Here is a 55838-nt window from a genome sequence, read left to right as displayed (position 1 = left end):
GAACCGATTCCTTCAGCCTCGCTTACTCCCATCGCTTCCAGAACGTGAGACATGCGGTTTACACCTGCGCTACAGGCGCTGCCGGTTGAGGCCTCAATCTGCAGGGAATCTAGCAGCATGATGAGGCTATCGCCATCTGCACCAGGGAAAGAGACGTGCAAGTGAGAAGGCAAACACGGTTCAGTGGAATTGATGACTGCATTGTCAATGGTGGCGAGAATTCCATCGCGGAGCTTATTGCGAAGCGCGGAAATCCGCTCACCTTGAGTAGAAATTTCCGCGACGGATTCCTCCAAAGCCGCAGCTAGACCGGAAGCACCAGCGACGTCGACAGTTCCAGGACGAATTCCGCGCTCCTGCCCACCGCCATAGGCAATGGGTTGGGGTGAGGGACTCCGCTTGGCTAGAAGTAGGCCAATGCCGCGGGGACCGCCGAACTTGTGGGCGCTAGCTGCAAGGCTGGTGATCCCTAGGTGGGAAAAGTCGATGGGAACCTTTCCTACCGCTTGCACGGCATCAACGTGTACCGGTGTACCCACTGCGCTGGCTCGGGCGGCAATATCTTCGATGGGTTGAATGGCGCCGGTTTCGTTATTGGCCCACATGCAGGTAGCGACGTCGGCAAGCGTGTCTAGAGCCGACAGGTCTGCTATGTGTCCGGAGCGATCGACAGGAAGAATCTCGACGGTAGCACCCGAATTGTGCAGCTTAGCCACGGTATCGCGCACGGCGGGATGCTCAATATCGGTGGAAACTATGCGGTTTGTTTTACCGGCCGCATAAAGTCCCTGAATGGCGATATTGTCTGCCTCTGTGCCAGAAGAAGTGAAAATCACCTCGATTGGCTCGCAGCCGAGGAGTGAAGCAACCTTCTCGCGGGCATCATCGAGCACAGACCGAGCCTTGCGGCCGGAACCATACTGCGCGCCGGAGTTCAGGGAGCCAGCCGCAGCTACCCACGCGTCAATCGCGCTCTGGCGCATCGGCTGAGTAGCAGCGTAGTCAAAATAATGCGGCATTACTGACGTGCCTTCAGTTCCTCGGTCAAGGCTGGGGCGATTTCATGGAGGTCGCCCACAACGCCAAGGTCCGCGATCTGGAAAAATGGCTCATCCTGGTCCTGGTTGACCACCACAATAGTGCCAGAGGTCTGCATGCCGGAGGTGTGTTGGATAGCGCCGGAGATGCCCAAACCGATGTAGAGCTCAGGCGAAACGGTAACGCCAGTCTGGCCGATCTGATAGGCAGCGTCATAGAAGCCTTCGTCTACCGCATCGCGGGTAGCGCCGACTGCGGCGCCGAGGGCGTCGGCAAGCGGCTCGACAACATCACCGAATTCATCACCCACGCCCCGGCCGCCAGCGACGACCACCTTGGCTTCGGTAATTTCCGGACGTGCAGATTTCTGGGCAGGGGTAAAGGAAGTTACCTTGACATCTTTGCCAGTAGCGGCCGGCAACGGCATCGGGGCTGGTTGCGCTTCCACCTGCTGTGGTGCGGCCTCTACCGCGCCTGGGCGCAGCGTATAGATCGGGCACTGGCCGGTAGTGGTAGAGGTAGTCTCATAGGAGCCACCAAAAATGGTCATCTGGGCGGAACCATCAGCAGCGATGCCGCTGACATTGACCAGTGCGCCGGAAGCGAGGCGGGCAGCTAGGCGGCCGGCAATCTCGTTATTGGCGGGAGTTGCGGCCAGCACGATAGGTGCGGGGTTCGCGGCGCCGAGAGCATGCAAGGCATCGACTTCTGGAATCAGGAGGCGCTGGTCATAGTCTTCGGCCGTTGCTTGGACCACCTGCGCGGCGCCAAGGGCGGCAAGGTCAGCATCGAACTTATCTGCCTGCTTGCCGACGACCACTGCAGACACCGTACCCAATTCGCGCGCGGCCGTAATCAGTTCTCCGGTAACGGGAAGGACTTTTTCCGCATCGTGCTCAACTAATACGTAAACGTGAGACATATCGACTCCTAAATCAAGTTCTTTGCGGCTAGGAAGTCAGCGATCTTCTTCGCTGCGTCTTGCGGGTTGGGCTCAGAAATAACCTCGCCAGCGGTGCGCGGTGGGCGCTTTTCGGCGGCCGAAACGGAGGTAGTGGGCGCAATTGCCTCAATTCCCAAATCAGCTAAGGAGAAAGTAGTGATTTCCGCCTTCTTAGCGGCCATCAATCCCTTGAAGTTAGGGAAGCGCGGCTTGTCGCTCTTATCGTTCACAGAAACAATTGCAGGCAGCGGCGCTTCTAGTTCCCAGGTGCCACGCGCATCATCTCGCGTGCCACGCAGCGTGCCGCCCGCCAGCTCTACCTTGTGAAGCCCGGTAAGGGCAGGCAGCTGGCGGTATTCGGCGAGCAATCCAGTAAGTAGGCCGGTCGAGGCATCGGAGGCCTCGGTGCCAGCGGTGATCAATTGGACGTCGTCAAGCTTGTTCAGCGCAGCGTTGAGAGTCCATGCGGTCGACAGCGCATCCGCTCCCGCCAGCGAATCATCGGAGACAAGCACCGCGTCATCGGCACCCATAGCCAGTGCCTTGCGCAATGCTTCGTCTGCCTGGGCCGGCCCCATGGTCAGCGCTACTACCTTATAACCCGCATCCGGGTTGTCGTCGCGCAGGCGCAGGGCTTGTTCCACGGAATACTCATTAACCTCATCAATGACGTTATCCACGGAGGTGCGATCCAGGGTGTGGTCATCTTCCAAAGACTTGGTAGACCACGTATCCGGCACGTGTTTGACCAGAGCCACGATAGTTGGCATTGGGCACTCACCTTTCCGATATATTTATGTTGCGTAATTATCCTCGGACGATGATACTCGGGGTTTGCACAGCAAGGCGATTCCTTGTGCGCCAATTCGCGTAATGATTACCGCAAAAGGCTTCTTCCCCTTGAGCTTCATTTTCTTCCGCAGCTGGTCAGGGTCCACTTCTACCCCGCGCACGAGGATTTCCAAGCTCCCCGCGTCATAGGATTTAAGTACGGATTTTAATCTCTTTAGGGGTACTTTTTCTATGAATGGAAAACCCGAGGTTCCCTCCGGAATCCTCTCCCCTGTCAGGTACGCGATACGCTCATCGATTTGGTGCAGCCCTTCCCGTGCCGCGTAATGCCGCACCAAGCCGGAGCGCACAATGGCACCGTCCGGGTCAATGAGGTAGCTACCAATCTCTCCGGCCTCGGGCAGGTTTGTTTCTTGATCATCGAGGACGTCTAGCTTGTGTCCACGAATCATTACTGCCCTTCGGCCGGTTCCTAGGCCTGGGGTATAAAGGCAGGCTTCTTTTACTCCGCCGTCGACGCTTGCGACGGTAACAAGGCCGTTCCATTCGCTGAAATCAAGGCCGGGTGCACACTTAATGGCCAATTCCTTGCCGCGATGCTTGTCGACGACCTCTGGAAGCGGTGGCACGAGATCCTCCGGCCGGGTGATTCTTCTACCTCCGGCGCGACGGGCGGGATCTGCAAGGAGGACATCGGCTGTCGTTGTAGTGGTGAGCGCATCAGCGCGAAAGATCTTGGTCGAAGAAAGATTGTGCCTCGCCATTCTCACGCGCGACTCGTCCAAGTCTGAGCCAAAGTAGTCGAGCGGAGAATTTAGACCTTCCGTACCGATGGAGCAGGTGATGTCGTGGACGCTGCCCACCCCCTGCTCTGCAAGAAACTCCGCCCGGTATGCCGCAACCTCGACGGGGGTTGCTTGTTGGGCTGAGTCGGCGTCCATCAGCCAATCACTGGGAAGCTTGCCCGAACTACGTGCGGTCACCAGTTCCATGACTGCGCGTCCATAGTCGCCGAACTTCTCTTTCAAGACTTCGGTGTCTTTAAGCCGAGAAGCCTTGGTCAAGGCGAGATCGAGGTGAGCAATTTCCTCGTGGTGCTCAATCAAGAAGCTGACTTCTGCGGGGGTATAACTCATATGCGGTCTAAAGGGGTGGTGGAAAAGAATTCGCGGTAACGAGGGTCCTCGCGCGGATCCCCGATAACAGGGCGCAGGTCAGAAAAGGACGCATCATCGAGGACTTCTTGAACCGAGGAGTATCTGCTCAGCCTTTGCATCTGCGCCCAAGTAGGAATGACTAGGCGCACCAGCCCGGCGCGCCAGCCGTCCAAGATGAGCTGGGGAGAAAACCATCCGGCATCGTCCGCCTCGTCGGTATCCCCATCGGGTTCTTGGCCAGAAGGCAGCACCCCGACGAAAAAGAAAGTGTCGAACCAGTGGCTTTTTCCCTTTCCTACCCACCGGGCCCAGGGAAGGAGCATATCGGCGTCGACACGCATGCCGTTATTGCTGAGGAATTCGGTAAAGGAAATGGTGTGGCTCTCGAGTAGTTTTCGCTCCTTGTGATACCGCCGTGCATTGGAGACAATTCCGTCTTCGCGGATGGCAAAGAGGGTGCCGGCTTCCTCAAAGAGCTCTCGGGCAGCGGCGAATACTAGGGCGTGCGCTTTGTACTTTGTTACGCCCATCCGTCGGGCCATGGAGATGACGGATTTTCCGGCCCATAGCTCGCCCGAGTCCCAGGAACGCGGTGGAAAGTCGCGTGGGTCTACGCCGCCGCCGGGAAAGACCGAATGCCCCGGGTAATTGTGCATGGTGTGCACGCGCTCTTGTACCCATACTTCAAGACCATCGACGCCGTCCCGTAGGAGCAGGACGGTTGCCGCCAAGCGCCCACCGTTAAAGCCGGTGGTATCGCTGGCGTCAACGGCATCGATACGGTCATGAAAAGGGTTGGTCATAGAGAAGCTCGGCGGGCGAAGTATCGCTGTCCAATGCGGTCCACCTGAATGGGCTGGTGGAAGGCGCGAGTCAGGTTTTCTGAGGTGAGGACTGAATTAATCAGACCTTTTGCCACTACCTTACCCTCATCCAGCAGCATGGCGTGGGTAAATCCGTATGGGATCTCCTCCACGTGGTGGGTGATCATGATGATGGCTGGGGCATCTGGATCCATGGCTAGATCGCCGAGGTATCCCACCAGGTCTTCGCGGCCTCCCAGGTCCATTCCGGCGGAAGGCTCGTCTAGGATGAGCAGCTCTGGGTTAGTCATGAGTGCGCGGGCGAGGACGACGCGCTTCTTTTCGCCCTCTGATAATGTTCCCCAGGTGCGCTCTTTCAGGTGGGTTGCACCTACCTGGGCCAAAATCTCATCAGCGCGGGAGAAGTCCATGTCCTGATATTCCTCCCGCCAGCGGCCCAGCACTGCATAGCCTGCGGAGACGACGAGATCGTCCACGCGCTCATTTTCGGGGATTCGCGATTGCACTGCAGCGGAGGAGATGCCGATGAGCGCGCGCAGATCGCGCATATCAGTTTTGCCGATCTGCTCCCCCATCAGAAAGGCGGTGCCCTTTGAAGGGAATTCTTCGGCCGCGGCCATGCGCACTAGCGAGGTCTTACCCGCGCCATTGGGGCCAATAATGACCCAGCGCTCATCGAGTTCCACCTGCCAGTCCACAGGACCAACGAGGGTCTTGCCGCCGCGGCGCAACTCGACGCCGCGAAAATCTACGAGCCAATCTTGATCTGTAGGAGTTACGTCGTTCACGCCCTCCATTGTGACTGATTTATTCTTTGCCCGGTGAAATTGACACAGCTGCATTAGTCTTATGGGCATGACTACTCGCCTTGGTATTGACGATGTCCGCCCGCTTATCTCCGCCGGTTCTGTAGCTTCTAAAGCCGTTGTGGGCGAGGTAATTCCCGTCACCGCACTGGTCTGGCGCGAAGGCCACGACGCGGTCTCAGCCACTTTGTCTGCCTGGGCGGCGCGGTCCACGGCTACGTCCTCTGTCACCATGCAGGTAGACCCCAAAGACCAAGATCGAGTGCACGGCGTCTTTACCCCAGGTACCCAAGGCACTTGGTACTTCCGCGTCGATGCCTGGTCCGATCCCATTGCTACGTGGAAGAACGCGGTTACTAAAAAGATGGCGGCTGGGCAATCCGCTGCCGAGTTGGCCAATGACCTCCAGCATGGTGCGGATCTATTTTCTCGGGCGGCCTTGCAAACCCCCTCGGATATTGTGGCGCCCCTCTTTGCTGCTGCACGGGACTTGGAGGATGAGTCTTTGGACGTCGATAAGCGCGTGCAGGTGGCGCTCTCGGACGAGGCCGCAGACATCCTGCACTCCCATCCCCTGCGTGATCTCCTAGTAGAAGGCGCCATTCACGAGGTCTACGTGGAGCGCCCGGCCGCGCTTTATAACTCGTGGTATGAGCTCTTCCCCCGTTCCACGGGTGACTGGGACAAAGAGGGAAATCCTGTGCACGGCACCTTCGACACTACTGCCCAAGCACTAGAGCGCGTGGCCGATATGGGCTTCGATACGGTGTATTTTCCACCCATTCATCCCATTGGCAAGGTGCATCGGAAGGGAAAAAATAACTCGGTCGTTGCTGAGCCCGGTGATGTGGGAAGTCCGTGGGCCATCCAGGACCACTCCACCACCCACCCCGAATTGGGCACAATAGAAGACTTCAAGAAGCTGGTCTCTCGCGCCCAGGAACTTGGCCTGGAAGTAGCGCTTGATTTCGCGCTGCAGGCATCGCCCGATCACCCGTGGGCCACCAGCCACCCAGAATTTTTCACTGTCCTTCCAGATGGCACCATCGCCTACGCTGAGAACCCACCGAAGAAGTATCAGGATATCTATCCACTCAACTTCGATAACGCGCAGGATGCCATCTATCACGAAATCTATGAAACGCTCATGATTTGGGTCGAAGCCGGAGTGAGCACTTTCCGCGTAGATAACCCACACACCAAGCCCGCCAACTTCTGGGATTGGCTGATTACCCGCGTACACGCCACCCACCCAGACGTCATCTTCTTGGCAGAGGCCTTTACCCGCGCCCCTCGCCTTTTCGGGCTAGCAAAAGCAGGGTTTTCCCAGTCCTATACCTACTTCACTTGGCAGACCACGAAGCATGAGCTCACCCAATTTGGCCAGATGCACGTAGAGCAGGCGGATATTTGCCGGCCTAATCTTTTTGTCAATACCCCGGATATCCTGCATGAATCTTTACAAACCGGGGGGCGCGCCATGTTCGCCATACGCGCTGTCCTCGCTGCCACCATGTCTCCGCTATGGGGCGTGTACTCCGGTTTTGAGCTCTATGAGCACACCCCGGTAGCCCCAGGGTCCGAGGAATACCTCGACTCGGAGAAGTACGAACTGCGGCCACGCGACTTTGCTGCTGCGGTTGCGTCAGGAGACTCTTTAGAGTCCTATATCCGGCTGCTCAATCAGATTCGCCGCGATAACCCCGCATTGCAACAACTGCGTACCCTCCGCTTCCATGACACCGACAATGACGCCATCATTGCCTATTCCAAGGCCGATCCAGCCACCGGCAATGTGGTTCTCGTCGTGGTCAACCTGGATCCGCGCAATGCGCAAGAAGCGACCGTTACGGTAGATATGCGCGCTATCGGCCGCCATCCCGGCGAGTCCTATTCCGTCCAAGACACGATTACCGGCTCTGCCTATCACTGGTCCGAGCGCAATTTTGTGCGCTTAGAGCCGCTTCGCGACGTCGCCCATGTCTTCGTCCTTCCCCCTGCCGACCATGCCCTTCAGGAGCAGCTCACCTGGCGCGAGGTCACCGACTATCGCCCGTAAACATTTGTCCACCGGAACGCACCCAATCTAGGTACCCTGATTATATGAACATCCCGGCCGCTGACCTCGCTCGTCTCAATGACTGCCGCCACCATGACCCACACGGATTCTACGGCTGGCATGAAGGTACCGTCCGTACCCGCCAGCCTGGCGCCACCGCGGTACAACTTCATACCCCCACACAATCCTTGTCTATGAATTTGGTGGGCGACGATATCTGGGAAGCGGAAGTAGGCGAGAACTGCGACTACCGCCTCGAAATCTCCTACCCCGGCGCCCCTACCCGCACCGTGGCAGACGGATATCATTTCCTGCCCACCATCGGCTCTCTAGATCTGCACCTTATCGGCGAAGGTCGCCACGAGCGCCTTTGGGATGTCCTCGGCGCCAACCTACGCTCTTATGACACAGAGATGGGCCCCGTAAGCGGTGTGTCCTTTGCCGTATGGGCCCCCAATGCCCAAGGTGTTGCCGTCGTGGGCGATTTCTGCGGCTGGAATCCTACCCAGTACCCCATGCGTTCGCTCGGTTCTACCGGCGTATGGGAGGTCTTTGTCCCAGGCATCGGTGCTGGCGAGCACTATAAGTTCGCCATCTTTAGCCAGGAAGGCCGCCAAGACAAGGCCGACCCATTGGCCAAGCGCACCACCTGTCCGCCGGAAACGGACTCGATCGTGGATTCCACCAGCTTCGGCTGGTCTGATTCCGCGTGGATGGACAAGCGCACCGGCAACCTCGATGTCCCGATGAGCATCTATGAGGTCCACGTCGGCTCGTGGAAGGTCGGGGCGAATTATAACCGACTTCGCGAGGAGCTCATCCCTTATCTCAAGGAGCATGGTTTTACCCACGTCGAGCTCTTGCCCGTGGCCGAGCACCCCTTCGGCGGCTCTTGGGGCTACCAAGTCTCTGGCTATTACTCGCCTTCAGCGCGGTGGGGCTCGCCGGATGAGTTCCGCGCATTAGTCAATGCACTGCACGAAAACGGCATCGGGGTCATCGTGGACTGGGTGCCAGCCCACTTCCCAAAGGACGATTGGGCCCTCGGCCGCTTCGATGGTCAAGCGCTTTATGAGCACCCCGATCCCCGCCGCGGCGAGCAAGCCGACTGGGGTACCTATGTCTTTGACTTTGGCCGCAATGAGGTGCGCAATTTCCTCGTAGCCAACGCCCTGTATTGGGCTGAAGAATTCCACATTGACGGCCTGCGCGTAGACGCCGTCGCTTCCATGCTTTACCTGGACTACTCCCGCGATGAATGGCTACCCAATCAGTTTGGCGGGCGCGAGAATCTCGAAGCCGTCCAATTCCTGCAGGAAACCAACGCCACCCTCAACCGCACCCATCCTGGCGTACTCACCATCGCCGAGGAATCCACCTCCTGGCCGGGCGTTACCGCTCCTACTTCCGAGAACGGGCTGGGCTTTTCCCTGAAGTGGAATATGGGATGGATGAATGACACCCTAGAGTACTTCAAGCACGAGCCCATCCACCGTTCCTATCACCATGGCGAGCTCACCTTCTCCATGGTGTATGCCTATTCTGAGCGCTACGTGTTGCCGTTTAGCCACGACGAAGTAGTCCACGGCAAGGGTTCACTGTGGCAGCGCATGCCTGGCGACGACTGGAATAAGGCCGCCGGATTGCGCGCTTTGTATGGCTACATGTTCTCCCACCCTGGCAAGAATCTGCTCTTCATGGGCCAGGAATTTGGACAAACCACCGAGTGGTCCGAGGAGCATTCCGTGGATTGGGGCAACCTCGATGGTTGGGGCAATGAGTGGCACCGGGGCATTAAGCGCCTCGTGCGCGATATCAACCTCATTTACCGCGACACCCCAGCTTTGTGGAGCCAGGATTTTAGCCAAGACGGCTTCCAATGGGTCAAGGCCGATGACTCGAACAATAACGTGCTGGGTTACGTCCGCTATGGCGCGGACGGGTCTGCCTTGCTCGCTGTGTGCAACCTGTCGGGTTCTTCCATTCCCAACTACGGCCTCTGGGTTCCACGTGATGGTGCTTGGAAAATGGTACTTAACACCGATGATGCCGTTTATGAGGGCGCTGGGAACCCGCTTCCTCAGCATATTCACGTGGCGGATAATTCCGCCACGCTTCACCTACCGGCCAACTCGGTGCAGTGGTACGTACTGGAGCAATAAAACGCCTATCGCTGCGTGCGTAGGAACTCCACCACGCGCGCTTCGATATCATCGCGAAGCGCATCCATGCGCTCTTCACCTTCCAGACCACGCAACGAGGGATCCTCGATGGCCCACCTCTGCGCTGGCCCGTCATATTCCGCATCACCTACCACGATGACGTGGTCGACAGCGGCAGCAAGGTGGGGATCCACTAGAGCAGGAGTACCAGTCATTTCTGCCCCCACCTTCGCGAGGGAAGCTTTGGCCTCTTGATTGATGCCCTGCTGGATATGTTCCGGGGTAGTTTGCACCCCAGCCGAGTAAATATCCCACTCAGGCGCATGCTTGGCGGCAAGCGCCGCAGCCATCTGCGACTTGCCGCGATTTGTATTGCACAGGAAAAGCACTGAAGTCATGCTTTCCCATCCTACCCAAGCTAGTACAGGGCACTCGCCAGCTTGGTGCGAGCTTCCATCACGCGCGGGTCATTGCCCTCAAAGAGCCCGAAGAGCTCCAGCAAGCGCTCGCGCACGCGAGCTTTCTCATCACCGGCCGTTGCCTTCATCGTCTCGATGAGGCGATCAAAGGCCTTTTCTGGGGCGCCGGCAACCACTTCGGCGTCGGCAGCACGCATCTGCTTATCGACGTCCCCCTTGTCCCCTTCCGCAGCCGCAATCGGATCCTCGGTCTGGTTGGCAGGATCAAGGCGCTTGAGCAGTACGGTTGTATCGCGGGCCTGCTTAATCTGCACGTTTTCGGGCTCAGCCTCCAAGATGGAGTTATAGACCTTAAGAGCACCATCAAAATCGCCAGCATTTAAGAAGCCCTCTGCTTCTTGGAGGCGCGGATCCTCTTCTTCCTCTTGGGTCTGGGGCTCTCCCGCATCGCTCTGTAGGCCCTTCAACTGTGGGCCAACATTCTGCACCAAGGCATCTACCCATTGTTTTAGCGCATCTAGTGGTTGTGCACCCTCGAAATTCGTCAGCGGCTGCCCAGCGCCCAGGGCCACCACAGTGGGGAGGTTCTTCACGCCAAAGGCCTGCGCAACCTGTGGGGTAGTATCTGCATCCACGTAGGCAACTAGGAAACTGCGGTTTCCTTGCGCGGCCAACCCCTGTAGGTCGGTCTTTAGCTGCTCCGACTGCGTGGAACGGGCGGTGCCAATGAGAACAATCACCGGAACTTCCGTAGAACGGCGCACCACGTCCTGGTCGAAGTTAGCTTCCGTCACAGTGAAGAAGGGTTGGATCCCGCCAGCAGTGGTCTGCGGAGATTCCTGTGCCTTCTGCCGTGCCTCGGCCCGCGCCTTTACTTGGCTGAGGTCAAGCGCGCCTCCTACATAAGCATTATTTGCTGAAGTCATCTAGTCCTCCTTTGCAAGGCGGCGGTTAACCGCATCTACCTTGTCAGTCAGTTGATTGGTTACGCCCTCGCGAATATCAGCCTTGACCACCAAAGATGTGCGCGGGGATACCGCACGCACCGCGTCAGTGGCCTTCTTAATAGTTCCAAAGACCTCGTCCCACTCGCCTTCAAGCAGGGTGAACATGGCATTGGTCTCGTTAGGAAGGCCGGATTCGCGGACTACGCGCACGGCCTCAGCGACGGCGTCAGCCATTTCTTGGGAATCATTATTAACTACTGCAGGGGCTACAGAGAATGCAACAATCATGCCCGCTAGTCTACCTACGCTCCCAGCAGTGGCGGTGCCAGTGCCGACGATCATCGCCCTGGCGGCCCACGTCGCGCGGCCACGCCACGATATGAGCCACCCCGGGAGGAATATTTTGATTACACCCTGGGCACACATAGTACTTTTGGGCACGCGCAGAACCGATATGCCGCATAACATAGGATTCACCGTGCGTCCAGCTAGGCCCCTCGACCGTCTGCGAGCCGAGAAAAGTCGACCCATCTTTAGGCAAGGATCGAAGCTCGAGCGGTTTGCGTCTATTCCGCCGTGGCATTAGAACAATCGCAATTCGTTCGACTCAAGTCCGCGGAGTTCCTGATAGTCCAGTACGACGCACCGAATGCCTCGGTCCTCTGCTAGCGTGCGGGCCTGCGGTTTGATTTCCTGGGCCGCGAATACACCAGATACTGGGGCCAGAAGCTCATCACGGTTAAGCAACTCCAGATACCTCGTCAGCTGCTCCACGCCATCAATCCCACCACGGCGCTTCACCTCGATGGCAACATTTTTGTTGTTTTCATCTTTCGCCATAATGTCTACCGGGCCTATCGCCGTTGGGTATTCGCGGCGTACCAGCGTATAGCTATCGCCCAAGGTATCGATCTGGTCTGCCAAAAGCTCTTGCAAGTGAGCCTCCACGCCGTCTTTGACTAGGCCTGGGTCTTCACCCATGTCATAGGAGATTTCCTCATGGATCTCAGCAATTGTAATGCGCAACTGCTCGCCTTTAGGATTTTCCACCAGCCACAAAACCTCGCCGGTATCGTCACCGTCTAGGTCCTCAATGGCGGATTCTTTTAACGTGCACGGAGGGGTCATCCAATTAAGCGGCTTATACGCGCGGTCATCAGCATGCACAGATACAGAGCCGTCAGCCTTGACGATGAGTAGACGGTCTGCCATGGGAAGGTGGGCATCCAAACGGCCCACGTAATCTACGGAGCATCGGGCGATTACTAAACGCATGCCCTCTACCCTAGCGGGTAACCTTATCGCTTGGATTGACGGGTAGCGCGCTGGCGAAGTTGCCGGAAGTCGAAGCGCTGCTGACGTTTGGATGGTGCGGCCTCTACCCACGCCCCGAAGGCCATAATGCCGTGGGCATCAGATGCCAACTCATATTCCCGGCCCTTGACCCGAAAGCGAACAACCTCGGTGGCGGCAGACATAAAAGAAGCCTCGGCATCATCGAGCGAGCGGGTGCTTACTACTTCGATGTCGAGGCGGTTGATACGCAGATCGCAGCGCGGAGAAACGGAGCGGAGCTTGAAATACTCCACAAATTCGCCTTCATAACGCAGCGAACCATGGCGCCAAGAAAGGGAATTTCTAGCGGGTACTCGGCGTAGCAAGACGGCAGTGCCGCGGGCACGCACGGTAAAAAAGCGAAGCGCAGCCAGAAAAATAACCAGCAATAGGGCCACGCCAAGGGCCCACAGAAGCACTGTAACCACCGTTGAATTCATGGGCCTTCACGCCATCCTCGCTTTGTGGAGAAACTGATTCTTGAATTGTAGCGCTTGGCAGGACCTATACGCCAATAAGAAAAGGCAAAGAAAACGCAAAAAGGCGCCCCGGTTTAAACCGGGGCGCCTTTAGAGAGCAGGAAGGGCGGCTATTGCTGCCCTCTCCTATCAATCCAAGGTACTAAGCCTTGGCGCGGCGGACAGCACGCTGTGCGGCCTCGCCACGGGACTTGGCGAGCTCGTGCTCAGAAGCAAAGTCCTTCTGAGCCTTCTCCTCATCCACCTCATCGGACCAGATGGCCCAATCAGCGAGGACGGTGATCTTGTCCTGGGTAACGGAGAGGAAACCACCCTGCACGGCGGCGACGCGGCGCTCGCCGTCCACTGGGTGGATGGTCACCACGCCATTATCGATCAACTGACCGATCATTGGCTCGTGACCGGGAAGCACGCCGATCTCACCCTCGGTGGTCTCAGCCGTGACCATGGAGGCCTGTCCAGACCACAGCAGGCGCTCGACGGAAACCAATTCGGCGGTGATGTCAGCCATGTGCCTCTCCCTACTTCTCGTTCAACTTCTTGTATGCAGCCTCGACGTCGTCAAGGCCGCCCAAGCCGTTGAAAGCCTGCTCTGGGTAGTGGTCAAACTCGCCATCGCAGATGCGCTCGAAGGCGTCGATGGTCTCGGACAGCGGTACGTAGGAGCCCGGCAGGCCGGTGAACTTCTGCGCAACGAAGAAGTTCTGGCCCAAGAAGCGCTCGATACGACGGGCACGCTGAACGGTGACCTTGTCTTCCTCAGACAGCTCGTCCATACCAAGGATGGCGATGATGTCCTGGAGTTCCTTGTTCTTCTGCAGAATACCGATGACGCGCTGTGCAACCTCGTAGTGCTTCTCGCCGACGATACCTGGCTCGAGAATACGAGAGGTAGAAGTCAGCGGGTTCACTGCCGGGTAAATACCCTTGGAGGCAATAGCACGGTCCAGCTCGGTGGTGGCGTCCAAGTGAGCGAACGTCGTAGCCGGAGCCGGGTCGGTGTAGTCATCGGCAGGAACGTAAACGGCCTGCAGGGACGTAATGGAACGGCCCTTGGTCGAGGTAATGCGCTCCTGCAAAACACCCATCTCATCAGCCAAGGTCGGCTGGTAGCCCACGGCGGAAGGCATACGACCCAGCAGGGTCGAAACCTCAGAGCCGGCCTGGGTGAAACGGAAGATGTTGTCAATGAACAGCAGCACGTCCTGGTTCTGCACATCGCGGAAGTACTCCGCCATGGTCAGGCCGGACAGAGCCACACGCATACGGACTCCTGGCGGCTCATCCATCTGGCCGAAGACAAGGGCGGTATCTTGCAGCACGCCCATTTCTTCCATTTCCAGGAAGAGGTCGGTGCCCTCACGGGTACGCTCGCCGACGCCGGCGAAGACGGAGGTACCGGAGAACTCGCGGGCGATACGGGTAATCATCTCCTGAATCAGAACGGTCTTACCCACACCTGCACCGCCGAACAGGCCGATCTTGCCGCCCTTGACGTACGGGGTCAGCAGGTCGATGACCTTAATGCCGGTCTCCAGAATCTCGGTCTTACCCTCGAGCTGGTCGAACGCTGGCGGCTCGCGGTGGATTCCCCACTGCTCGCCATCGCGGCCGAGACCCGGCTCATCGAGGCAATCACCGAGGGCGTTGAAGACGTGGCCCTTGACGACGTCGCCGACCGGCACGGAAATTGGCTTTCCGGAGTCGATGACCTCGGCACCGCGGACGAGGCCGTCGGTCGGTGCCATAGACACGGTACGGACAAGGTTGTCACCGAGGTGCTGAGCGACCTCGAGGGTGACGGTCTTTGCAACAGCTTCGAGCTTGATGTCGACGTGCAGTGCGTTGTACAGGGCCGGCAGTGCCTCACGTGGGAACTCCACATCCACAACCGGACCGATGACGCGCACGACACGACCGGCGACTGCCGAAGACTGTGCATTCTGCTCTTGCAGAGCTGTAGTCATAATCTAGTCACTTTCTGCGCTGTCAGATAGCGCGCCAGCGCCACCGACGATCTCTGAAATTTCCTGGGTAATCTGTGCCTGACGGGCCTGGTTAGCCACGCGGGAGAGGTCTTCGACCATCTCGGTTGCGTTGTCAGTAGCAGACTTCATAGCTGTACGGCGTGCAGCGGACTCGGAGGCAGAAGCCTCCAAGAACATAGCAAACAGGATACGCGAGACGTACTGCGGAAGCAGAGCTTCCATCAGCGTATCTGCGTCCGGCTCGAATTCGAATCCGGCGGCAACATCCTCCGCAGATTCGGCGTCGGACAGAGCGGAGTCACCGAGGTGGTACTCCTCATCCTGAATAACCGGCTCAACTGGCAACAGCTGCTGTGCGCGCGCAGTCTGGGTCAACATGGACTCAAACTCGGTGTAGACAACGTGTACCTGGTCAAAGCCACGTACACCTACGCCCTCACCCTGCGCATGCAGGCCGTCGCGGCCCTTGGTAGTGCCGTTGGAACCAGCAATAAAGCCATCAATCAGGTGACGGCGCACATCGTGGGTGGCCTCCCAGGTTGGGTCCTGAGAGAAACCGCCCCAGCTGCCAACTACCTCGTCCTCGCGGAACTTGTAGTGGCCGATGCCCTTGTTGCCGGTAACGTACCGAACTACCTCGTAGCCCTTGCTTTCCAGGAGAGCTTGCAGCTGTGCGGCCTTCTTGAAGACGTTGTTGTTGTAGCCGCCACACATACCGCGGTCAGAAGTGACCACGAGAATGGCTGCGACGTTTCCGTCTTCGCGCTCACGCAGCATGTCATGCTCCAACGTAGAGGCGGAAGCCAGCTTATTCATGATGCTGGTCATCTCAGTCGCATAAGGCTGAGATGCTTCTACCCTGGCCTGCGCCTTGGTAATGCGCGAGGTAGCAATAAGCTCCTGGGCCTTGGTGATCTTCTTAGTCGAATTAACGGACCGGATGCGGTCACGTAGTTCGCGAAGATTAGCCATCGTTTCTCCTCCCTTCTTTAATCTAGACGGTTAGTTATGAGTTCTGAACTCTACTTAGCCGTCTTGCGGGAGACGTTGAGCTCGGTGTTCTTTACGTCGCTTTCATCCAAAGGCTCTACCGGTGCCTCAGAGCCCAAGTTATGGCCTTCGGAGGTGCGGAAGGTCGGCTGGAAATCCTTAGCTGCCGCAACCAATGCGTCCTTGGACTCATCGGTTAGCGGCTTGCCGCCGGAAATCTGCTCAAAGACCTCTGGGGTGTTGGCGTTGAGGTATTCGTGTACCTCGTCCTCGAAGCGGCGGACGTCTTCAACGGGAACGACGTCGAAGATGCCAGCCTCGGCGAGGTAGATGGATACCATCTGGTACTCCACCGGCTGCGGGGAGGACTCGGACTGCTTCAGCAGCTCAACCAGACGGGAACCGCGCTCCAGCTGAGCCTTGGAGGCAGCATCCAGGTCAGATGCGAATGCCGCGAAGGCCTGCAGATCACGGTAGGAGGCCAGGTCCAGACGCAGGTTACCGGCAACCTTCTTCATGCCCTTGGTCTGTGCAGCGCCACCGACACGGGAGACGGAAACACCGACGTTAATAGCCGGACGAACACCCTGGTTGAACAGGTCGGACTCCAGGAAGACCTGGCCGTCAGTAATAGAAATGACGTTGGTCGGAATGAAGGCGCCGACGTCGTTTGCCTTGGTCTCGATGATCGGCAGTGCGGTCATGGAGCCAGCACCCATGTCGTCGGAAAGCTTGGCAGCACGCTCCAGCAGGCGGGAGTGCAGGTAGAACACATCGCCCGGGTATGCCTCGCGTCCCGGCGGACGGCGCAGCAGCAAGGAAATGGCACGGTAGGCCTCAGCCTGCTTGGTCAGATCATCGTAGATAACCAGGACGTGGTTGCCCTGGTACATCCAGTGCTGGCCCAGCGCTGCACCGGAGAACGGTGCCAACCACTTGAAGCCGGCGGAATCGGAAGCCGGTGCGGCCACGATGGTGGTGTAATCGAGTGCGCCGTGCTCCTCAAGGGTGCGGCGCACACCAGCGATGGTCGAGCCCTTCTGGCCAATTGCGACGTAGATGCAGCGTACCTGCTTATCCTTGTCGCCGGACTCCCAGTTAGCCTTCTGGTTCAAAATGGTATCGATGCACACCGCGGTCTTACCGGTCTTACGGTCACCGATGACCAGCTGACGCTGGCCACGGCCGATCGGGGTCATTGCGTCGATAGCCTTGATGCCGGTCTGCATTGGCTCTTCAACCGGCTGGCGCTGCAGCACGGACGGTGCCTGCAGCTCGAGGACGCGCTCCTCTTCAGCGTTGATTGGGCCCATGCCGTCAATCGGCTGACCCAAAGGGTTAATTACGCGGCCGAGGAATTCCTCGCCCACTGGGATGGAGAGAACCTCGCCGGTCCTCTTAACCTCGTCGCCCTCCTTGAGGGACTCGAAGTTGCCCAGGACCACGACACCGATGGAGTTAGTGTCAAGGTTCTGTGCGACGCCAATCACGCCGCCTGGGAACTCGAGCAGCTCATTCGCCATAACGGACGGCAGGCCAGAAACCTGCGCAATACCGTCAGCTGCCGAAATGACCACGCCGACCTCCTCACGGGAGGCCTCCGCGGAGTAGCTCGAGGTGTAGTTCGCAATCGCACTACGGATCTCGTCGGAGGAGATCGTCAGCTCCGCCATGTTCTTCCTGCTCTCGGTAGTATCTTCCAGCACTTACTTAAATCGTTTCTGTCGTTTCGGCTACGCCATCTGGGCACGCAGGCGAGCAATCTTGCCTGCCGTAGAACCGTCAATGACTTCATCGCCGACGCGGATGCGCATGCCACCGAGGAGGCTGGTGTCAACCTCAGAGTGAATGGACATCGCACGACCATAAATTTTGCCCAGCTTCTCAGCGAGTACTGCTTGCTGGCCTTCGTTTAGTTCACCCGCTGCGGTAACACGCGCAATGGTGCGGTCCTGCAGGTCTGCTGCAGAATCAGCCAAAGCGGCCACATCATCGATCGGGTTCTGCTCTGGGCGGGAGATGGCCTGAAGCACCAGTGCCTCAGTAAACATCGTGACCTTGCCATAGAGCACGTTTGCCAGCAATCCGCGCTTGCGGGCGGAATCAGCAGTTCGGTCGGAAAGCAGCTGGGTGAGCTCGCCCTCGCGGTCAAGGATCTGGGAAAGGCGGAAGAGTTCGTCTTCTACCTGGCCCAGCTGGCCCTGCGCCTCAGCGCCACGCAGCAGTGCGCGGCGGCCCAAGGAAACCAATCCCTTGACAAGGTCCTTCGGAGTGGACCACTGTACGGCCGCAGCTTCCTGAATGATGCGCAGCGCACCACCAGAAATCTTGGAGCCAAAAAGGTTCTCCGCTAGGGACTTACGTGCCTCGCTCGGGGCGGCGATATCGGTGAATGCAACGCGCAGTTCGCGGTCATCATCCAAGACATCGACAACCTCAAAGATGTCCAAGCCCGCCTGTGCGGCGGTGGCGACGTTATTCTCGCCAGCAAGGATTTCATCCAAGCGAGATTGCGAGGTTGCGAGTGCTTCGCGGCTAGCTGCCTTCATAGTTGCCTACTTTCCGGCCGGTGCCACAGAGTCGAGCTCGGACAAGAAGCCATCAATGGTGGAGGACTTCTTAGAGGCGTCGGAAAGCTCGCCGCCCAGAATCTTCTCCGCCAGGTTGATGGAGTTCTGGCCCATTTCGGAACGCAGCTCAGTAACGACCTGCGAACGGGAAGCCTCCAGCTGCTTCTCGCCATTGGCGACGATGCGGCGGGACTCTTCTTCCGCGTTGGTCTTGGCCTCTGCCTCGATCTGCTTGCCGCGCTCGCGCGCCTGCTCGCGGATCTCGGCCGCCTCTGCACGGGCATCAGCCAGCTGAGCATTGTACTTTTCCAGAGCAGCCTTGGCCTCGGCCTGCTGAGCCTTGGCACGCTTCAAGCCGCCCTCGATCCGGTCTTCACGCTCTGCCAACATCTTGCTGTACATAGGAATTACAAACTTCCAGAACAGCAACAGAATTACGATGAAGCACAGCAAAGACCAGAAAATGTCATAGTTCTTGGGCAGAAGAACAGAGAAACTACCCGAACCTGGGTTATCTCCGCCCTCTGCTGCAAGCAAGTAAACGACGTTATTCATTGGTCTCCCGTCTTAAAAGATTCGGTGTGAAAACTCGAGCTCTTAGAACAGGAAGCCGGCAACGAGACCGATAAGTGCCAAGGCCTCAGTAAAGGCGATACCCAGGAACATGGTGGTACGCAGCTGACCAGCCATTTCTGGCTGACGGGCCATAGCTTCAACGGTCTTGCCGGCAACGATACCGATACCGATGCCTGGACCGATAGCCGCCAGGCCATAACCAATGGTGCCCAGTCCTTCAAACTTCGAAGCGGCATCCGCTGCCAGAATGATTTCGTTCATGGTGAAAGTCGTTCCCTTTCGTAGAATTTCAGTCTGTCTCAAGACTGAATGTCGATGGTTTAAATTAGGTGGTTTACTCGGTCGCGCTCGTCGACCTCGTCCTTAGTGCGAATCAGCGTGCAAGGACAGCTCAATGTACACCGCCGTCAAAAGAGCGAAGATGTACGCCTGTAGGAAGATAACCAGAATCTCGAACAGGCTCATAGCCAAGCCCAGAATAATGGTTAGTCCAGACAGTGCGGTCCAACCATTCAGCTGCCAGAAGAAGAAGTTCGTAGCAGAGAAGAGAAGAACCAGAATAATGTGTCCAGCAAGGAAGTTCGCCATGAGACGAATAGCAAGGGTAACCGGCCGCAAGATGAACGTAGAGAAAAACTCAATCGGTACCACCAAAAGATGCAATAGCGGTGGCAAGTTCGGAATCACTACCGAGGAGCGAATGAACTTACCAAGGCCATACCTCTTGGCACCCGCGTAAATCATCACAATGTACGAAACCGCGGCCAAGACAATTGGCATACCAATACGTCCGTTCGGCGAGACATTAAGCCCCGGAATAACGGTCGCAACGTTCATGAATAGAACCGCGAAGAAGATGCTAGCGATAATTGGCAGAAATCGCTTTCCCTCCTTCTTACCCAAAATGTCCTCAGCGATATGAATACGGACAAAGTCGACCGCATTCTCGCCCACATTCTGAATGCCAGAAGGAACCAACTTAGGGTTCTTAAAGGCGGCCCAGAAAAGGATCACCACAATTAGCGTCATCAAGATTCGAATCAGCATCAGGCGATCAAGCGCGAACCATCCGCCGGCGAAGTCACCGAAAAAAAGATGGTCGGCATCAATTTGCCCCGGGAAGAATTCTTCACCTAGATCGGGCGTGTGGAAGTGCCCTTTCATAGCCAATGTTGTAACGCTCAGCGTTCTCTCCCGTGTTCGGGCCACACAGCTTGTAAAAGCTTTTGTGGTGCGATGGACGTCTCAAACTTTCTGTCCTGTTCACGGACTCCGTCGCACATCAGCATGAACAAGACAGGGATTTACCAATACCGGAAGAGAGCACGTGCCTACTTCCACGGTAACCCGAAGTGAATCGTATCAGCTGGATCCTGAGTTTTTGCACGTGGGGGCCCCATAGAAGCTACTCTTCAATTCCAAAGTAAGTAATTAAGCTATAAACCTGCGATTTGCTGGCCAAACTCATAAGCGTGGAATTCATCACACCACATCTCACCCGCCCCTCGTCGGGGGTATAAATCTCTCATAACCGCAAGTAACAGATGAAATAGAGCTGCTCGGTATCCCCCATGATGCTGAGCTGCCCCAAGCTTTTGGCAGCATTCTTTGGACGCCGATTAAGCCACGTACGTCACTTTAGAAGTAACTATCCCCCAGACTTCAGTTCCGAGGGTTACAACAAGAGCTGCAACTACGCTAAGAAACAAGGCCCACGTGTCATAGAAATCCATTTCCCTAATTACTGCCAAAACCCCCAAGAGCAAAACTAGCTTAAGCAGCCACCCACCGAGCACCACTGCAATTGTTGTCGAGGGGGTTGACTTGGCTGTAAATAGGACTGAAAGAGCCGTGCACAATACGAATCCTCCGCCTAGAGCTGCACCAATTAAGACGCCCCAAATTCCGGGAAGGCCTTTCAATCCCCCCCAAATGGCAAGTGATACCAACATAATGACAAGCAACGCTTTGACACCTAGCTGCACGGCGCGTTTGAGGGGCAGACGCGGATCATCAAAATCAGAGTTTACTTTAGGATCATTCACGGAGACCGAGCCTACCTCACGAGGGCTCGGTTTCCGCCACCACGACGGTCTCTCGAGCAGCAGGGCCAATCTTTCCTTGCCGCAAGGGCACGAGAGTAGCTGCAAACGCGAGAAGCAGGGCCACAATAGTCACGCCAATGGCCTCCGGCGCGGGAACGATGGAAAAGGACACCGCACCAAATGCCACTGCGGAAACCCACAAGTAGAGCACTAGCACGGTACGCCTATGAGTATGCCCAAGCTTGAGGAGGCGGTGATGAATGTGCGCCTTGTCCGCAGAAAACGGTGAACGGCCGTGCGATAGGCGGCGAATAACAGCCCAGACAAGGTCGAGGACTGGAATAAATACCGCTGCGGCGACCACGATAATGGGTGACATCAACGCGACAATATCCACCGTGCCATACAGAGACATGTTGATCTTGCCGGACGCAGAAGTTGAGGCCGCAGCGAGCAAGAGGCCGATAAGCATGGAGCCGGAGTCGCCCATAAAAATGCGGGAAGGTTCGAAGTTATGGGGTAAGAAGCCGGCGCACATTCCCACCAGTGCGGCACTAATAATGGCTGGCGGATAGGCCGATACAGCGCCGCCCTGGTCATGGAGGACGGTCAAGGAAAAGACTAAAATTGCCCCTCCTGCAATCATTCCAAGGCCTGCTGCCAGGCCATCAAGCCCGTCTACAAAGTTGATGGCATTGATAAGCAAGACGGTAAAGAATGCGGTGAGCAGGGTGCTTTGCAATTGGTCCAGCACAACGGTGGTGCCGCCGCCAAACGGAATGAAAAGTAGTGTCCAGGTAAGGCCCAACCCACTCATGAGCGTGGCAGCGAAAAGCTGGCCAAAAAGCTTCACGACGGCGCTGAGTTCTACTAGGTCATCGACCACGCCAACAAGCACCAGCGCCAAGGCCGCCCATAGCACCGCATTCATTTCCGGAGTGACGGGCATAAAGCCGCGAGTCAAGGCTGGAAGCTGGGCTGCGAGGAATATTGCCGCCGCAAAGCCGGTAAACATGGCCACGCCGCCCATACGGGGTGTGGGCTGCGTGTGAGCGTCGCGCAGGCGAATTTCCGCCACCCGGCCGGTGCGCACTAAAAAGGACCGCACCACACCGGTGGTCAGATACGTAAATGCTGCTGCGACGAGGATGACAAGGGCCAACTCGCGCAGCGGGACACCACTGCCGCTCACGCGAATACCTCCTTAAGCCTGGGGGCGGGTGCGCAGGGTTTGGGCATCGAGGCCGATGACCTTGCCGATTTCCTCGGCCGAGAGCGCGCCTTCACGGAGTAGATACGGGCGCTCACCGGAGAGATCGATGATGGTGGAAGGCTTACCGACGGCCGTCTCTCCCCCATCCAAGTAAACCGTCACGGCTTTACCCAGCTGTTGCTTAGCCATAAGCGCGGTGGTTGGTGGCTGGTGGCCAGAGATATTGGCGGAAGACACAGCCATCGGACCAACCTCGCGCAAAAGCTCAATTGCAATGGGGTGCAGCGGCATTCGCAGCATTACCGTGCCGCGGGTATCACCGAGGTTCCACGGCAAGGATGGTGCCTGAGGAACAACGATAGACAGGCCACCCGGCCAAAAGGCCTCAACCAAATCACGCGCAGTATCGGTATAGGAAGCCACGAGACCGCGAACGGTATCCCAGGAACCAACCAAAACCGGTACCGGCATATCCGGGCCGCGCTGCTTGGTAGCCAAGAGATTGGCTACGGCATCATTATCAAAGGCATCGCAGCCAAGGCCATACAGCGTATCGGTGGGCATGACCACAAGGCGGCCGGATTGTGCAGCCTTGACCGCAATGTTCAAGCCCTCTTCGCGCTCGGCCTCATCGGCACAGTTAAAAATCTTTCCTTGCATAGTCTTTCCCCTTCTTGCCCTCAGTGGTGTCTTAGTCTACCGCGCGCACCGCAGTGACAAAGCGGGGCGTTCCCGTCATGTCCTGCAGCGCCGAAATTCTTTCAAAGCCGCCGTGGCGGGCCATTACTGCTTGTACGGCTTCGCTTGTGGAGTCATCGTGCTCGATGGCCACCTTGCCGCCCGGGCGCAAAAGGCGGGCGAACGTCGGGATGAGGCCGGTGATGACGCCCATCCCATCCTCACCGGCAAACACCGCGTCGTGTGGATCATGGTAGACCTCCGGATCTAGGTCCGGCGTCTCCGGTACATACGGCGGGTTGGTCACGATAAGGTCCACGGTCCCGTTCCACTCCGCCAAGGTAGTGGCATCCGTAGCATCGGCCTGAATAACCTCTACCCCGCTGCCGCGGGCATTGGCAGTGGTGTAGGCCAAGGCGGCGTCGGCGAGCTCAACTGCCCGCACCTGCGCCTCAGGTAAGTAGTGGTGCAGATATAGTGCCAACGCCCCTGTGCCAGTGCACAAGTCCACCAGCCGCGGGCCGTCCGCATTGCGCACCGCCCAGTCCGCCATCACCTCGGTTTCCGGCCGCGGGATAAATACGCCAGGGCCCACTTTGAGCTCCAGCGGACCGAACCAGGCGCTGCCTAGCACGTACTGTAGGGGCTTGCGGGACTCGCGGCGACGTAGCAGCGCATCATAGGCCATATCGAAACCGGGCATAGGAGCTTGGTCCAGCGGGATGTCCATGTGGCCGCAATGAATAAGGTGCGCGGCAATGATGCGCGCATCCCACTCGGGGCTTGGTACCCCGGCAGCACGAAGGCGCTGCACCCCATAGCGCAGCGCCTGTCCATACGTGTTTTCCACGCCCGTTTAGCCCTCGGCCTCGAGGCGCTCGGCACGCTCCTGGTCTTGCAAGGCCTTAATAAGGTCATGCATATCGCCGTTCAAAACAGAGTCCAGGTTATTGGCCTTGTAGCCAATGCGGTGATCCGTGATGCGGTTCTCCGGCCAGTTATAGGTGCGGATGCGCTCGGAACGGTCCATAGTGCGTACCTGGGAGGCGCGCTGCTCGCCAGCCTCGGCCTCGCGAGCTTCACGCTCCATCTGGTCCAAGCGGGCCTGCAAGACCTGCAGTGCACGCGCCTTGTTCTGAATCTGGGAACGTTCCTTCTGACAGGTAACGATAAGCCCAGTTGGCAGGTGGGTAATGCGCACCGCGGAGTCGGTGGTATTCACGCCCTGGCCGCCCTTACCCGAAGAACGGTAAACGTCGACGCGAATATCCTTGTCATCAATATTGACGGACTCCACCTCTTCTGGCTCTGGGTACACCAGCACACCCGCGGCAGAGGTCTGAATACGGCCCTGGGACTCGGTGACCGGGACACGTTGCACGCGGTGCACACCGCCCTCGAACTTGAAGACGGACCACGCACCATCGCGCGAGGGGGACTTGGAGCGGAAGGAAATGGTCATATCCTTCACGCCTCCCAGATCCGACTCATTGAGGCCCAGGACCTCCCAGTTAAAGCCAGTCTTATCCGCGTAGCGCTCGTACATCCGGGCCAAGTCACCGGCGAAGAGGGCCGCCTCCTCGCCGCCCGCGCCGGCCTTGATCTCCATAATGATGTCCTCGGAGTCCTGCTCATCGCGCGGTGCGAGCAGATCAGCGAGCTTTTCTTCCAAGCTCTCCACGGACTTTTCCAGGCGGTCCGCTTCTTCTTGGAAGTCATGGTCCTCGTAGGCCATCTCCTTGGCGTCCGCGAGATCCTCGCGGGCCTGGGTTAATTCATCATTAACCATGATGATGGGGCGCAGTTCCGCATAGCGCTTGGAGAGCTTGCGGAATTGCTTCTGGTCGCCGGCCACCTCCGGATCGCCCATCTGCATCTCAATGCCCTGGTATTCGGACACAATGTCATCAACGAGGGAAACCTGATTAGACATAATCTTCTTCATCCTTATCCGCAGCCATCGGGGCCGAGGAGGCCACCTGCATCAAGAACTCGCCATTGGAGCGGGTCTTCTTTAGCTGCTTAATGAGCAGGTCAATGGCCTGGTGGGAATCCAGGGCAGAAAGGATGCGACGCAGCTTGGTCATGATGCGCGCCTCCTCTGGTACGAGCAGCAATTCATCCTTACGGGTGCCGGACGGGTTAACGTCCACGGCCGGGAATACACGGCGCTCGGAAATGCCACGGTCCAATTTCAGCTCGGCATTGCCGGTGCCCTTGAATTCCTCGAAGATGACGGTATCGCCGGTAGAACCGGTCTCCACCATGGCGGTGGCGATGATTGTCAGCGAGCCGCCCTCTTCGATATTGCGGGCGGCGCCGAGGAAGCGCTTTGGCGGGTAGAGCGCGTTGGAGTCCACACCGCCAGAGAGGATGCGGCCGGATGCCGGGGAGGAATTATTGTAGGCGCGGCCCAGGCGGGTAATGGAGTCGAGCAAAACAACGACGTCCTTGCCCTGCTCCACCAGGCGCTTGGCACGCTCGATAGCCAGCTCGGCTACGGAGGTGTGCTCTGATGGCGGGCGATCAAAGGTGGAAGCAATAACCTCACCGTTGACGGAACGCTGCATATCCGTAACTTCCTCAGGGCGCTCATCTACGAGGACAACCATGAGGTAGCACTCCGGGTTATTGGTAGAAATCGCATTGGCGATATTCTGCAAAATCGTCGTCTTACCGGCCTTTGGCGGGGAGACGATAAGCGCGCGCTGGCCCTTACCAATGGGCATGATGAGGTCAATCACGCGGGTGGTGAGGATCTTCGGGTCCGTTTCCAAACGCAGGCGCTTATTCGGATACAGCGGGGTCAGCTTATTAAAGTGCGGACGCTGCTTTGCGTTTTCCGGATCGATGCCATTGACGGTATCGACCTGAACCAGCTGGTTGTACTTGCGGCGGTTACGACCGTTGCCATGCGTATGCGTCGGGCCGGAGACCTTAACCTGGCCGGTAATGGCGTCGCCGGAGCGCAGGCCCAGGCGGCGGACAATGCCGTTGTTGACAAAGACGTCGGAAGCCGCGGCGCGGTAACCGGTGGTGCGCAGGAAGGCGACGTTATTGTCTACCACGTCCAAAATGCCACCGACGGCCTGCAGCTCATCGCCCTCGCGGACCTGCAAATCGTTGCCGCCGTTATTGTCATTATTGTTTCCGCGGCCACGGCGGTTGCGGCGATTGCGGCGCCCACGACGGTTGCCGCGCTCGTGATTATTGTTGTCATCGTGGCGATTGCCGCGCTGCTTATTATCGCCGCGGTCATTCTTATCGCCCTGATTATCGGAGCCATCCTGGGAGTTATTCTCGCGGTTGTCTTTATTGCCGCCCTGCTCCTCGTTGTGGCTGCGTTCCTCGCGCTCTTGACGTTCCTGCCGGCGGGCGCGATTGCGGCGAGCGCGGCGTGCCTGAGAACGCGACTCATAGCGCTGCTCGTCGCCAGAGTTCTGCTGGCGGTTATCCTGCTTCTCGCCGGATTCTTCCTGCTTTTCCGCCTTCTGCGGCGCATCGTCCTGCGCCTGCGCGCGTGGCTTTTCTGGTTTATCAGATTTCTCTGCCTTTTCCGCCTTTTCTACCCGAGCGGCCTTTTCCACCTTGGCCTTGGCCTTTGGCGGAACTTGACCAGTCTTGATGGCGGTGATGAGATCCCCCTTGCGCAGGGCAGAGACACCACGTAGGCCGCGCTCTGCGGCCATTTTGCGCAATTCCGGCAGCTTCAGGGATGCAAGATCCTGTGCTGCGGTGTTGTCCGTTTCGCTCACGGATATCCTTTCGTTGCTTGACCAGGTCCGATGATGCGGGAGCCGCCGTAGCCTAGGCTCACGGCGTTGCACTGGAAGCCAATGTGTATTTTTCTAGGACTTCTCGCCCTCGTGCCAAGGCGCATGCGCGTCCTGCCGGGCAATAAGTATGAGGCCTCTTCCATGTTCTCAAGGAGAATTCGCACAGCGGGTGCACGAACCGGAAGAAATCAAGAAACGACTGCGGGCAAAACTTCTCTGGGCCCGAATCCATAGGAAAGGGGAGCTAAAAATTCCGGTTTCCTACCAGTCGCGAACAAGTATAACGCATAGACCGCAACGCCCGCACCATGACACCGCTACAGTAGAGGCATGCTTTCCACGATGATGGATATCCCCCTCTCCCTGACCCGCATTTTGGAATACGGCGCCTCGGTGCACGGCAGCACCACGGTGACAACCTGGCACGGTGAGGGCACCGGCTCTGAATTTGATCCGGCCGAAGAAGTTACCTTCCGCGATATCGCCGCTCGCGCAGCCGCCTTCGCCCACGCTATTCATGATGATTTGGGTATTACCGGCGATGAGCGGGTGGGCAGTTTTATGTGGAACTGCGCCGAACACCTCGAGGTCATGTTTGGCACTGCTTGCAAGGGCGCGATTTTTGCGCCGCTGAATAAGCAGCTGATGAATGACCAGATTCGCCATATTATTAATCACGCGGAAATATCTGCCATCGTGTGCGATCCCCGGCTGGCGCAGCAACTAGGCAAGGTGCTTGTGGGTACCGACTCCGTGAAAAGCGTCATCATTACCGGCGCACAGCCTGCGCAGCAGTTTGCCCATCTCTTCCCCCGTGGGATTGAAGTGTATTCATATGAAGCTTTAATTGATGGCCGCTCCACCGTCTATGACTGGCCGGAACTAGATGAGCGCACGGCCGCGGCACTGTGCTATTCCACAGGCACCACGGGTGCCCCCAAGGGCGTACTGTATTCGCACCGTTCGCTGTATCTGGAGGCCATGCAGCTGCGCTCCTCGGACTCACTGTGCATCACCCACGGCGAGACTTTCCTGTGCTGCATTCCTATTTGTCACGTGCTGAGCTGGGGAGTTCCCTTTACTTGCTTCATGACGGGCACCCCGCTCGTGCTTCCCGACGCCGACGTATCCGCCCCCACCCTTGCCAAGGCCATCGCCGCTACTTCTCCGCGCGTGGCCCACGGCGTTCCCACCATCTGGATCCAACTCTTTGTGCACTACATGCACCATCCGCCAGAGCGTATGACCCTCACGGAAATCTATGCCGGCGGCTCCCCCGTTCCCCCGACGCTTATCAAAATGTGGGAGGAACGCTACGGTGTCGACGTTGTTCACGTGTGGGGCATGGTGGAAACCTCCACCGTCGGCAGCGTCGCCCGCCCTCCACAGGGCGCTTCGGGCGATACGCGGTGGGCCTACCGCATCTCCCAGGGCCGCATCCCCGCCTCGCTGGAATACCGCGTGGTCAATGACGGCCAAGTTGTGGCCCGAACCGACCGCAACGCGGGCGAACTGCAGGTACGCGGCAACCTGGTCACCGGTTCCTACTACCACTCGCCTACCGCTGAGCCGGGCGAAATCGCCTCCGAATTTCGCGGCAAGCAGGTCGAGGCTGCAGAGGGCAAGTTCACCGCGGATGGCTGGCTGCGCACTGGCGATGTCGGCTCGGTCACCAAGGACGGCTTCCTTACCGTAGAGGACCGCGCCCGAGACGTCATCCGCTCCGGCGGCGAGTGGATCTATTCCGTCCAGCTGGAAAACCTCATCATGTCTGACCCACTCGTCGTCGAAGCCGCCGTTATCGGCTATCCCGATAAGCAATGGGTCGAGCGCCCACTGGCCGTTACCGTCTTGGCAGAAGGTGCTTCTCCCACCATCGAAACCGCAGAGCGCCTGCGCGCCAGCATGCGCAAGGAGCTGCCGAGTTGGATGCTGCCGGAGTACTGGACCTTTGTAAAGTCCATCGATAAAACTTCCGTGGGCAAATTCGATAAGAAGGATTTGCGCACCCACCTGGCAGAAGGCGAGTACAACATCATCCGGCTCAAGGGTCCAGGCGAATCGCAGCGCCTCGCTGCCACCGAAGCCACCGATTTAAGCCGGGAAAACTAGGAATAATATCCTTCTCTAAGCCGTTGCAGCTTGGTGTACCTCATCCCCTCTCTTAGACTGGCACCGATGACCTCTTCCACGCAGCGACCCGTAGTTTCCCTGCCCCTGCCCACCGTGGTCCGGGCGCAGTCGCCAGCGGATCTGCCCGCCCCGGCTGCTGATGGCACGCGCGCACTGCTGGATCGCTATGGCCGCCAAGCCCGCGACCTGCGCGTCTCCCTCACGGATCGCTGCAACTTGCGCTGCACCTATTGCATGCCGGCCGAAGGCTTAGAGTGGATGCCCACAGAGAAGACCTTGAGCGATGAGGAAACCATCCGACTGATTCGAATTGGCGTCGGCAAGCTGGGCATCCGCCAAGTGCGTTTTACCGGCGGCGAACCCTTGCTGCGTAAGTCGCTGGAAAAGATTATTGCCGCCACTAAAGAGCTGCGCACCGACCAGGGGAGATCCCCGTCCACCGCGCTAACCACCAACGGGCTTGGCCTAGAAAAGCGCGCCGGCGCCCTCGCCGCAGCCGGACTCGATCGCATCAATATCTCGCTCGATACCATCGACCGCGAGCGCTACGCCGCGCTCACCCGCCGCGACCGCCTTGATCACGTGCTCCAGGCCATCGCCGCTGCGGATGCCGCAGGCCTCCACCCCATCAAAATCAACGCCGTGGTCATGCCCGGGGTCAACGAAGAAGACATCGTCCCGCTAGCGGACTATGCCGTCCGCCACGGTGCTCAGCTGCGCTTCATCGAACAGATGCCGCTTGGGCCCCGCGAGCAATGGCGCCGCGAGGACATGGTAACGGCCGAAGATATCCTTGGCCGCCTGCGCACCCACTTCTCCATGGAGCCCGCCCACGAACCGCGGGGATCTGCCCCCGCCGCCCTGTGGGAGGCCACTGCTCCGGATGGAACGCGCGGAACACTGGGCATCATTGCCTCGGTCACCCACCCCTTCTGCGGCGACTGCGATCGTACGCGGCTGACTACCGACGGCGCCGTGCGCAACTGCCTCTTTGGCAATTCCGAAACCCCGCTGCGGGAACTATTGCGCTCTGGGGCCAGCGATGAGGAGATCATGGAGGCCTGGGCTGAGGAAATGTGGAGCAAAAAGCCTGGCCATGGCATCGATGACGAAGGCTTTCTGCAACCGGACCGTCCGATGTCTGCCATCGGCGGCTAACCTTATTTTTATGTCCACGCCCCGCAGCATCTCCGCGCACCTCGATGCCGTCCTCACCCTGGCATCCCCCCTGCCGGCCGAGTCAGCCGCCGTCGATGCCTCCCTCATCGGCCGCGTCCTCGCCGCCGATGCCACCGCGCGCTTTCCCGTGCCGCCCCACGCCAACTCGGCGATGGATGGCTTCCTCGTCCACGCCGCGGATCTTCCCTCCCCCGGCCCATGGACCCTCCCCGTCGCCGGCGATGTACCAGCCGGTGCCGCCCCTACCGAGGTCCCCGCGGGACACGCGGTGCGCATCATGACCGGCGCACCGGTAGCTGATACCGCAGGAATGCTTGTCGTGCCCGTGGAAAAAACCACCACCCCGGCCGGCCCCGTAGCGCTTCCAGACGAGGTGACCATCACCGATGCTCCCACCAAGTCACATATCCGCGCCGCCGGGGAGGATATCCAGTCCGGCGCGCCAGTGGCCACAGCAGGCACGCTTGTCGACGCCACCGTAATCGCCGCTCTCACCTCCGCTGGCGTTTATTCCGTCTCGGTCCACCGCCGCCCGCGCATAGCGATCATTTCTTCTGGCGAAGAACTCGTCTCTTCCCCAACAGAACTCGCTCCCGGCCAGCTGCCGGATTCCAACGGCCCCATGCTCGCCGCGCTCGCGGGCGCACACACGCACCTCCATGTGGGCGATTCCCCCGCAGACTTGGCCTCTGCGCTGGATGAGCTAGCCCCTTCCCACGACCTCATCATTACCTCCGGCGGCGTTTCGGCCGGCGCGTTTGACGTCGTCCATACTGTGCTGGGGAGTATTAGTTCTTCCTGGTTCGGGCACGTCGACCAGCGCCCGGGCGCCCCACAGGGCTACTCCAATTGGAAAGGCACCCCGATATTATGCTTGCCCGGCAACCCCGTGGCTGCCTTCGTAGATTTTCAGCTCTATGCTCGTCCCCTCATCGCCGCGCTTTCTGGTCACCCCGCGCCACGCGAGCAGGTCCACCTACGCGCCCGCGTAGACTCGCCCCTCCCGACCTCCCGCGGCCGGCCTACCATTGTGCCCGTGACCGTAGACTTCCAGGCGGAGCCCGCCATTACGTCGCACTTACCTCACGGCAGCCATCGCATCGTATCGCTCGCCGGTACCAATGGCTTTTGCCTCATCTCCTCCGAGCCGCCCGCCTTGGGTGAGGAGACCACCGTTTATCTGTATTAAGGAGCAACCATGAAATTTACCCACCTAAATTCTGACGGCGCCGCCTACATGGTCGATGTCACCGAGAAGCAACCCACCGTGCGCACTGCCACGGCCGAGGGCGAAGTCGCCTGCTCCCCCGAGGTCATGACCGCTTTGCGCGACGGCACGGTCCCCAAGGGCGATGTCCTAGCTGTAGCCCGCATCGCCGGCATTTCCGCTGCCAAGAAGGTCCCCGAGCTGCTTCCACTAGCGCATACCATCGGCGTGCACGGCTGCGCTGTGGAGCTCACGCTTGCCGACGACCACGTATTCATCTCCGCCACCGTCCGCACCGCCGACCGCACTGGCGTGGAGATGGAAGCGCTTACGGCCGTGAATGTTTCCGCGCTCGCCATCATCGACATGGTCAAGGGCGTGGACCGCTCCGCCTATATCCGCCGTTGCGGCATCGTGGCGAAATCCGGCGGCCGCTCCGGAGACTGGTCCCGCACCCTGCCGGAGGCCTAATGCTCGGCGCGATAATCCTCGCCGGTGGCCACGGCCGACGCATGGGTGGCACAGATAAAGCCTCTCTTTCCGCCCACGGAACACGTTTTATAGACCGCCTGCTCGCCCAGCTCCCCTACGGCACCCCGGCCGTGGCCGTCTCACCGCATTATCTCGGCCTACCCCAGGTGTGCGAGTCCCCGCTCTACGGTGGTCCCGTCGCTGGCATCGCGGCCGGCGCACAAGCGTTATCCCACTGCACCGAACTTGCCCTCTTCGCCGTGGATGCCCCCGATTCGCCGCTACTGCTTCCCCGTCTGCGCTCGACCCTCGCCTCCTCCACGGCCGATGCCGTACTCACCCGCGCCGCCGACGGCTACCTCCAGCCGCTGTGTTCCCTCTGGCACGCCCCCGCGCTCCACACTCAGCTCGAATCCCTTCCTACGGCTAGGAACGTCTCCGTCCGCCGCCTCATCCGCGGTGTGAATTTTGTCGAGGTCCCTGGCACCGGCGCCGAACGCGACTACGACACACACGCGGAATTGCGCGAGCTCCCCCTGCTCTGCTTCCCGGACCCTGCCCTCCCCCTTCGCGCTCACCGCAGCTCGCTGAACTAGGCCACGGCACCGCACTGGTGAGCGGCAAGGGTAAGGGTCTTCTTCCCACCACCCTTCGCGCTCACTAGCAGCCGCGGGTAGCACGAAATCACCGTCCCGGTGAGCGCGAAGGGTGTATCGAGCGAGGCTGGCCTACTCCGTGACGATGAACTTGCCGTGCTGCCCCTTCTCGGCGTTAGTCATGATGTGATTGACAAAGGAATAAGTGCCCGGCTCGTTGAAGGTCATTTCGACGAATCCGCCTTGCGCTGGAAGCAGGTCAAGCGCTTGCGAACCAGTGGAGTCCTCATTCTTGATGAGGTAAGCGCCTTCCTTGTAGGCGGTATCGAATTGTTCGCCCACAACGTGGAAGCTCAGCGGCTGGTCGGGGCCTAGATTGGTCAGCCACAGGCGAACAGTATCGCCCACCTTGGCCTTGATGGGTTCTGCATCGTACTGGCCGGGATAATAGTTAAAGGCCATGAGGTCGAAGCGGCCGTCGGCTACGCGCTGGGCATCGGCACCAGTGTTTTCCTCACCGAGGAAGACGTCGGTAGCCATGAAGTTATACTCCGCGTCTACGGGCTTCAGGTTCGGCGGATCGATGATGACGTTGCCGGCCATGCCGTTAGCGATGTGGAGGGACATGGGCATCGTGGAACAGTGATACATCCAGATGCCGGAGCGATGCGCGGTGAATTTGTAGGTCAATTCCTCGCCCGGATGGATGGATTTCATGGTCTTATCTGGGTTGACCTCGCCGGCGTGGAAGTCAATGGAGTGGGCCATGGAGCCCTCGTTCTTGATGGTGATTTCGAACTTATCGCCCACTTTTCCGCGCAGGGTCGGGCCTGGGGCTTGGCCGTTGAAAAGCCACCGCATCTGTTTGATTCCTGGGGCGACCTCTACGACCTTCTCGGTCATCGTCCAGGTCTCTTTGTGCGTCTTCGTTTCGGCGGCAGGCTGCAAGGTGGCGTCAAAGGCGGAAAAGCCTTCGCGCTGGGTGCCGAGTTCAGCGGCGGTAGGCACGTCCACGTGGGGGTTGCTTGCAGAAGCCACCGTGTGGTCATGCCCTGCAGCGGCGCCATCTCCGACGTTGACCTTAAAAGTCATGCCCTGCATCTTGTGGCCGGCGATGGTGCAATAGCCTTCCTCGGAGGAGTCGATGACTCCGGCATCAAGTTGGACGGTCTCGCCGGGATCGACGCGGCCGGTCTCGGCATCACCTATCTTCAGGTCATGGACTTGGTCACCCGAGTTGGTGAAGTTGACCACCAGATGGGTTCCAGGGTCGATATCGATAGACGAGGGCGTAAAGGCCATGCCATCCACACCAACGTCAATGGTCTGCGTTTCACCAGAGGCTACAGGCGTAGCGGACTGAGAGCTCTTGCCGGTGGAATTGACCACCGCGAGTGCGATAACTGCCGCTAACGCGATACCGATGAGTAGCCACGAAGCCCAAGATGAGTCCTTGGAGGCGGGCTTGTCCGCGGGTTGTGAGGAAGAAACGCTCAGCATTTAGTTCTCCAGTCTTTTCTGTAAGTAAAGGGCTCGGCCAACGGCGAAGATATTGGCGGCAAGACCTATCCCCATCATGATAAGCCCGGCCGCAATAGCATCCAGCAAGCTAAGTAGTCCGCCCAGATTGATGAGCAGCAGACGAGCGTAACCGGTGCGGTCCGCGGTATTGGGGCGCGCCCCGGTAAGTATGGGCAGCAGGTGGTGTAGGACACCGGTCACCAGCTGCAAAAGGCCAGCACCGAGGAAGGCGGGAAGCACAACCAAGGTGATGGTGCGCGGGTAGGCTCCGACGGCTGCGGAGATGGCATCACCGGCGCACAACGCCAGCATCCACAGCAGGCCGGCGATGACGGCAACGGTGGCGGTGGTCAGCCGTGGTGAGCGCCCCATGACGGTAGCGAGTACCGGCTGGATGATGAGCAGGGCTGCCAAGACCACGAGCAGCTGGGCCACGCCTGCAGCTCGGGTGAGGCCTACCGCGTATAGTGCTATCGCACATCCCAGCCCCACGCAATGCACGATGAGCGCACGGGTACATCTTGCACGGGCGGTGGAGGAAATCGCAGTGGCAGACAACGTGGGAAGCAGCGTGACCCCCGTGCCGATGACGGTCAGCCAGGCAAATCCCCAGACCATACCGCGCGAGTGCGCGCCGATGAGGAGGGAGTACTCGCCTACCCTGTTGCCGCTGAGGATGACGAGTACTACGGAGACAATCATGAACACGCTAGCGGCGATATAAAAGGGCACGGTCACGGCAAAAGAACCAGACAATGAGCCGCGTAGGCGCCGCGCGACGAACCACAGATGCCAGGCGAGGGCGGCGATGATGAGGGTTGAGGCGACGTCGGCAAGCGGGCCCCAGTCATACCCCGCCCTATCGATGAGCAACAAGATAAGCCCGATCTGGACTAGTGCCACGCGACTGCCGACGCCCCGGTAGTCCCCACCCGCAGTCCTAGTCAAGGCCTCGGTGAAGTGGGTGGAAAAGACGATGATCGCCGTGGTCAGCGCGCCAATTGTGAAGGGGTGGATGATATCCCACCACACCACGGGTGCGCCCAAGGAACTAGCGATGAGCAGGCCGAGGCCGACAAGGATCCACCCGGCGATAATGGCAGCGCTAAGGGTATGCCAACGGCCGCGTGCGGCCAGGGAAATGTCATGAATGCGCACGTCGCGCCTCCTTGCTGGTCATGGTAATGCCGCAGGCAAGAAAGCCTATTACCGCAATAATGGTAACCACCCCGCCGCTTTGGAGCGCTGTGGTGTGCTGGGCACAATCTGCAAGGACTCGCAGCGCAAGGCCACCATGCAAGAGCCCCACAGGTACGTAGAGCACTTTGTGGTATGGCAGGCGGCGGCGAATAACAGAGGTGAAGATGATGGGCGCGTGCGCGAAAATCATGGACATGACAAAGCCCAGGAAAATGGTGTGCACCGAGGCATCATAGACAAAGCCGGTGGCCTCGCCATAGATCAGCCACAAGTACCCGCCGAACGCGAGCCAGGCGTAGCCGGCCAGCATGCATGCCGCCGAATAGCGCGGCAATCCTTGTGAGCGCACCAAGTTCTTGGCCACATCCACCCGCGCGGTCGCCACGGCGATGGCGATCAACATCAGCCCCATAGCGCGATAGCCCACCGCCGGGGAAAGCATATAGATAACGCTGACTGCCGCCAGCCCCAGCACTAAGAGGGTGAGATGATTTTCGGCGCGAGTGCCGGCCATGGTTACGCGCGCTAATTCCATGCGCTCGCCGATGATGGTGGCCACGGCATAAAGTGCGCACAGCGGCATCGCTGTAGCAAACCCCGGCCCCATGGCCCAGAGGGCAGCGGCGGCTACTCCCCCAATGACGCCGACTGCCTGCACCAGAATCGCGAGGCTAGCCTGACGGCGGTAGATAGTGGCATAGATGCAGCCAAGGACAAGGAAGCCGGCGGCAAAGAACATGGCTGCGACCCCACGCGGTAGGCCGGCGAGAATGCTGAGCACGCCAGCGACGTGGCATACAGGCCCCACCCAGGCCCACGTGGTGCGCACGGCGACGGCGCGTTCGAGGCCGATGGCCTCGCCTACGAAGCCGAAGACCATAAGCGGCCCGTGGTCGGCGGCAAAGGATGCTCCCGGGGTGGCGTTCAAACCCAGGAGGGAGGCGCCCGCACCCAGCCCAACCAGCAGGGATACCCCTGCACAGGCGAGAAAAATAAGGCGATGCGCCACGCTATTATTTTGCACGAGTTTTATCGTACTAATATTGGGGTCAGAGCGAAACTCGCACCCCAGCAGAAAGGACTACTTGCCATGCAGCTGCCCATTTCCGACGCCAATAAGCCGCATTCCATCCCCACCCTCAACGCCTCAGAAATTCCGCACGCCGTCCGCCACGGTGCCATCCATGGCGCATTGGGCACCCTTAACGTGGGAGAGTCCATGATCCTCATCGCCCCGCACAACCCCATTCCGCTGCTCAAAGAGGTCGAGTCCCGCGAGGAGAAGTTCGAGCTCGACTACCTCCAGGAAGAAGAAAACGACTTCCATATCAAGTTCACTCGCGTGAGCTAAACCTTTGTCCGGCGGAGGGCTATTCTAGGTAGGTCAAGCCCGTCGCCGAAGAAGCCGAAAAGGAGCTCTCCGCAGATGAAAAGATGCATCGCCGCACTCCTCGTTGCCTTGGGATTCGCCGTTTCAGCCTGCGCTCCGCACACGTCAGTAACCTCGCCGCAGGATACGGCGGATCCCACGCTCAATGTACTGGCGGCCTCATCCACCCGCGTTATCAATGAGGAACTTACCCAGCGCGCGGGCCAGCTCGAATCTCCGGTGAATTTGAGCTTTGAAAATGGCGGCTCTTCCGATCTGGTGAGCAAGCTGCGCGAGGGTGCCCCGGCCGATCTTCTCCTCACGGCTTCCAAAAAGACCATGGATAAGGCGGTCCAGGATGGAACCGTGACCGCCCCCGAGGTGCTCGCCACGAATGTCATGGTCATGGTGGTACCTAAAGGAAACCCGGCGGGAATCCATTCTGTGCAGGATCTCGCCCACGCCCACCACTTCGTGCTCTGCGATCCGCAAGTACCCTGCGGCGATATTTCCTCCCAGATCATCGATGACCAGCATTTGGACGTGCACCCCTCCTCCCAGGAGCGCCAGGTAGCGGATGTTTTAGGAAAGGTGGCCTCGGGTGAAGCCGATGCTGGATGGGTCTACTCCACCGACGCCGCTGCGGCCGGCAATGATGTTGAGGTGATTGATATTCCTGGGGCGGAGAAATTCTCTAATCAGATCCTGGGCGCCGTTGCCACGGACGCCTCTCATCCCGACCAGGCCCGCGCGGTGCTCAATTTGTTGGCCAGCGACTTTTATTCCACCTGGCACCACCTTGGCTTCAGCCCAGCGAAGTAGTCTATGTCCGCCCCTCAGCCTGTCCGCCCCAAGGCCCCGCTGCTTATCGGCCTCATTGGTCTCATTGCGGTAGCTACCATCATTGTTCCCGTGGCAGCTCTCGGGCTGCGGGTGCCGTGGGCGCGCATCAGCGATTACCTTGGCCGCGAAGAGATTCGAGACATGCTGCTCATCTCCGTGGCGGCGGCTTTCCAATCCATGCTGCTCGCACTCGTAATGGGCTTGGGCCTGGCATTATGGGTCCAGCAGCTCGGTCGCGGCAGCACCATTATCCGTCTTTTGGTCTACCTTCCTCTGGCTATGCCACCGGTGGTCGGGGGTTTGGCCCTTACCGCAGCCTTAGGGCGCAAGGGCTACCTCTCCCCGCTTCTCGACGCCCTGGGCATCCACCTCGCCTTCGCCTTCCCAGGAGTCGTGGTGGCCCAAACCTTCGTGGCACTGCCCTTTGTGGTGGTAGCGGTCGATTCGGCACTGCGCCAACTAGACCAGGAAATCCTCGCTTCGGCGCGGGGCGTGGGCTTGGGGCGTTGGGAAATACTCGGCAAGATCACCCTTCCTTCGATCGCGCCGGCTGTAACTGCCGGCGCGACGCTGGCCTTCGCGCGCTCATTGGGCGAATTTGGCACGACACTGACCTTTGCCGGCTCTCAGCCAGGGGTTACCCGCACGATGCCGCTGGGCATCTACTTAGAGCGCGAGGTCGACGCGGACGGCGCCTACGTGCTCTCCGCCCTGCTTATCGGGCTGGCCTTGGTCTGCCTGGCGCTTGCGTGCTTGCCGGCCCTGCGCAGGCGGCGCTACCAGCCGCAGGCAAGGCAGCTGCATTCACTGGACGTGGACAAGCTCCGCGAGCTCACCCAGCCCACGAATGCGCAGGCGGTATCCGTGACGGTCGAAGGCGTGCGCACGGCTTTGTCTCCGCGAGCCATTACGGCCGTGGTGGGCCCGAACGGCTCCGGAAAGACCACTTTCATGGGACGCATTGCTGGGCGCCTAAGCGGCGGTGAGGTTTCTCCAGGCGCAACCGGCATCGTCTTACTGACCCAGCGGCCGGGCTTGCCGCCGCGCTCGACGGCCCAGCAAGCGGTCGCCATGGTTACCCGCGATAGGACCCGTGCGCAGGAGCTTCTCGCGGCAGCAGGATTGCACGAGCTTGCCGACGTCCCAGTAACAGCCCTCTCCGGCGGCCAGGCCGCCCACGTGGCCTTGGTGCGCGCGCTAGCCGCACGACCAGCCGTTCTCATATTGGACGAGCCACTTGCCGCAGTCGACGTGAAATCGGCTGAGAGGTGGCGCCACTTTCTGCACGCGGCACGCGAGGATAGGACCACCCTGCTCGTTACCCATAACGCGCTCGACATTGCGAACCTGGCGCAAGACATGCTGGTCATGGAAGCCGGACAGGTGCGAGCGCACGGCGCTACCGCGCGGCTCCTTAATGCCCCGCCGACTGGCTTCGTTGCAGCACTCGCGGGGCTTAACCGCCTTGAAGGAACGGTAACCGCCACAGATGCCTCCACTGTGGAGGTCGCCTGCGGGGAGATTACTATTTTGGCAACGACGGAATACGCACCTGTTCAGCCTGGGCAGGAGGTGGCGGTGACATTCGATCCGCATGCGGTCACCATCGGTGCCGTGCCGGAAGCCTGCAACCAGTGGGCTGTGCGAGTCCTAGCGGTCGAGGCCACCAGCCTCGCAGCCGCTCAGCTGCGCGTGGATCTGGGCGGTTTCGAGGCCACCGTACCGGTAGACCGCGAGTCTGCTTTAGGTTTTGCGGTGGGTAGCACCGTATCCTTGGCAATATCTACAGCAAACGTTTTTGTCCACCCCAAATAAAATCTCTGTTATGCAGACCCCAAGGCGGATTTCCTACCATGCCTGACTCACTACCCCGGCCCACCACCGAACTCTTCCCCGAGGCCCTCAATCTCTCGCCAAAGCAACGCGAGGTACTCGCAGCCTTACAACGCCACCCCAATGGCGCCAAAGCTGGCACCGTGGCCGAGGAGCTTGGCATGCACGTCAACACCGCCCGTGGCCACATCGATGAGCTGGTCAACGCCGGAGCTATAAACGTGCTATCCGCGCCGAGTAAGGGCCGGGGACGCCCTTCCCTGATTTTCCAAGTCCGCGTCCCAGACAATAAGACCGTGGCAGAGGAATACATCACCCTGGTAGAAGTGCTGACCACCATGCTGGCGGGCAAGGAAGACCTAGACGACGCCGCGTCCGCCAAGGCCATCGAGATCGGGCGCCGCTGGGCACGCGCCGCAGGCGCGGAGGGCCCCCACCGCGCGCTCGATACGCTCTTTTCCACGCTGCGCGATATGGGCTTTGACCCCGCCATGCAGCCGGACTCTACCGACATGGAGCTCCGTGCCTGCCCGTTTGTGTCTTCGGGACTCCAGCCTTCACCGTTCCTTTGCGCGGTACACGCTGGCTTCCTGCAAGAAACTACCGATGAAGGCACCACCATTAACCTAGTGCCGCGCCAGCCTCACAACGTATGCAGGCTGGAAATTAAGCCTGCGTAAGCTCCACGCTGACAGGGCCGGCGATGGCGAGGTCGAGGACGCGGAGGTTTTGCTCGCGGGCGTCGGCAAGAATGCTCTCATCGATGTCCTCGGTGTGCAGCACCATTACGGTCGGGCCGGCGCCGGAGAGGTAAGCTGCGTATCCTCGGTTGCGCAGACGGTTGACCCACTCCGCGGTCACAGGAAGCACATCCGCTCGGTACGGCTGGTGCAGGCGATCGCGGGTGCCTTCCCACAAAAGGTCCGGATAGTTTTGCAGTGCAGCCACTTGCACCGCGGTGCGCGAGACGTTAAACGCCGCATCCGAATGCGTCACGTGCGACGGCAATACGCGACGCACCGCCTGGGTAGAAGCATGGAAATCCGGCACGAGCGCGGTGGCACGAATATCTTTATGCACCTTGATGGAAGCAGCGCGATAGTCCGGCAAGGAGTGACCATCGACGGGAACATTGGTCCACGACACCACGGCATCCCCCAGCACGGAGGCGGCCGCATTATCGGGGTGGCCCTCAAAAGCGGAAGAAAGCTGCACCACCTGCTCTTGTGTAAGGGGGCTTCCCGCCAGCGCATTGCCAGCGGCCACGCCCGCCACAGCGGCAGAGGCGGAAGAGCCTAAGCCACGCGACTGTGGAATATTATTATGCGAAACCACCCGCAGGCCCGGCACGGTAGCATCGGCTGTCGAAAGCGCGGAGCGAATCGCCTTAACCACTAGGTGGGAGCCATCGCGCGGCAGGTCTTCTGCGCCCTCACCAAAAATCTCTACCTCCAGCCCAGAGGTGGTGACCTCTACCTCGACGGTGTCATAAAGGCTTAGCGCCATGCCCAAGGTGTCGTAACCGGGGCCAAGATTCGCCGTAGAAGCGGGAACGGTCACGATTGCTTTGGTGCCGACTTCAACTTCGATACTCATAGCTATTCAGTCTATTGCGTCGGGCTAGCTGCCGAGGCGGATTACGGAATGGACGGCCTTGACCTCATCTAGCTCATCCAAGTCAGCCACGATCTTGTCCAGGGTGGCTTCCTTGGCAGCATGGGTGACCACGATGAGGCGAGCAGTATCTTCGCCGTCCTCTTGGCGTACCGTGCGCAGGGATACGCCATTATTGGCAAAGGCCGCAGAGATGGCCGCGAGCACACCGGTGCGGTCCTGGACCTCCATATCGATGTGATAGCGGGTTTCCACCTCACCAAAGTCAGCGATAGGAAGATTGGCGTAGGTATTTTCACCCGGTGCGCGGCCGCCGTGGACGATATTGCGGGCTGCACCGACGACGTCGCCAAGCACGGCAGAAGCAGTAGGATTACCACCTGCGCCATTGCCGTAGAACATCAGGGAACCTGCGGCCTCGGCTTCGACGAAGATGGCGTTATAGGACTCGCTGACAGAGGCCAGCGGGTGCTCCTTGGGCACCAAAGTGGGGTGTACGCGGGCGTTGACAGCTTCGGAGCCGTCCTCTCGCTGGAGGCGCTCGCAGATGGCCAATAGCTTGATGGAATAACCAGCGTCATTAGCCGCCGCGATATCCGCGGCAGTGACCTTGGTAATTCCCTCGCAGTGCACATCTTCAAACTTCACGCGGGTGTGAAAACCCAAAGATGCCATAATGGCGGCCTTGGAGGCAGCGTCGTGGCCCTCAACATCCGCGGTGGGATCAGCCTCGGCGTAGCCCAGGCGGGTGGCCTCGGCCAGTGCCTCATCATAAGAGGCACCCGTGGACTCCATGGCATCCAAGATGAAGTTGGTAGTGCCGTTGACAATACCGGAGATGCGCTCTACCTGATCACCGGCCAAGGAGCGGCGCAACATGCCCACCACCGGGATGGCGGCGGCCACGGCAGCCTCAAAGTAAAGGTCCACGCCGGCACGGTCAGCGGCCTCTGCCAGCTCATCCGCATGCGCGGCCACCAAGGCCTTATTTGCGGTAACCACGGACTTGCCGGAATTGAGCGCGGCGAGGACCAACTCGCGCGGAAAATCAATGCCGCCGATGACCTCAACTACAAGGTCGATATCCTCGCGCGCAACAAGTGCCTTGGCATCATCGGTCAATAGCTCCTGGGGTACCCCTGGGCGCAGCTTATTCTTATTGTGGATGGCGATGCCGCGAATCTCGGCTGGGCCGCCAATGCGGTGAGCAAAGGCATCAGCATTTTCTCCCAGCAGGCGGAAGACCTCAGCGCCAACGGTGCCGAAGCCCAGCAGCGCGATACCAACGGTCTCGCCTTCGCCTTTGCCGGAATGCTTTTGTGCCTGAAGCTCACTAGTCGGTGCAGCCATAGTCCGTCTCCATATTGAAGTTGGGGTTAACGTGTCGTTCCCGCTCAGTGCGGATACAGGACACTATACAGAACAAGCTGTCTACTTTCGCCCTAAATAGACCCATAGATAGAAAAAGCCCCGCCACAAGGCCTGAATTAAATTAGGTTTTGTGGCGGGGCTGCGGGCGCCGGCTAGTCGACCTCGAGGGAGAGAAGATCCTCGATGGTCTCGCGCCGCAGCATTGGCTTGGTATGTCCCACGCGCGTGGCGACGACCGCAGGGCGCACCGCACCGTTATAGCGCGAGGACATCATGTACTGGTAGCCGCCAGTAGCCGCAAAGGCAATCAAGTCTCCCGGCTGGATATCATTGGGCAGCTCGCCATCCTCAAGGAGGATATCTCCGGATTCGCAGTGGAAACCCACCACGCGCGAGGGCACCTCTTCCCCATCGCTAAAGCGGTTGACCACGCGCACGTCATACGCCGAGCCGTAAAGCGCCGGACGTATATTGTCCGACATTCCGCCATCGATAGAGATATAGCGGCGCAGGGGCAGATCGGACTTGCCGGTTTCTACATCCTTGACGGTACCCACGCGGTAGACGGTCACCGCAGAGCCGGCGACCAAGGAACGGCCAGGCTCGACCAAGAGGAAGGGCGCCTCAATGCCCAACTCCTCTGCGGTGTACTTGACCGCACCGAGCATATCGCTGGCCACGCGCTCGATATCCAGTGCCTCCTCATAGGGCATATAGGGAATGCCGAAGCCACCGCCCAAATCGAGCTCTTCCAAAGTCACGCCCAGTTCGGTATAAATCTGGCGGTACAGGCCCATTACGCGCTCAGCGGCAAGCTTGAAGCCTTCCGCGTTGAATACCTGGGAGCCCACATGGCAGTGCAGGCCGCTTAAGTGCAGGTTCTCTGCCTCCAAGCAGCGCTTGGCCGCGGCGAAGGCCGCACCGGTGGCTAGCGAAATTCCGAACTTTTGATCCTCATGCGCTGTCGCGATGAATTCATGCGTATGCGCATCCACGCCCGGCTTGACGCGGATCATGACCGGCTGGACCTTGCCCGCTTCCCCAGCGATGCGATTGAGTTCTTCGAGTTCGTGCTCATTATCGATGACGACGTGACCCACGCCGGCATCTACACACAGCCGCAGGTACTCTTCGTCCTTATTATTGCCATGCGTGGTAATGCGCTCGGCCGGGAATTCTGCCGCCAGTGCAATCTTGAGCTCGTTGAGGGAGGCCGCGTCCAAGCACAGGCCTTCCTCATTGACCCAATTCACGATCTTTTTGGAAATGAATGCCTTGGAGGCATAGTGCACATGCTCCGGGCCGCCAAAGGCACGCGCCATGTCTTGGCAGCGGGACCGGAAGTCATCTTCATCAAAAACGTAGAGCGGGGTGCGGAATTCCTCCGCCAAGTCCGGCAGCGGAACGCCAGCGATGGTAACTACGCCGTCTTCCTCGCGCTGCGCATTGCGCGGCCAGACATGGGCGGGCAGCTCATTAAAATCCGCCATTTACATCTTCTCCGGGGTGCTTACGCCCACCATGGTCAAGGCATTAGCCAGGACCACGCGGGCTGCCTGTGCCAATGCCAGGCGGGCGCCATGGATAGGAGCCTTTTCCTCGCCGGCCTTGGGCAGGACCTGGCAAGAGTCATAGAAACGGTGGAATACCGCAGCGAGGTCCTCGGCATAGCGGGCAATGCGGTGCGGTTCGCGCAACTGCGCTGCCTCTTCCACTACGGCCGGGAATTCACCCAGCGTACGGATGAGATCTCCCTCGCGTTCGTGTGTAAGCAGGGAAAGGTCCGCACCTTCGGCATCGACACCCAGCTCGGCTGCCTTGCGGCCGATAGAGCACAGGCGGGCGTGGCCGTACTGCACGTAGTAGACGGGGTTATCGGAGGACTGGGATTCCCACAGGCCGAGATCGATATCGATGCTCTGGTCCACAGAGGAACGCACCAGGGAGTAACGGGAGGCGTCCACGCCGATGGCGGCCACGAGGTCCTCCATGGTGATAACTGTGCCCGCACGCTTGGACATGCGCACCGGCTTGCCATCGCGCAAAAGGTTGACCAGCTGACCAATTAGTACCTCGACAGCATCGGCATCGTAGCCCAAGGCGGCCGCTGCCGCCTTCAAGCGCGGCACATAGCCGTGGTGGTCCGCACCCAGCATGTAGATATTCAAATCATGGCCGCGGTCGAACTTATCAGCTACGTAGGCGATATCGCCTGCGATATAGGCCGCATTGCCATCAGACTTAACCACCACGCGGTCCTTCGAATCACCGTAGTCGGTGGATTTGAGCCACCACGCATTCTCGGCCTCATACATATTGCCTTCAGCCTTGAGCTTGTCCAGTGCAGCATCGACCGCACCGGACTCAAAGAGGGAGTTCTCGTGGAAGTAGACATCAAAGTCCACGCCAAACTCATGCAGAGATTGCTTAATCTGCGCAAACATCATCTCTACACCGTCTGCACGGAAGGCTTCCTGCACTTCTTCATCGCTGCCCTCCAGGGCGGATGGATTCTTCTCCACCACGGCCGCAGCGATGTCTTGGATATAGGCTCCGCCATAGCCATCCTCCGGAGTTGGCTCACCCTTCGCGGCCGCCACGAGGGAGCGGGAGAAACGGTCAATCTGGCCGCCATGGTCATTGAAGTAATACTCGCGGGTAACCTCCGCGCCGGATGCCTCCAACACGCGACCCAAGGAATCTCCCACTGCGGCCCAACGAGTACCACCAAGGTGGATCGGACCGGTGGGGTTAGCGGAGACGAATTCTAAATTGACCTTCTTGCCCGCAAAGGAATCATTAGAGCCATAATTCTTTCCGGCGCGGAGAATCTGCGCGACGATCTCCCCCTGGGCATCGGCACCGAGGCGAATATTAATGAAACCAGGCCCGGCGATGTCGGCCTCCGCAATGGCGTCATTTTCCGCTAGGGACTCTGCTAGCCAGCCTCCCAACTCGCGCGGGTTAGCTCCGGCCTTTTTGGCCACCTGCAGTGCCACATTGGTGGCATAATCGCCGTGTTCAGGATTGCGAGGGCGTTCGACGTTTACCGTTTCCGGCAATACGGAGGGATCAAGCTCATGGCTTTCCATGACCTTGGTGGCAGTTTCTTTAATCAGTGTGGCCAAATCAGCTGGTGTCATGTCGCACGATTCTAGTGGACTGAAAAGTCAAGTGTGAAAAGGGCCGGGCCCTAAAACTCCCCTTTACTGCACAAACGGCTGATAAACACTTTCTGCAACACTAATATTGCAAAATAATCGCTGGTCAACGAGGAGACGCATTACGCACGTACTGCTTAAAGGGAGTAAGGTTGTGGCTACCCCATGTCAAAAATCAACGAGGAGCACCGTATGCGCATTGCGCTATTTTCCACTTGCATTGGTGACGCCCTTTTCCCGGACGTACAAAAGGCAACGGCACTGGTTCTCTCCCGCTTGGGCCACGAGGTGGTCTTCCCGGAAGAACAGACCTGCTGCGGCCAGATGCACATCAATACCGGCTACCAAAAGGAAACGTTGGGCATGCTCCGCTCTTATGCGGATGCCTTCGCAGATCCCTCTATTGACTACGTAGTTGCGGCCTCCGGTTCCTGCGTGGGCGCTGTTCGTGAACAGCACGAGCGCATCGCCGACCGTTTCGGCAACTCCGCCGACGTCGACGGCGCCCGCAAGACCACCCAAAAGACCCTGGATCTACCCGAATTCTTGGTCGACGTTGCCGGCGTGACCAATGTGGGCGCATTCTTCCCGCACCGCGTGACCTACCACCCCTCCTGCCACGGCTTGCGCTTCCTGAAACTGGGCGACCGCCCGCTGCAGCTGCTCCAAGAAGTAGAGGGCATCGACCTGGTCACCCTTCCTAATAAGGAAGAATGCTGTGGCTTCGGCGGTACCTTCGCAATCAAGAATGCGGAAGTATCCCGCGCGATGGTCACGGATAAGACCCGCCACGTTAAGGAGACCGAAGCAGAATTCGTCACCGGCGGTGACTCCTCCTGCCTGATGAACATCGGTGGTGCCCTGAGCCGCCAGCGTTCCGGTGTCCGCGCCGTTCACATGGCTGAGATCTTGGCTTCCACCAAGGAGCACCCATGGACTCCTACCTCCGCCGCCTACTCCAAGGAGACGATGCTCTAATGACCTCTTTCCTCGATACCACCCCACCGCGTGCGCCGGAAGGCTACGGTAACCTGCGCGGCAGCAAGGCCTTTGTTCCCCTCGCACACGTTGGCCTAAACAACGCCACCCAGCGCCACAACCTGCAGCATGCCACTACCTCCATTCGTGAGAAGCGCTCTGGCGCTGTAGAAGAGCTGGATGATTGGCAGGAGCTGCGCGCCGCTGGTTCCGCAATTAAGGAAGATGTCGCCGCCCGCATGCCAGAACTGCTCGAGCAGTTCGAAGAGGCAGTTAAGGCGCGCGGTGGCACTGTCCACTGGGCACGCGATGCCAAGGAAGCTAACCAGATCATCGAGGGGCTGATTCGCGCCACCGGCGAGACCGATGTGGTCAAGGTTAAGTCCATGGCCACGCAGGAAATCGGCATGAACGAGCACCTAGAGGCGGCCGGCATCAACGCTCGCGAGACCGACCTCGCGGAGCTCATCGTGCAGCTGGGTGAAGATAAGCCATCCCACATTCTGGTTCCGGCTATCCACCGCAACCGCGCGGAGATTCGCGATATCTTCGTCAACAAGATGCCGAACACCGATGACTCCCTGCAGGCAGAGCCGGCCGAGCTGGCAGAGGCATCCCGCCAGTTCCTGCGCGAGCAGTTCATGAAGGCCAAGGTTGCCATCTCTGGCGCCAACTTCGGCGTAGCAGAAACCGGCACCATCAACATCGTGGAGTCCGAGGGCAATGGCCGCATGTGCCTGACCCTGCCGGAGACCCTCATTACCGTCATGGGCATTGAAAAGCTGGTTCCTACCTTCCAGGACCTGGAAGTCTTCCTCCAGCTGCTGCCGCGTTCTTCCACCGCGGAGCGTATGAACCCATACACCTCCATGTGGTCCGGCGTTACTGAAGGCGATGGCCCGCAGAACTTCCACTTGGTGCTGCTGGATAACGGCCGTACCGCGGCCCTGTCTTCTCCGATTGGCCACCAGGCCCTCAAGTGCATCCGTTGCTCGGCCTGCCTGAATGTTTGCCCGGTCTACGAGCGCGCCGGCGGCCACGCCTACGGCTCGGTCTACCCTGGCCCAATTGGTATTTCCCTGACGCCGCAGCTCACCGGCATGAAGGACCACAACGATCCTTCCGCCAGCCTGCCTTATGCTTGCTCGCTGTGTGGCCGCTGCGACGAGGTTTGCCCGGTTAAGATTCCGCTTTCTGACGTCATTTTGGAAAACCGTCACCAGAAGGTCACCCACGCCACCCCACCAATCGAGCCGAAGCTCTTCAAGACCATCCAGCTGCTGTGGAGCAACCCGAAGCTGTGGAACAAGGCAACCCACATGGTCGCCCTGGGCCGCATTCTGGGTGGCACCAACAAGACCATCGAATCCCTGCCACTGTTTATGTCCGGTTGGTCTGAAGGCCGCGATACCGCGGTTCCACCAAAGAAATCCTTCCGCCAGTGGTTCGAGTCCGAAGAAGGCAAGGAACTTCTTGCCGAGGCCCGTGAGGAGTCCAAGAAGTGAACGCAAAGCAGGAAATTCTAAACCGCATCCGCTCCGCTCAGAAGCAGGCTGGTCTTCCCGACCACGTTGACGCCCCGCGCGACTACCAGCACGAAGGCACCCTGAACGCGGACGAACTGCGCGATATGCTCATTGACCGACTCGAGGACTACAAGGCCGAGGTGCACGTCACCGAGGAAGGCGAGCTGAAGCAGGCCATCGCCAAGATCCTTAAGGATCGCGAGTGCAACGACATCCGCTATGCCGAGGGCATGGACGCTAGCCTCTTCGAGGGCTTCGATGCTAAGCCGGACGATAAGACTGTCGATCCACGCACCCTCAATGAGACCGACGCCGTTGTCACCTTGTCTCACGTCACCTCCGCCCAGACCGGCACCATCGTGCTCGAGTCTGATGAGCGCTGCGGCCGTCGCGCGCTCACCCTGGTTCCGGATCGCCACCTGTGCATCGTTCACCAGGATGAGATCGTCTACGGCATCCCCGAGGTCATCTCCCGCATGAACCCGGAGAAGCCAGCGACGTGGATCTCTGGCCCGTCCGCTACCTCTGATATCGAGCTCACTCGTGTCGAGGGCGTACACGGCCCGCGTGACCTCATCGTCCTCATCGTCAAGTAGGTGCATAGCCCTCGCCCCGGCCGGTGAGGGCACCCACCTACTGTGAATATGATGCCAAAAGCATCAAAAAAGCATAGGCTAGGTCTACCAATTATTTTTTATTCTGGAGACCTAACCTATGCTTTCTTTTTCTTCTAAGTTTGCGGCCACGCTCGGTGCTGCTGCGGTCACGATTGGTGTTACTGCACCGATTGCTACGGCCGCACCTGCACCCGCGCCGCTGGAAACCAAGCCCGCTATTTCCTGGGAAGACTGCCCCGAGCAGGTAGACATCGACTCGGCCGAATGCGGACGCATCGAAGTCCCTACCTACTATGACAACCCGAAGGCCGGCACCATTAGCGTCGGCTTCGTGCGGGTGCCCGCCGCCAACCCAGGCAACCGCCGTGGCGCATTGTTTACCAACCCTGGCGGCCCAAGTGGCGATGCCTATGGATGGGCCGGCAATAGCGCCGCTCCGTGGCCACAGGCCGTGCGGGATGAATGGGACACTATCGGCGTACAGCCACGCGGTCTTCCAGGCTCCACCCCAGTCAAGTGCGATGCCACGGCCACCAGTGATCCCCTCCAGGAAAGCTTGCAGGTGGGAAAGCTCACCCGCGATGCCTGCGAAAAGCACACGCCGGGCTACACCAACTCGCTGACCACCGCGAATACCCTGCAGGATTGGGAAATGGTGCGCCGCGCCTTGGGTGAGGAAAAGATTGACATCGCCGGAACCTCTTATGGCACGTACCTCGGCTCCGCCTACGCCACCAAGTATCCGGAGCATACCGGCAAAGTCTTATTGGATTCCGGAATGAGCCCCAAGCTGGCGTGGAATGGCATCTTTGCTTCGCAGCAGCGCGGCTATGAAAAGGGACTGCACGATCTCTTCGGCTTCATTGCCAAAAACGATGCGAAGTACCACCTCGGCACTACCCCGCTGCAGGTCTATGAAAAGTGGTCTCAAAAGGTAGCTCGTGAGGCAGGTGTACGCCCTACCGTCTTGCCACCGAACGCCAAGATTGGTGACCTACCTCCAGGCCTCGAATTTGCCGGTCAGCCCGGTGCGGACATTATGTCGGCCACCGGCCCATTGCGCGTGCAGGCGGAGTTCCTCAGCCAGAAGATTCAAAACCCCAACGCCGTGCAGGTTTCCTCCCCGCTTCTAACCATGACGCGCACCCTCGTTCCGGTCCCTGCGCAGTGGGACGCTTTTGCCAAGCACTTAAATGGCAGCGAGCCTATGGATGACGAGCAGTCCGACCCTGAGGCACTGCGCAAACATCAAGAGTCCGTCACTCAAGCGATGAATATGCAAAACCTCATTGTCTGCAATGAAAACACCGTGCCCAGCAATCCGCTGCTATACCCGAGCTACCTGTGGGCCTACTTCGTCAGCGTTGATCCCTTCACCTTCATCAATTCCATGTACGGTTCCGGCGCGGGCTGCGGTGGCCGTACGCCAATCACGGGACAGGCGCCTCTCGACGGCTCCAAGCTCGCCACCAAGCCCCTCCAGATTCAGGCAACAGGCGACCCGCAAACGCCGTACCAGTACCACACGAGCCTCTCCAAGCCGATGCAGTCGCGTGTAGTCACCGTCCACGGCCCTGGCCATGGGCACTTTGCCTCCGAGAATAAGGTTGTCGATGACATTGGCGTGCACTATTTGCGCACCGGCGAGGTCACTACGACCGATGCCCCTGGGTTGATTTAGTCCCCCACTACCCCATGCGCTAAAATCACATCGTTGGGAATTTTCCCAGCGATGTCTCCGTAGCTCAGCGGATTAGAGCATCGGTTTCCGGTACCGAAGGTCGCAGGTTCGATCCCTGTCGGGGACACAGTTACCGCTGGCCACCAGTACTTTCTGGTGGCCAGCGGTTTATTTATCTTCCGGCCCGCTAACTATTTCCACTCCGGATTGGCGGTATCCACCCCTTGTACCTTAGCCGCATACTCAATCGCGTCCGCCAGCCACTGGGCAAGCCTTTCCTGCTGCGCCTCATAGTGAGCACGGAAGCGCTCATCGGTAACGTAGCCGCGGGAAATTAAGAAGTGCTTTGCCGGCGTTACAGGAAAGAAGGCGCTGAGTGCTGCGCGGTGCTTTTCGACGAGCCCCTGGGCCTCCTCCGAGTCCGGTGCCACTCCACTGGCTACAGCCTGGGCCAGCTCTTCCTCTACCTCGGCCACACCCGCCTGCGCATCGCTCCAGTTCTGCTTCGACCAGTCGGCAGTGCGTTGCTGATACATTGCCCAGTCCTCGCTCAAACCATAGGCCTCTTCAGCTTCTTGTTGATGCGCGGCGAAGTTAGCATCGCCGACAATGTGTCCGATTTCTTCCACAGTGAGCTTTCGTTTATTCATTGCATCCTCCATCAAGGTGTCAATCGCTGCCAGCATTTCACTGAGGTTGTCGCGCTGGGCAAGCAAGCTTTCCCTCTGCCTCTGCAAATGTTCTATATCGGAGGCAGCGCCATCTAGCAGCTGTTTAATATCGGTCAATTTCATACCAGTGGCGCGGTAGATGAGAATCTTCTGCACTCGGGCACAGTCTTCCTCGGTATATAGCCGGTAGTTGGACCAGCTGCGCCACGTGGGTGACAGCAAACCTTGCGCCTCCCAGTGATGCAGCGTGCGCACCGTAATACGGAAGAGCGCTGCTACCTCGCCAACGGTATAGAGAACTTCATCGATGTCGTCCATGACTTCATTGTCGCGCCTTACGCCACGTCAGGGTCAACCCAGAGAAAATCTGCAGAATCTCTTGCCAGAGTGTTGGGTTTATGCAACACTTGGGTGCATGACAGCAAACGACAACCCTGTTTCTACAAAGGTCCGTGCCGAGCGGTTCCGCCGACCAGGCCCCACCCGTGGATTAATCGCGTCTATGTATCTGTGCGTAGCCATTTCCGCGATTTCCCTCATCTGCGCACTAGCGTTTTCCTCCTACTGGTCTCTCTTGGCCATGTCTGTAGCAATGGTCCTCTCGTGCGTCCCGTGGACCATTCTGCGCATAACCATCGATTCCAAGGACAGCAAGCCGCTGTCTTTTCTCGATGAATATGAAGCCCAGGTCCTGGATGAGTGGCGCCGCAGGGCCTTCAAGCTGTCTACTTCCCTGCTATTTGTCGGCGGTTTCGCCACGCTCCTCGTGGGAAATTGGTTCCTCGGAGGAGGGATTACCGGCACTATTGGTACCAAATACTTACTTGGGGCCGGCTATTTTCTGCTTTTTAGCTTCTTCATCTCTGCCACCCTGCCCGCCGTCGGCTACGCACTAACCTTCAACCAGAACACGGAGCACTAATATGCCCACCTTGACCATTGACCACCTCAATAAGTCCTTCGGGGAGACGCAAGCCCTGCGGGATATGACCTTTAGCGTTGGCGAGGGCGAAATCTTCGGGTTTGTCGGCTCCAACGGCGCCGGAAAGTCCACCACCATGCGCATTGCACTAGGTGTGCTGGCGAAAGACTCCGGCGAAGTCTACTTTGATGACGCCCCGATTAATGACGATAACCGCCGCCGCATTGGTTATATGCCAGAAGAGCGCGGCCTCTACGGGAAAGAACCGCTGCTCAGCCAGTTGGTCTTCCTTGGCACGCTGCACGGTATGGACAAGTCTGCCGCCAAGCGCGCCGGCGCTGAGCTCCTTGAGCAGCTAGGCCTGGGCGAGCGCATGGACGATAAGCTCGATGACCTCTCCTTGGGCAACCAACAGCGAGTACAGCTCGCGGCCTCCCTGATTCACGACCCAGACATGCTGATTCTGGACGAGCCCTTTTCCGGTCTGGACCCAGTAGCAGTCAACGTGATGTCAGATATGCTGCGCGAGCGCGCCAACCGTGGCGTTCCCGTCATTTTCTCCTCGCACCAATTGGACTTGGTGCAGCGTTTATGTGACCGCGTGGGCATCGTGACGAAGGGGCATATGGTGGCTGAAGGGGGCGTCGATAAGCTGCGCAGCCAGGGCCCGCCGCGCTTTGAGGTCGCTACCCCAGCACGCGGCTGGTACCCGGAGGGCACGGAGCTGGTGGCCGAAACTCCCGACACCGTGGTAATCCAAGCAGATTCCAGCGTTGATGACCAGACGATCCTGCAGGCTGCCCTAGCCGCTGGCCCAGTGCATTCCTTCGGCCGCAAGATCCCAGACCTGACCGAGCTTTTCCAGGACGTCGTCACCAGCAACCAGAATGAGGAGGCCTAAGCCATGCAGTATTCCGCAATGAAGACCATCGGCGTCGTAGCCAAGCGTGAAATGGCAGTCGCGCTGAAGTCGAAGATGGTAGTGGGCACTATGCTGCTCCTCATCCTCGGCGCCATTATCGCCCCAATTGCTATCAGCTTCTTCAGCGGCGATGAAGAACCTGATTCCGTAGCCGTCGTGGGGATGGAAGCGTCCGCCTTCAAAGATTCCGGCATCGATGCCACAGCAGCGAAAGACCGCGCGGAAGCCCAGCAATTGGTGGAAAATGACGAGGCCGATGCCGCCCTCGTGCCGGCAGAAAACGACGGCTGGGATCTCTTGAGCAAGGGCGATACGCCTGCTGCGGTAACTACCACCGTCAACCAAATCGTTTCTTCTCAAGCACAAGCAACGGCGCTGGAAAAGCTCAATATTGACCCGCAGGAGCTAGAAAAGGCTACCCCGTCGACCACGGTAAATCAGGTGAATCTAGAAGAAGAGGACGGCACTGAACAAAAGATGGCCGGCGTAGCCACGGTCCTCATTGGCGCAATGGCAGTGGTCTTTTCCATCATGACCTTCGCTGGCCTGATTGGCGGCCGCGTCACGGAGGAAAAGTCCTCCCGCGTGGTGGAAATTATCTTATCTTCCGTGCGCCCGGTGGACTTCCTAGCCGGCAAGATTTTGGGCAATACCATCGTCGGTTTCTTGGCCACCCTCCTCATCCTGGGCGGTGGCGCGATTTCGATTGCTGCGTCCGGCCTGGCTAGTGACCTCGAGCTGGACTATGGCTTGGTAGCCGTCCTCCTTGTAGGCGAGATTTTAGGATTGCTTTTCTTTGGCAGCCTCTACGCTGCAGCCGGCTCCATGGTGCAGCGCACCGAGGATCTCCAGTCCACGCAGGCACCGATTCTGTTCCTTGTCTTTGCCACCATGTATGTACCGATGTTCGGCTGGATGCATCTGGATGCCACGTGGATGCAGGTTATGACCTGGTTGCCGCCGGTTTCCATGCTGGTCGCTCCGATGCAGGTGGCCGGGGGCAACCTCAGCTGGCTGGGATTGCTGGCTAGCTATGTGCTCATGGCTGTGGTGACCGCACTGATTATCGTGCTAGTCGGTCGAATTTACCGCCGCGCCATTTTGAATAATGGACGCAAGATGACCTGGCGCCAGGCGGTGGGCAAATAAAAATAATCCGGCTCCCCTGCCGTGTGCAAGGGGGAGCCGGATTCTTCTATGTGCCGAAGCTACTGAGTAATGAACTCGTTGGTGATCGGCTGGGTGATGTCCAAGGTGCCGTGCTCGATGTAGTACATACCGAAGAACATGGCTGCCAGCATCACTACGGCTAGCAGCATGGAAGGAATCCACTGAAGGAATACGGGAACCCAGCCATTGCCCTTGTCGCGAGCTGCTGCTTCGCGCTGTTCCTGAGCCTCACGCTCGTTCATAATGATAAAACCTTTCGATCCACCGAGGATTAACTACGGATATCTTAACAGTTAAGTGCTTATAAGGCCGCATTCCTCGCACTTTTGATTGACGCCGAAATTTCGCCTTTAGATTCCGGGGTCCTCGTTATTGAGCAGTGCCTCTACGAAAGACTCGCGGTCCGCGAGCATGCGCTCGATGTCCTCTTCCGCGCCGACAATCCATAGCTCGGTGTCTTGGTCATAGGTCAACACGGAGTCTGGGTAGGCCTCTAGGGCCTCTTCCATAGCGGAGACTTGTTCCTCGCTGGCGGCATCATCCAGGTGCGCTTCGGGGTCACCGATGCGTGGACTAAGCTCCTCCAACGCGGTGATTCCGTAGGTCTTATATTGTTTCTTTGGGTGCTCAAAGAGCTCTTGTCCCATCATGGAGCTTAATCCCTTCCGTGTAGTAGCGAATCTGGCACGTATCCCTCATAGCCGGGGAGGTTTTTGGCCTGCAAAACGCCGTTAAAAAAGCGCCGCAGCGCAGGCACGTCCTCGGGCTGCAGGTGGTCAAAAACCATGCGGCGGACTGATTCCACGTGTTCGGGGGCGGCGCGCCGCAAGTGTTCTAGGCCCACGTGAGTAACGCACACATTGATCCCACGGGCATCTACCGCGTCTGGTTCTTTATAAAGCAGGCCGCGCTTTTCCATGCGGGTTACTTGGTGGGAGGCGCGGGAGCGATCCCACTCTAGCTGCGTGCACAACTCGTGCAGGCGCAGGTGCTGCTCCGGTGCCTCAGACAAGGCAACGAGGACAGCAAACTCGGAGGCAGATACCTCGCCGCCGGCCTTGAGCGTTTCATCCATTCCCCTATTAATCTTGCGCACAGCGCCAAGGAGCAGGCGCCATAGTTCCTGCTCCTCGTCGTCTAACCAGCGAGTTTGAGAAGGCATGGCACTAGATTACCCCTTTGAGGGAAGCAATGGCGCGCTCGCTGCGCCCCGGCACACGAGAATAGCGCTCCGGCATGCAGGTAAAGACCAATACCTGGTTATCCCGTCCCACGTGGGAAAAGAGCGTAGCCATGAGTTGCAGGCGGTGCGCGTCGGTAGACCCCAGCGCATCGTCCACGATGACCGGCACCGACTCCGCCCCTACCAATTGCGCGATGGCAAAGCGGGTGAGGATGGCCAACTGCTCGCGAGCACCGCCGGACAAGCTGGCCAGGTTCACCGTCTCTTTATCCTGGGTACGGGCGGTCACGCGGAGATCTTCATCGAGCTCGAAGGTGATATCGCCACCGTAGACGGTGCGAGCCAGCTGTGAGAGTGCGTCCACGAAGGGCGCGGCGTAGCGCTGGCGGGCGGCATCGCGGTGCTTGAGTAAAAGTTCGCGCAGATAGCGGGCTGCTTGCGCGCGCTTGTTTACGCTCTCGTACACCGCGCGAGCCATCTCTACCGCTGCGGTGGCCTGCTGGGCGCGCTCTGCGGCACCAGAGTGGAAGTTGATTTCGCTCGACAGCCTGCCAAGGTCCACCTCACTACGCTGGATGCGTCCGGTGAGGTATTCCAGGTGGGACTGTGCGCCTTCTACCAGCGAATTGGCGGTATCAAGATCAACCGCTTCCATCTGCTCCAGCTGCCCGCGCAGCTCCGCCACGACGGTCTCCAAACGGGTGACTTCGGCATGGAGCGCCTCGTCGGCGGCTTGCTCGCGCGCGGAGGCGAGCTCCCTGGTCACGCGCTGTGCATTCTCGCGGGCGGCGGTCAGTTCGGCGTTTAAGCGCACTACCTCGTGGGCAAGACGGCTTTCGCGATACGGCACAAGCTCGCGGTCGAGCGCATTGA

Annotated in this window: 56 protein-coding genes, 1 tRNA gene and 2 pseudogenes (2 of these 59 cut by a window edge); 21 read left to right on the top strand and 38 right to left on the bottom strand. The window is 59.1% G+C overall.

Annotated features, from left to right (window positions below; all coding sequences use genetic code 11):
* The 6 genes in view from WMP97_RS05525 to WMP97_RS05500 are tightly spaced (at most 24 nt apart) and all read right to left on the bottom strand, a layout consistent with a single transcriptional unit that may run on beyond the window.
* On the bottom strand, positions 1-1019 hold the 5' portion of the coding sequence (locus tag WMP97_RS05525) for a cysteine desulfurase family protein (RefSeq protein WP_340439980.1). 97 nt of this gene lie to the left of the window's left edge; only the first 1019 of its 1116 coding nucleotides appear in the window; it begins with the start codon at positions 1017-1019; its stop codon lies off the left edge, out of view.
* Positions 1019-1960 (bottom strand): electron transfer flavoprotein subunit alpha/FixB family protein, encoded by a 942-nt coding sequence (locus WMP97_RS05520; RefSeq protein WP_340439979.1) that lies wholly within the window; start codon positions 1958-1960, stop codon positions 1019-1021. Before WMP97_RS05520 ends, WMP97_RS05525 begins: the two co-directional genes overlap by 1 nt.
* A gap of 8 nt (positions 1961-1968) precedes the next feature.
* On the bottom strand, positions 1969-2751 hold the full coding sequence (locus WMP97_RS05515; protein ID WP_023021736.1) for an electron transfer flavoprotein subunit beta/FixA family protein: 783 nt from the start codon (positions 2749-2751) through the stop codon (positions 1969-1971).
* Between the two features lie 24 nt (positions 2752-2775).
* Positions 2776-3909 (bottom strand): THUMP-like domain-containing protein, encoded by a 1134-nt coding sequence (locus tag WMP97_RS05510; RefSeq protein ID WP_340439978.1) that lies wholly within the window; start codon positions 3907-3909, stop codon positions 2776-2778.
* Complete coding sequence (locus WMP97_RS05505) at positions 3906-4733, bottom strand: NUDIX hydrolase (protein ID WP_023021738.1); 828 nt, start codon at positions 4731-4733, stop codon at positions 3906-3908. The genes WMP97_RS05510 and WMP97_RS05505 overlap by 4 nt, the downstream gene beginning before the upstream one ends.
* Positions 4730-5551, bottom strand: coding sequence for an ABC transporter ATP-binding protein (locus tag WMP97_RS05500; protein WP_023021739.1), 822 nt, complete (start codon positions 5549-5551; stop codon positions 4730-4732). The genes WMP97_RS05505 and WMP97_RS05500 overlap by 4 nt, the downstream gene beginning before the upstream one ends.
* A 58-nt stretch (positions 5552-5609) precedes the next feature.
* Here WMP97_RS05500 and WMP97_RS05495 point away from each other — a divergent pair, with 58 nt between their 5' ends.
* Together WMP97_RS05495 and glgB are read left to right on the top strand one after the other, a co-directional pair.
* Entirely contained in the window at positions 5610-7619 is a 2010-nt protein-coding gene (locus WMP97_RS05495; protein WP_034656479.1) for a maltotransferase domain-containing protein, read from the top strand.
* A gap of 44 nt (positions 7620-7663) precedes the next feature.
* Positions 7664-9781: a 1,4-alpha-glucan branching protein GlgB gene (gene glgB / locus WMP97_RS05490; protein WP_239205702.1), complete on the top strand. Its 2118-nt coding sequence runs from the start codon at positions 7664-7666 to the stop codon at positions 9779-9781.
* A 5-nt stretch (positions 9782-9786) separates the two neighbouring features.
* Here the strand turns inward: glgB and WMP97_RS05485 are convergent, their stop codons facing one another.
* The 20 genes from WMP97_RS05485 to rho form a co-directional block, all read right to left on the bottom strand.
* A complete protein-coding gene (locus tag WMP97_RS05485; RefSeq protein WP_023021742.1) occupies positions 9787-10179 on the bottom strand; it encodes an arsenate reductase/protein-tyrosine-phosphatase family protein in 393 nt (130 codons plus the stop codon).
* 20 nt (positions 10180-10199) lie between these two features.
* Positions 10200-11126, bottom strand: a complete 927-nt coding sequence (locus WMP97_RS05480; RefSeq protein WP_239208306.1) for a tetratricopeptide repeat protein — start codon at positions 11124-11126, stop codon at positions 10200-10202.
* Positions 11127-11435 (bottom strand): thiamine-binding protein, encoded by a 309-nt coding sequence (locus tag WMP97_RS05475; RefSeq protein WP_034656448.1) that lies wholly within the window; start codon positions 11433-11435, stop codon positions 11127-11129. It lies immediately after the preceding gene.
* Between the two features lie 10 nt (positions 11436-11445).
* Positions 11446-11730 (bottom strand): hypothetical protein, encoded by a 285-nt coding sequence (locus WMP97_RS05470; protein WP_340439977.1) that lies wholly within the window; start codon positions 11728-11730, stop codon positions 11446-11448.
* Complete coding sequence (nucS, locus tag WMP97_RS05465; RefSeq protein WP_023021745.1) at positions 11730-12422, bottom strand: endonuclease NucS; 693 nt, start codon at positions 12420-12422, stop codon at positions 11730-11732. Before nucS ends, WMP97_RS05470 begins: the two co-directional genes overlap by 1 nt.
* A 23-nt stretch (positions 12423-12445) precedes the next feature.
* Positions 12446-12922 carry a DUF2550 domain-containing protein gene (locus WMP97_RS05460; RefSeq protein WP_023021746.1) on the bottom strand — a complete coding sequence of 159 codons (477 nt, stop codon included), beginning with the start codon at positions 12920-12922 and terminating at the stop codon, positions 12446-12448.
* A 181-nt stretch (positions 12923-13103) separates the two neighbouring features.
* Entirely contained in the window at positions 13104-13472 is a 369-nt protein-coding gene (locus WMP97_RS05455; RefSeq protein ID WP_086588747.1) for a F0F1 ATP synthase subunit epsilon, read from the bottom strand.
* A gap of 10 nt (positions 13473-13482) precedes the next feature.
* Complete coding sequence (gene atpD, locus WMP97_RS05450) at positions 13483-14928, bottom strand: F0F1 ATP synthase subunit beta (protein ID WP_049361377.1); 1446 nt, start codon at positions 14926-14928, stop codon at positions 13483-13485.
* 3 nt (positions 14929-14931) lie between these two features.
* On the bottom strand, positions 14932-15921 hold the full coding sequence (locus tag WMP97_RS05445) for a F0F1 ATP synthase subunit gamma (protein WP_023021749.1): 990 nt from the start codon (positions 15919-15921) through the stop codon (positions 14932-14934).
* Between the two features lie 50 nt (positions 15922-15971).
* Positions 15972-17612: a F0F1 ATP synthase subunit alpha gene (gene atpA, locus WMP97_RS05440; protein ID WP_023021750.1), complete on the bottom strand. Its 1641-nt coding sequence runs from the start codon at positions 17610-17612 to the stop codon at positions 15972-15974.
* A gap of 60 nt (positions 17613-17672) precedes the next feature.
* Positions 17673-18488 (bottom strand): F0F1 ATP synthase subunit delta, encoded by an 816-nt coding sequence (locus tag WMP97_RS05435; protein ID WP_340439976.1) that lies wholly within the window; start codon positions 18486-18488, stop codon positions 17673-17675.
* Between the two features lie 6 nt (positions 18489-18494).
* Positions 18495-19064, bottom strand: coding sequence for a F0F1 ATP synthase subunit B (locus WMP97_RS05430; RefSeq protein WP_023021752.1), 570 nt, complete (start codon positions 19062-19064; stop codon positions 18495-18497).
* Positions 19065-19106: 42 nt separating this feature from the next.
* Positions 19107-19346 (bottom strand): ATP synthase F0 subunit C, encoded by a 240-nt coding sequence (locus tag WMP97_RS05425; protein ID WP_023021753.1) that lies wholly within the window; start codon positions 19344-19346, stop codon positions 19107-19109.
* 102 nt (positions 19347-19448) lie between these two features.
* Positions 19449-20249, bottom strand: a complete 801-nt coding sequence (atpB, locus tag WMP97_RS05420; RefSeq protein ID WP_023021754.1) for a F0F1 ATP synthase subunit A — start codon at positions 20247-20249, stop codon at positions 19449-19451.
* Between the two features lie 455 nt (positions 20250-20704).
* Positions 20705-21130: a hypothetical protein gene (locus WMP97_RS05415; RefSeq protein ID WP_023021755.1), complete on the bottom strand. Its 426-nt coding sequence runs from the start codon at positions 21128-21130 to the stop codon at positions 20705-20707.
* Positions 21131-21146: 16 nt separating this feature from the next.
* A complete protein-coding gene (locus WMP97_RS05410) occupies positions 21147-22322 on the bottom strand; it encodes a glycosyltransferase family 4 protein (RefSeq protein WP_023021756.1) in 1176 nt (391 codons plus the stop codon).
* A 12-nt stretch (positions 22323-22334) separates the two neighbouring features.
* Complete coding sequence (locus WMP97_RS05405) at positions 22335-23003, bottom strand: L-threonylcarbamoyladenylate synthase (protein ID WP_023027842.1); 669 nt, start codon at positions 23001-23003, stop codon at positions 22335-22337.
* 31 nt (positions 23004-23034) lie between these two features.
* Positions 23035-23871, bottom strand: a complete 837-nt coding sequence (prmC, locus tag WMP97_RS05400) for a peptide chain release factor N(5)-glutamine methyltransferase (RefSeq protein ID WP_340439975.1) — start codon at positions 23869-23871, stop codon at positions 23035-23037.
* A 6-nt stretch (positions 23872-23877) separates the two neighbouring features.
* The gene (prfA, locus tag WMP97_RS05395) at positions 23878-24954 is read right to left on the bottom strand and encodes a peptide chain release factor 1 (RefSeq protein WP_023021759.1); all 1077 of its coding nucleotides are present in this window, start codon (positions 24952-24954) and stop codon (positions 23878-23880) included.
* Complete coding sequence (gene rho / locus WMP97_RS05390; protein ID WP_239208302.1) at positions 24947-26776, bottom strand: transcription termination factor Rho; 1830 nt, start codon at positions 26774-26776, stop codon at positions 24947-24949. The genes prfA and rho overlap by 8 nt, the downstream gene beginning before the upstream one ends.
* A 351-nt stretch (positions 26777-27127) precedes the next feature.
* Here rho and WMP97_RS05385 point away from each other — a divergent pair, with 351 nt between their 5' ends.
* From WMP97_RS05385 to mobA, 5 genes are all read left to right on the top strand, one after another.
* The gene (locus tag WMP97_RS05385) at positions 27128-28909 is read left to right on the top strand and encodes a long-chain fatty-acid--CoA ligase (RefSeq protein ID WP_023021761.1); all 1782 of its coding nucleotides are present in this window, start codon (positions 27128-27130) and stop codon (positions 28907-28909) included.
* A gap of 66 nt (positions 28910-28975) precedes the next feature.
* A complete protein-coding gene (moaA, locus tag WMP97_RS05380) occupies positions 28976-30088 on the top strand; it encodes a GTP 3',8-cyclase MoaA (RefSeq protein ID WP_034656447.1) in 1113 nt (370 codons plus the stop codon).
* Between the two features lie 10 nt (positions 30089-30098).
* Positions 30099-31298 carry a molybdopterin molybdotransferase MoeA gene (locus WMP97_RS05375; protein WP_316330791.1) on the top strand — a complete coding sequence of 400 codons (1200 nt, stop codon included), beginning with the start codon at positions 30099-30101 and terminating at the stop codon, positions 31296-31298.
* A gap of 9 nt (positions 31299-31307) precedes the next feature.
* On the top strand, positions 31308-31787 hold the full coding sequence (gene moaC / locus WMP97_RS05370; RefSeq protein ID WP_086588029.1) for a cyclic pyranopterin monophosphate synthase MoaC: 480 nt from the start codon (positions 31308-31310) through the stop codon (positions 31785-31787).
* Entirely contained in the window at positions 31787-32383 is a 597-nt protein-coding gene (gene mobA, locus WMP97_RS05365) for a molybdenum cofactor guanylyltransferase (RefSeq protein ID WP_238801036.1), read from the top strand. Before moaC ends, mobA begins: the two co-directional genes overlap by 1 nt.
* Positions 32384-32515: 132 nt before the next feature.
* Here mobA and WMP97_RS05360 read toward each other — a convergent pair whose 3' ends face one another.
* Genes WMP97_RS05360 through WMP97_RS05350 form a run of 3 tightly spaced genes read right to left on the bottom strand, consistent with a single transcriptional unit; the run spans position 32516 to position 36128 of the window.
* Positions 32516-33883 carry a multicopper oxidase domain-containing protein gene (locus tag WMP97_RS05360; protein ID WP_340439974.1) on the bottom strand — a complete coding sequence of 456 codons (1368 nt, stop codon included), beginning with the start codon at positions 33881-33883 and terminating at the stop codon, positions 32516-32518.
* Entirely contained in the window at positions 33884-35062 is a 1179-nt protein-coding gene (locus WMP97_RS05355) for a beta-carotene 15,15'-monooxygenase (RefSeq protein ID WP_340439973.1), read from the bottom strand.
* Positions 35049-36128 carry a hypothetical protein gene (locus WMP97_RS05350; protein WP_340439972.1) on the bottom strand — a complete coding sequence of 360 codons (1080 nt, stop codon included), beginning with the start codon at positions 36126-36128 and terminating at the stop codon, positions 35049-35051. Before WMP97_RS05350 ends, WMP97_RS05355 begins: the two co-directional genes overlap by 14 nt.
* A 66-nt stretch (positions 36129-36194) precedes the next feature.
* Here WMP97_RS05350 and WMP97_RS05345 point away from each other — a divergent pair, with 66 nt between their 5' ends.
* The 6 genes and pseudogenes from WMP97_RS05345 to WMP97_RS05330 all read left to right on the top strand — a co-directional run bounded on the left by WMP97_RS05345 (position 36195) and on the right by WMP97_RS05330 (position 39829).
* A complete protein-coding gene (locus WMP97_RS05345) occupies positions 36195-36455 on the top strand; it encodes a DUF2249 domain-containing protein (protein ID WP_239206808.1) in 261 nt (86 codons plus the stop codon).
* 75 nt (positions 36456-36530) lie between these two features.
* Positions 36531-37295 carry a molybdate ABC transporter substrate-binding protein gene (gene modA, locus WMP97_RS05340; protein ID WP_340439971.1) on the top strand — a complete coding sequence of 255 codons (765 nt, stop codon included), beginning with the start codon at positions 36531-36533 and terminating at the stop codon, positions 37293-37295.
* A 3-nt stretch (positions 37296-37298) separates the two neighbouring features.
* A pseudogene (locus WMP97_RS11840) lies at positions 37299-38066 on the top strand (ABC transporter permease); the annotation flags it as partial.
* 63 nt (positions 38067-38129) lie between these two features.
* Positions 38130-38546 (top strand): annotated as a pseudogene (locus tag WMP97_RS11835) (ATP-binding cassette domain-containing protein); the annotation flags it as partial.
* 129 nt (positions 38547-38675) lie between these two features.
* Positions 38676-39131, top strand: coding sequence for a TOBE domain-containing protein (locus WMP97_RS11830; RefSeq protein WP_445293083.1), 456 nt, complete (start codon positions 38676-38678; stop codon positions 39129-39131).
* A gap of 38 nt (positions 39132-39169) precedes the next feature.
* Complete coding sequence (locus WMP97_RS05330; RefSeq protein ID WP_239208291.1) at positions 39170-39829, top strand: helix-turn-helix transcriptional regulator; 660 nt, start codon at positions 39170-39172, stop codon at positions 39827-39829.
* On the opposite strand, the gene thrB is transcribed toward WMP97_RS05330, so the two are convergent.
* The 4 genes from thrB to argS all read right to left on the bottom strand — a co-directional run bounded on the left by thrB (position 39816) and on the right by argS (position 45277).
* The gene (thrB, locus tag WMP97_RS05325; protein WP_340439969.1) at positions 39816-40745 is read right to left on the bottom strand and encodes a homoserine kinase; all 930 of its coding nucleotides are present in this window, start codon (positions 40743-40745) and stop codon (positions 39816-39818) included. The genes WMP97_RS05330 and thrB overlap by 14 nt on opposite strands.
* Before the next feature lie 24 nt (positions 40746-40769).
* Positions 40770-42113 (bottom strand): homoserine dehydrogenase, encoded by a 1344-nt coding sequence (locus WMP97_RS05320; RefSeq protein WP_086588039.1) that lies wholly within the window; start codon positions 42111-42113, stop codon positions 40770-40772.
* A gap of 173 nt (positions 42114-42286) precedes the next feature.
* The gene (gene lysA, locus WMP97_RS05315; protein WP_239208289.1) at positions 42287-43624 is read right to left on the bottom strand and encodes a diaminopimelate decarboxylase; all 1338 of its coding nucleotides are present in this window, start codon (positions 43622-43624) and stop codon (positions 42287-42289) included.
* The gene (argS, locus tag WMP97_RS05310) at positions 43625-45277 is read right to left on the bottom strand and encodes an arginine--tRNA ligase (RefSeq protein WP_340439968.1); all 1653 of its coding nucleotides are present in this window, start codon (positions 45275-45277) and stop codon (positions 43625-43627) included.
* Between the two features lie 210 nt (positions 45278-45487).
* On the opposite strand from argS, the gene WMP97_RS05305 reads away from it, so the two are divergent.
* The 5 genes from WMP97_RS05305 to WMP97_RS05285 all read left to right on the top strand — a co-directional run bounded on the left by WMP97_RS05305 (position 45488) and on the right by WMP97_RS05285 (position 50224).
* Positions 45488-46273: a (Fe-S)-binding protein gene (locus WMP97_RS05305; RefSeq protein WP_340440044.1), complete on the top strand. Its 786-nt coding sequence runs from the start codon at positions 45488-45490 to the stop codon at positions 46271-46273.
* The gene (locus tag WMP97_RS05300) at positions 46273-47778 is read left to right on the top strand and encodes a lactate utilization protein B (protein ID WP_049361405.1); all 1506 of its coding nucleotides are present in this window, start codon (positions 46273-46275) and stop codon (positions 47776-47778) included. Before WMP97_RS05305 ends, WMP97_RS05300 begins: the two co-directional genes overlap by 1 nt.
* Positions 47775-48395: a LutC/YkgG family protein gene (locus WMP97_RS05295; RefSeq protein WP_239206816.1), complete on the top strand. Its 621-nt coding sequence runs from the start codon at positions 47775-47777 to the stop codon at positions 48393-48395. Before WMP97_RS05300 ends, WMP97_RS05295 begins: the two co-directional genes overlap by 4 nt.
* 118 nt (positions 48396-48513) lie before the next feature.
* Entirely contained in the window at positions 48514-50097 is a 1584-nt protein-coding gene (locus WMP97_RS05290; RefSeq protein WP_316330782.1) for an alpha/beta fold hydrolase, read from the top strand.
* A 53-nt stretch (positions 50098-50150) separates the two neighbouring features.
* Positions 50151-50224 (top strand) — tRNA-Arg (locus WMP97_RS05285).
* A gap of 64 nt (positions 50225-50288) precedes the next feature.
* Here the strand turns inward: WMP97_RS05285 and WMP97_RS05280 are convergent.
* Positions 50289-51086, bottom strand: coding sequence for a MerR family transcriptional regulator (locus tag WMP97_RS05280; RefSeq protein WP_340439967.1), 798 nt, complete (start codon positions 51084-51086; stop codon positions 50289-50291).
* Positions 51087-51183: 97 nt separating this feature from the next.
* On the opposite strand from WMP97_RS05280, the gene WMP97_RS05275 reads away from it, so the two are divergent.
* From WMP97_RS05275 to WMP97_RS05265, 3 genes are read left to right on the top strand one after another with little or no spacing between them, the layout of a single operon-like run.
* A complete protein-coding gene (locus tag WMP97_RS05275; RefSeq protein ID WP_316330780.1) occupies positions 51184-51690 on the top strand; it encodes a hypothetical protein in 507 nt (168 codons plus the stop codon).
* 1 nt (position 51691) lies between these two features.
* Complete coding sequence (locus tag WMP97_RS05270; RefSeq protein WP_316330779.1) at positions 51692-52591, top strand: ABC transporter ATP-binding protein; 900 nt, start codon at positions 51692-51694, stop codon at positions 52589-52591.
* Positions 52592-52594: 3 nt separating this feature from the next.
* Positions 52595-53761 (top strand): ABC transporter permease, encoded by a 1167-nt coding sequence (locus WMP97_RS05265; RefSeq protein WP_316330778.1) that lies wholly within the window; start codon positions 52595-52597, stop codon positions 53759-53761.
* A gap of 59 nt (positions 53762-53820) precedes the next feature.
* Here the strand turns inward: WMP97_RS05265 and WMP97_RS05260 are convergent, their stop codons facing one another.
* The 4 genes from WMP97_RS05260 to WMP97_RS05245 all read right to left on the bottom strand — a co-directional run.
* Entirely contained in the window at positions 53821-54024 is a 204-nt protein-coding gene (locus WMP97_RS05260) for a hypothetical protein (protein WP_034668134.1), read from the bottom strand.
* Between the two features lie 108 nt (positions 54025-54132).
* A complete protein-coding gene (locus tag WMP97_RS05255) occupies positions 54133-54432 on the bottom strand; it encodes a hypothetical protein (protein ID WP_023021788.1) in 300 nt (99 codons plus the stop codon).
* Between the two features lie 5 nt (positions 54433-54437).
* Positions 54438-54944 (bottom strand): MarR family winged helix-turn-helix transcriptional regulator, encoded by a 507-nt coding sequence (locus tag WMP97_RS05250; RefSeq protein ID WP_200287721.1) that lies wholly within the window; start codon positions 54942-54944, stop codon positions 54438-54440.
* Between the two features lie 4 nt (positions 54945-54948).
* Positions 54949-55838 carry the end of an AAA family ATPase gene (locus WMP97_RS05245; RefSeq protein WP_340439965.1) on the bottom strand. The gene runs 1696 nt beyond the window's last position, so 890 of the gene's 2586 nt are visible here — the last part of the coding sequence; the start codon falls outside the window, past its right edge; the stop codon is at positions 54949-54951.

The sequence above is a fragment of the Corynebacterium sp. KPL4072 genome, assembly GCF_037908395.1.
In the GTDB taxonomy this organism is placed as follows: domain Bacteria; phylum Actinomycetota; class Actinomycetes; order Mycobacteriales; family Mycobacteriaceae; genus Corynebacterium; species Corynebacterium kefirresidentii.
Note: the sequence above shows the minus strand (reverse complement) of the source record. Positions and strands in the feature narration are given on the sequence as shown.

Excerpts from the sequence above, each read along its gene's own strand:
- WMP97_RS05520 (WP_340439979.1), bottom strand. The coding sequence starts at position 1,960 with ATGTCTCACGTTTACGTATTAGTTGAGCACGATGCGGAAAAAGTCCTT.
- WMP97_RS05515 (WP_023021736.1), bottom strand. The coding sequence starts at position 2,751 with ATGCCAACTATCGTGGCTCTGGTCAAACACGTGCCGGATACGTGGTCT.
- WMP97_RS05510 (WP_340439978.1), bottom strand. The coding sequence starts at position 3,909 with ATGAGTTATACCCCCGCAGAAGTCAGCTTCTTGATTGAGCACCACGAG.
- WMP97_RS05505 (WP_023021738.1), bottom strand. The coding sequence starts at position 4,733 with ATGACCAACCCTTTTCATGACCGTATCGATGCCGTTGACGCCAGCGAT.
- WMP97_RS05500 (WP_023021739.1), bottom strand. The coding sequence starts at position 5,551 with ATGGAGGGCGTGAACGACGTAACTCCTACAGATCAAGATTGGCTCGTA.
- WMP97_RS05495 (WP_034656479.1), top strand. The coding sequence starts at position 5,610 with ATGACTACTCGCCTTGGTATTGACGATGTCCGCCCGCTTATCTCCGCC.
- glgB (WP_239205702.1), top strand. The coding sequence starts at position 7,664 with ATGAACATCCCGGCCGCTGACCTCGCTCGTCTCAATGACTGCCGCCAC.
- WMP97_RS05485 (WP_023021742.1), bottom strand. The coding sequence starts at position 10,179 with ATGACTTCAGTGCTTTTCCTGTGCAATACAAATCGCGGCAAGTCGCAG.
- WMP97_RS05480 (WP_239208306.1), bottom strand. The coding sequence starts at position 11,126 with ATGACTTCAGCAAATAATGCTTATGTAGGAGGCGCGCTTGACCTCAGC.
- WMP97_RS05475 (WP_034656448.1), bottom strand. The coding sequence starts at position 11,435 with ATGATTGTTGCATTCTCTGTAGCCCCTGCAGTAGTTAATAATGATTCC.
- WMP97_RS05470 (WP_340439977.1), bottom strand. The coding sequence starts at position 11,730 with ATGCCACGGCGGAATAGACGCAAACCGCTCGAGCTTCGATCCTTGCCT.
- nucS (WP_023021745.1), bottom strand. The coding sequence starts at position 12,422 with ATGCGTTTAGTAATCGCCCGATGCTCCGTAGATTACGTGGGCCGTTTG.
- WMP97_RS05460 (WP_023021746.1), bottom strand. The coding sequence starts at position 12,922 with ATGAATTCAACGGTGGTTACAGTGCTTCTGTGGGCCCTTGGCGTGGCC.
- WMP97_RS05455 (WP_086588747.1), bottom strand. The coding sequence starts at position 13,472 with ATGGCTGACATCACCGCCGAATTGGTTTCCGTCGAGCGCCTGCTGTGG.
- atpD (WP_049361377.1), bottom strand. The coding sequence starts at position 14,928 with ATGACTACAGCTCTGCAAGAGCAGAATGCACAGTCTTCGGCAGTCGCC.
- WMP97_RS05445 (WP_023021749.1), bottom strand. The coding sequence starts at position 15,921 with ATGGCTAATCTTCGCGAACTACGTGACCGCATCCGGTCCGTTAATTCG.
- atpA (WP_023021750.1), bottom strand. The coding sequence starts at position 17,612 with ATGGCGGAGCTGACGATCTCCTCCGACGAGATCCGTAGTGCGATTGCG.
- WMP97_RS05435 (WP_340439976.1), bottom strand. The coding sequence starts at position 18,488 with ATGAAGGCAGCTAGCCGCGAAGCACTCGCAACCTCGCAATCTCGCTTG.
- WMP97_RS05430 (WP_023021752.1), bottom strand. The coding sequence starts at position 19,064 with ATGAATAACGTCGTTTACTTGCTTGCAGCAGAGGGCGGAGATAACCCA.
- WMP97_RS05425 (WP_023021753.1), bottom strand. The coding sequence starts at position 19,346 with ATGAACGAAATCATTCTGGCAGCGGATGCCGCTTCGAAGTTTGAAGGA.
- atpB (WP_023021754.1), bottom strand. The coding sequence starts at position 20,249 with ATGAAAGGGCACTTCCACACGCCCGATCTAGGTGAAGAATTCTTCCCG.
- WMP97_RS05405 (WP_023027842.1), bottom strand. The coding sequence starts at position 23,003 with ATGCAAGGAAAGATTTTTAACTGTGCCGATGAGGCCGAGCGCGAAGAG.
- prfA (WP_023021759.1), bottom strand. The coding sequence starts at position 24,954 with ATGTCTAATCAGGTTTCCCTCGTTGATGACATTGTGTCCGAATACCAG.
- WMP97_RS05385 (WP_023021761.1), top strand. The coding sequence starts at position 27,128 with ATGCTTTCCACGATGATGGATATCCCCCTCTCCCTGACCCGCATTTTG.
- moaA (WP_034656447.1), top strand. The coding sequence starts at position 28,976 with ATGACCTCTTCCACGCAGCGACCCGTAGTTTCCCTGCCCCTGCCCACC.
- WMP97_RS05375 (WP_316330791.1), top strand. The coding sequence starts at position 30,099 with ATGTCCACGCCCCGCAGCATCTCCGCGCACCTCGATGCCGTCCTCACC.
- moaC (WP_086588029.1), top strand. The coding sequence starts at position 31,308 with ATGAAATTTACCCACCTAAATTCTGACGGCGCCGCCTACATGGTCGAT.
- mobA (WP_238801036.1), top strand. The coding sequence starts at position 31,787 with ATGCTCGGCGCGATAATCCTCGCCGGTGGCCACGGCCGACGCATGGGT.
- WMP97_RS05360 (WP_340439974.1), bottom strand. The coding sequence starts at position 33,883 with ATGCTGAGCGTTTCTTCCTCACAACCCGCGGACAAGCCCGCCTCCAAG.
- WMP97_RS05345 (WP_239206808.1), top strand. The coding sequence starts at position 36,195 with ATGCAGCTGCCCATTTCCGACGCCAATAAGCCGCATTCCATCCCCACC.
- modA (WP_340439971.1), top strand. The coding sequence starts at position 36,531 with ATGAAAAGATGCATCGCCGCACTCCTCGTTGCCTTGGGATTCGCCGTT.
- WMP97_RS11830 (WP_445293083.1), top strand. The coding sequence starts at position 38,676 with ATGCTGGTCATGGAAGCCGGACAGGTGCGAGCGCACGGCGCTACCGCG.
- WMP97_RS05330 (WP_239208291.1), top strand. The coding sequence starts at position 39,170 with ATGCCTGACTCACTACCCCGGCCCACCACCGAACTCTTCCCCGAGGCC.
- thrB (WP_340439969.1), bottom strand. The coding sequence starts at position 40,745 with ATGAGTATCGAAGTTGAAGTCGGCACCAAAGCAATCGTGACCGTTCCC.
- WMP97_RS05320 (WP_086588039.1), bottom strand. The coding sequence starts at position 42,113 with ATGGCTGCACCGACTAGTGAGCTTCAGGCACAAAAGCATTCCGGCAAA.
- lysA (WP_239208289.1), bottom strand. The coding sequence starts at position 43,624 with ATGGCGGATTTTAATGAGCTGCCCGCCCATGTCTGGCCGCGCAATGCG.
- argS (WP_340439968.1), bottom strand. The coding sequence starts at position 45,277 with ATGACACCAGCTGATTTGGCCACACTGATTAAAGAAACTGCCACCAAG.
- WMP97_RS05305 (WP_340440044.1), top strand. The coding sequence starts at position 45,488 with ATGCGCATTGCGCTATTTTCCACTTGCATTGGTGACGCCCTTTTCCCG.
- WMP97_RS05300 (WP_049361405.1), top strand. The coding sequence starts at position 46,273 with ATGACCTCTTTCCTCGATACCACCCCACCGCGTGCGCCGGAAGGCTAC.
- WMP97_RS05290 (WP_316330782.1), top strand. The coding sequence starts at position 48,514 with ATGCTTTCTTTTTCTTCTAAGTTTGCGGCCACGCTCGGTGCTGCTGCG.
- WMP97_RS05280 (WP_340439967.1), bottom strand. The coding sequence starts at position 51,086 with ATGGACGACATCGATGAAGTTCTCTATACCGTTGGCGAGGTAGCAGCG.
- WMP97_RS05275 (WP_316330780.1), top strand. The coding sequence starts at position 51,184 with ATGACAGCAAACGACAACCCTGTTTCTACAAAGGTCCGTGCCGAGCGG.
- WMP97_RS05270 (WP_316330779.1), top strand. The coding sequence starts at position 51,692 with ATGCCCACCTTGACCATTGACCACCTCAATAAGTCCTTCGGGGAGACG.
- WMP97_RS05265 (WP_316330778.1), top strand. The coding sequence starts at position 52,595 with ATGCAGTATTCCGCAATGAAGACCATCGGCGTCGTAGCCAAGCGTGAA.
- WMP97_RS05260 (WP_034668134.1), bottom strand. The coding sequence starts at position 54,024 with ATGAACGAGCGTGAGGCTCAGGAACAGCGCGAAGCAGCAGCTCGCGAC.
- WMP97_RS05255 (WP_023021788.1), bottom strand. The coding sequence starts at position 54,432 with ATGATGGGACAAGAGCTCTTTGAGCACCCAAAGAAACAATATAAGACC.
- WMP97_RS05250 (WP_200287721.1), bottom strand. The coding sequence starts at position 54,944 with ATGCCTTCTCAAACTCGCTGGTTAGACGACGAGGAGCAGGAACTATGG.